Here is a 44,432-nt window from a genome sequence, read left to right on the forward strand (position 1 = left end):
CACACAGAGGAGGGGCGGGAACCCGGTACCGGGTTCCCGCCCCTCCTCTGTGTGCGTTCAGTACGTGCGCCGCGTCAGTGCTCGGTGCCCGCGCCCGCGGTCGTGCCCGCGTCCTGCGAGCCGGCGCCGGACGCGTCCGTGCCCGCGTCGGAGGCGTTGCCCGACGGCTTGTTCGAGGAGTTGGCGGCGCCACCCTCGTTCGCGCCCTCGTTCGCGCCCTCGTTCGCGCCCGCGGTCGTGCCCTCGGTCGCGGCGTCGGAGGCGCCGTCGTTGGGCTCACCGCTGGCCACGCCGGTCGGCTTCCCGTCCGGGGCCGCGGGGACCTCGCTCGGGCCCCACTTCTTGAAGTAGCTCTCGGCCGGCACGACGAAGGTCTTCATCTTCACGTCGCCGGTCTTGCTGAAGACGAACTTGACCGCCTGCGCGTTGCCGTCCTTGACGGCCTCACGGCTGCTGGGCAGGACGGCGGAGGCGTTGTCCTTGCCGCCGATGACGACGGAACCACCGGCGGGGATGGTCAGCGGACCACCCTTCTTGGAGGTCTTGTCGTCCTTGCCCGGCGTGATCTTGGCCTTCTTGCCGGTGCCGGTGACCGAGATCTCGTCCAGGGTCTGGTCGGTCCGGCCGGTGTTGAACACCGTGGCGGCGATCACCGCGGGACCCGTCGACTTCAGGTCGGGCTGGGTGATCACCATGGCGTTCTGGATCTTGATGTCGCCGACGGACGTCGCGGCGTTGTCCGGCTTGATCTCGTGCGTCTGGGCGTTGGTACCGGCGCCGCACGCGGCGAGCGACGCGAGCGAGAACGCGATGGCGGTGGCGGCGATTGCGCCACGTCGAAGGCTGCGGCTCACGGCGGCGGCAACTCCTTGAACGAGGGCGGTACGGGAGGTCGGACGGCCGTAAAGCCGTCCTAAGTGTGTGTCAGCGGCCTTAGGTTACCGAGCCGCCCCCGCGCCACCGCACCCGACCCGCCCCTACGACCCGCGAGCCGCTCCCGGACCACCTGAGTCCCACCTGAGTCCCACCTGTGTCCCGGCCTGATCCCTGTCCCACCTGTCACTGCCGTCACGTCCGCGCCTTTGGCCTCTCGTTCACCATTCACATAAGCGCCGTCAAGCGTCATCACGGCCCGCCTTGCGGATTTCCGGTAAGGAATGCATGGCGGTCCGGGGAAGTCCGGAGAATTGATCACCGGGGGCGCTTGATCAATTCCGGATTCATGTCGAACGCGGAGTCGTACGTCTCCTCAGTCGCCGAACGGAGTAGCGGAAGTTCACCGTCTGGAACCAGGCAAACCGGGACGTTCAGCCTCAGGGAGCGCTCTCGGAGGGCGTGTGACGGGCGTGTTTCTGCTCCCCCGAAGAGCCGCTCCCACCTGCGAATACCCCGCTCCGGAAGCCTTCCGCAGCACGTTCTTGTTGTAGTTGTCAAGCCCCGAGATATGCCCTGACCTGCGAAAACGCCATTCAGAAGAGGCGATTCTCGTGTTAGGATGGATAGCCACGGAAGGGGTACCTGTCACATGACGTTCAAGGTTGGCGACACCGTGGTCTATCCCCATCACGGGGCCGCGCTGATCGAGGCCATTGAGACTCGCCAGATCAAAGGCGTGGACAAGACCTACTTGGTGCTGAAGGTCGCTCAGGGCGACTTGACGGTACGTGTGCCTGCGGACAATGCGGAGTTCGTCGGCGTGCGTGATGTGGTTGGTCAGGACGGGCTCGACCGGGTCTTCGAAGTACTGCGCGCGCCGTACGCCGAAGAGCCCACGAACTGGTCCCGTCGCTACAAGGCAAATCTCGAGAAGCTCGCTTCGGGCGATGTCATCAAGGTCGCGGAAGTCGTGCGTGACCTGTGGCGTCGTGAGCGTGAGCGCGGACTGTCCGCGGGTGAGAAGCGCATGCTCGCCAAGGCTCGCCAGATTCTGGTGAGCGAGCTCGCCCTCGCGGAGAACACGAACGAGGACAAGGCCGAGGCTCTGCTTGACGAGGTCCTCGCGTCCTGATCGCGTCCTGACATACGCGTACGCATACGTCTGGCGCCATGAATGCCGCGGTGCCCGCTGACCCTCAATGGTGTCGCCGGGCGCTGCGGCATGTTCGTACCCAGACGCATTGTCCGTGCCCGGATGCATTTTTGAATTCTTGCGTTCTGCTCTCGCGTCGTACTCGAGTCCTGCTCGATGCTGCTCAGCATGCGTGCCGGGCGCGGTCAGTCGGTTCGACCGGATGTCACGGAAGGGTCCGGTCGAGGCTCGCGCCCGGCGGCTCGCTGTGGCCATACCCACCTCCCCCGAGCACACAAACCTGAACGGAAGCGATGTCTGAGGAATCCCGCACCGCGGTCGTCATCCCCGCCGCCGGACGCGGCGTACGGCTCGGCCCGGGCGCCCCCAAGGCGCTCCGCGCGCTGAACGGCACGCCCATGCTCATCCACGCCGTACGGGCCATGGCCGCCTCCCGCGCCGTCTCGCTCGTCGTCGTCGTGGCTCCGCCGGAAGGCGCCGCCGAGGTCAAGTCGCTCCTGGCCGATCACTCGCTGCCCGAGCGCACCGACTTCCTGGTGGTCCCCGGCGGCGAGACCCGCCAGGAATCCGTGAAGCTCGGCCTCGACGCCCTGCCGGAAGGCATCGGCGTCGTCCTGGTGCACGACGCGGCCCGCCCGCTCGTGCCCGTCGACACCGTCGACGGAGTCATCGAGGCCGTCCGCGAAGGCGCCCCCGCCGTCGTCCCCGCGCTGCCCCTCACCGACACCGTCAAGCAGGTCGAGCCGGGGGACCCCCAGAAGCCCGCGCAGCCCGAGCCCGTGGTGGCCACCCCCGAGCGGGCCCGCCTGCGCGCCGTCCAGACCCCGCAGGGCTTCGACCGCGACACCCTCGTCCGCGCCCACGCGACCGTCACCGACAACGTCACCGACGACGCCAGCATGGTCGAGCAGCTCGGCGTCCAGGTCGTCGTCGTGCCCGGCCACGAAGAGGCCTTCAAGGTGACGCGACCCCTCGACCTCGTGCTCGCCGAGGCCGTACTCGCCCGCAGGAGGGCCAACGATGGCTTCTGAGAACCAGCCGCAGCAGCCGCTCCTCCCGCAGGTCGGCATCGGCACCGACGTGCACGCCTTCGAGGAAGGGCGCGAGCTGTGGTGCGCCGGGCTCCTCTGGGAGGGCGAGAGCGCGGGCCTGGCCGGCCACTCGGACGGCGACGTCGCCGCGCACGCCGCCTGCGACGCCCTCTTCTCCGCCGCCGGCGTCGGCGACCTCGGCGCGCACTTCGGCACCAGCAGGCCCGAGTGGTCCGGTGCCTCCGGAGTGACGCTGCTCGCCGAGGCGGCCAGGATCGTGCGCGCCGAAGGCTTCGAGATCGGCAACATCGCCGTCCAGGTCATCGGCGTACGGCCCAAGATCGGCAAGCGGCGCGACGAGGCGCAGAAGACGCTCTCCGCCGCCGCGGGCGCCCCCGTCGCCGTGTCCGGCACGACGACGGACGGCCTCGGCCTCACAGGGCGCGCCGAGGGCCTCGCCGCGATCGCCACCGCGCTGGTCGTGCGGACTGCCTGATCGGCACCGGCGTACCGGAAACGGATGAAATGCCGCTGCGGCGGGGTGTGTTGGAGCAGTATCGGTAACGCATGACGCACCCCGACAGCAGTCCGACGTCACCCGTCGACGTACGAGGTCGACGTACAAGGACGTACTAGAGAGAGGCATCTCCATGGCCGCCCAACTGTCCGACGACCTCAAGGCCCTGCTCGACACCCCCGTCTTCATCGCCGTGGCCACCATCCAGCCCGACGGCAGCCCCCAGGTCTCACCGGTCTGGGTGAAGCGCGACGGCGACGACATCCTCTTCTCCACCACGGTCGGCCGCCGCAAGGAGAAGAACCTGCGCCGCGACCCGCGCGTGACGGTGCTCCTCCAGCCCTTCGACGCCCCCTACACGTACGCCGAGATCCGCGGCGAGGCGACGATGACCACCGAAGGCGGGCAGGAGCTCATCGACGAGCTGGCCCTGAAGTACACCGGAAAGAAGTACGCGGACTTCAACCCGGCCTCCAAGGACGACGACGCCCGCGTCGTCGTCCGCGTCACCGCGCGCAAGGTCGTCGGCCGCCTCTGAGGCCCTTCCGTACCGCCGCATGTCACAGTTCCGTGCCCTGTTGACCCCAGAGGTCGCAGGGCACTGTCCTGCGACCACTACCCTGGTGTGGTGACGATTCGCCTGTACGACACCAGCGCCCGGCAGATCCGAGACTTCAGCCCGCTCATCGACGGTTGTGTCTCGATCTACCTGTGTGGCGCGACGGTGCAGGCCGCCCCGCACATCGGGCACATCCGCTCGGGCCTGAACTTCGACATCATGCGCCGCTGGTTCGCCTACCGCGGCTACGACGTCACCTTCATCCGCAACGTCACCGACATCGACGACAAGATCATCCGGAAGTCGGCCGAGCAGGGCCGCCCGTGGTGGTCGATCGGGTACGAGAACGAGCGGGCCTTCAACGACGGCTACGACGTCCTCGGCTGCCTGCCGCCCACGTACGAACCGCGTGCCACCGGCCACATCACCGAGATGATCGAGATGATGCGCGGCCTGATCGAGCGCGGCCACGCGTACGAGGCGGACGGCAACGTCTACTTCGACGTGAAGTCCTTCCCCGGCTATCTGGAGCTGTCCAACCAGGAGCTGGACAACCTCCTGCAGCCCGAGGGCGAGGGCGAGACCGGCAAGCGCGACCCGCGTGACTTCGCCATGTGGAAGAACGCCAAGGAGGGGGAGCCCAGCTGGGAGACCCCCTGGGGCCGCGGCCGTCCCGGCTGGCACCTGGAGTGCTCGGCGATGGCCCACAAGTACCTGGGCCGTGAGTTCGACATTCACGGCGGCGGCATCGACCTGATCTTCCCGCACCACGAGAACGAGATCGCCCAGGCCAAGGCCTTCGGCGACGCGTTCGCGCGGTACTGGGTGCACAACGGCTGGGTCACCATGAGCGGCGAGAAGATGTCCAAGTCGCTCGGCAACTCGGTCCTCGTCTCCGAGATGGTCAAGAAGTGGCGCCCGATCGTCCTGCGCTACTACCTGGGCACCCCGCACTACCGCTCGATGATCGAGTACAGCGAGGAGGCCCTGCGCGAGGCCGAGTCCGCGTTCGCGCGGATCGAGGGCTTCGTGCAGCGCGTGGTGGAGAAGGCCGGGGGCGTCGTGGAGCCCGCCGCCGACGTGCCGCCCGCCTTCGCCGACGCGATGGACGACGACCTGGGCGTCCCGCAGGCCCTCGCCATCGTCCACACGACGGTCCGGCAGGGCAATTCCGCCCTCGCCGCCGACGACAAGGAAGCCGCGGTCGAGCGGCTCGCAGAGGTGCGGGCCATGCTGGGCGTGCTCGGCCTCGACCCGCTCGACCCGCACTGGGCCGGCGAGGGCGATCGCGGCGAGGACCTCCACGGGGTCGTCGACACCCTCGTACGCCTCGTGCTCCAGCAGCGGGAGGCGGCGCGCGGCCGCAAGGACTGGGCCACCGCCGACGCCATCCGCGACCAGCTCAACCAGTCCGGTCTCGTCATCGAGGACGGCCCGAACGGACCGCGGTGGACTCTCGGCCCGCGCTGAGCGTCTGACCTCGCAATGTGCCGCCCGGCGACCCGGGCGGCACACTTCATATACGTACGCAGTTCACGCAGTGCGCCCTCACGCCGTACGAAGGCAGGCGCACGCATCACAGAGACAGGTAGGTCATGGCCGCTAACAACCGCCGCATGTCCGGCAAGAAGGGCGCGCAGGTCGGCAGCGGCGGGAACCGGCGCCGCGGCCTTGAGGGCAAGGGCCCGACGCCGCCCGCCGAGGCGCGCAAGGGACACAAGAAGAACCGCATCGCCAACGCCGCCGCCAAGAAGGCCTCCGGCGGCCCCGGCGGCAACCGCCGCCCCAGCGCCGTGAAGGGCCGCGGCAAGGGCACCTCCGAGATGGTCGTCGGGCGAAACTCCGTCGTCGAGGCGCTGCGCGAGGGCGTGCCCGCATCGACGCTCTACGTCCAGCAGTTCATCGACAACGACGAGCGCGTGCGCGAGGCGCTCCAGCTCGCCGGTGAGCGCGGCGGCATCCACCTCATGGAGGCACCCCGCCCCGAGCTCGACCGCATGACCAACGGGCTCAACCACCAGGGCCTCGTGCTCCAGGTGCCGCCCTACGAGTACGCCCACCCCGAGGAGCTCGCCGCCGCCGCGTACAACGTGGGGCAGGAGCCGCTGATCGTCGCGCTCGACGGCGTGACGGACCCGCGCAACCTCGGCGCCGTGGTGCGTTCGGTCTCCGCCTTCGGCGGTCACGGCGTCGTCGTCCCCGAGCGGCGTGCCGCCGGGATGACCGCGGGTGCCTGGAAGACGTCCGCCGGTGCCGCCGCGCGTACGCCCGTGGCGCGGGCCACGAACCTCACCCGCGTCCTTGAGGCCTACAAGAAGGAAGGCCTCGCGATCGTCGGTCTCGCGGCGGACGGCGAGCACGAGGTCGGCGACCTCGAAGCGCTCTCCGGTCCCGTCGTCATCGTCATCGGCAGCGAGGGCAAGGGCCTCTCGCGGCTGGTCGGCGAGACCTGCGACTACCGCGTGCGGATCCCCATGCCGGGCGGCACGGAGTCCCTGAACGCCGGTGTCGCGGCGGGTGTCGTGCTCTACGAGGCGTCCCGCCGCCGGAGCTAGACCTCACGCCGGACGCCCGTCGGCCCCGATACCCGGGGCCGACGGGCAGCCGACGAAGATCTTGACGCGGTCCGGACATTTCCACGCGGTCAAGGCAGTGTCCTAAACACACATCACTCGGTTAGATGAGTGTGGACACCAGAACACCCCGCAATCCCACGGGGGGAAGCTCGTCAGGGTTCGACGAAGCTCCCGCGCTGACCATGGTGAAGGTGCCGAGCGACCCGGCGCAGGTCATCGTGAATCACGCGAGCTTCCGCGTGCAGCTCCCCACCACGCAGCGGACCCAATCCCCGCGTATCGCACGGCACTTGAGCAATGCCGACGACACCGCGCGCATCCCCGCGGCCGGCTCCGCCGCCCGACGCCGCTCGCCCGTCGTCTGGAGCGGCAAGTCCGAGCCGGGCGACCCCGGAGCCACCGGCCTGCTGCAGGCCGTGCGTGGCACGGGCGTGCGCCATTCGGCCGAAGTCGGCGGCACCTCGTACGACGACGGAGGCGCCACCCAGGTCATCCCCCGCATCGACGACGACGATCTCGAAAGTACGCAGGCCACGCCTGCCGTCATCGGCCCCCGGCACCCCGAATCCGGGACCCGGCTCATCCCGCGCATGCCGGCGTCCGAGAGCGACCTCGACGAACGACTTCCTTACGAGGACGACGAGTTCGACGACGATGACGCGGACGTCGACGCGGACGGCCGCCAGGCGGTCAAGCGGCACGGGGCCGACCCCGTGCGGCACGCCTACTACCCCGGCCGCCGCATGAACCTCGGCGTCGTGCTGCTCCCGCTGCGCGTCTTCCTCGGGTTCATCTCCATCTACGCCGGCATGGGCAAGCTCTGCGACCCCGTGTACTTCGACGGCGGCGACCGCGGCTCCATGGTCAAGTGGCTCAACTCGCTGCACCCGTGGACGCTCGCCGAACCGCTGCGCGATTTCGCCCTCTCGCACCCGGTCGGTGCGGGCCTCTGCATCGCCTTCCTGCAGATCATCGTCGGCGTGCTCACGGTGCTCGGGCTCTGGCAGCGGGTCGCGGCCGGCGTCGGCGTGCTCCTCTCCGCCGCGCTCCTCGTCACCGTCAGCTGGAAGACCGTCCCCGCCTACGACGCGCCGGACATCATCTATCTGGCCGCATGGTCGCCGCTGATCATCGCGGGCGCGCCCGTCTACTCCGTCGACGGACGCCTCGCCGGTGAGGCCTGGCGCAGGCTCGGGCCGCGCGTGGACATCTGGCAGCTGCGGCGCCGTGTGCTGCGGCGCGGCGGGCTCGTCGGGGCGTTCGTGATCGGCTGCACGCTGCTGATCGGTTCGATGCTGGGCGGCGCCGTGCGGGACGCCGACCGCGTGACCGTGCCGGGACCCGGCGAGGCCCCGCGCAACGAACTGCCGGGCTCACCGCTCCCGCAGGAGCCCGGAAAGCAGCGGCAGCGCCAGGGCCAGTCGCAGAGCCCCGAGGCCTCCGGGTCCCGGGCGCCGACGCAGGGCAGTTCCGCGAGCCCCACGCAGGGCGCGTCAGGTGCGGCCACGCCGGGTGCGGCGCCCGAGACCACCAACGCGGGCACCGGTCAGGGGCAGCCGAGCCAGACGCAGGGCGCCGCCGGGCAGGCCCCGCCGCAGCAGTCGTCGCCCCAGCAGCCGCCGGCCTCGGCCACCGCCGGACCCACGTCCAGCGGCGGCAGCGGGGGCGGGGCGCCCGCCGAGAGCGGCGCGAACGGCGGCGGCCAGGGCCGCGGCAACGAGCGGCTCGTGGGTGGGCTGCTCGGCGGGGGCTGAGCAGGCGTCCTTGCCCGTACGCGAAGGGGCCCCGCACAGACACTGTGCGGGGCCCCTTCGCGTACGTACGCGATTTACGTGCTGCTCAGCCGGACGTCTGGGCCTCAGCCGGACGTCTGGGCCGCGAGCTCCTTCGCCGCCTCCGTGAGGTCCTTGGCGGTGTCGATCGCCCGCCAGTACGCGCCCTGCGGCAGCGGGAAGCCCGCCAGGCTCTTCTCGCGGGCCAGGCGCGGGAACGTGGTGCGCTCGTGGTCGCCGCGGTCCGGGAGGAGGGCGGTGAAGGCCGACGAGAAGACGTACACGCCCGCGTTGATCAGGTACGGGGACGGCGGAGACTCGATGAAGTCCGTGATGTGACCGAACGCGTCCGTCTCGACGGCGCCCCACGGGATGCGGGGGCGGGCCAGGGCGAGGGTCGCGGTGGCGTCGCGCTCGGCGTGGAACTCCGCCATGTCGCGCAGCGAGAAGCGGGTCCAGATGTCGCCGTTCGTCGCGTACCAGGGCCTGTCCGCGTGCGGGAGGTGGCGTGCGGCGTACTTCAGGCCGCCGCCGCGGCCCAGGGGTTCGTTCTCGACCACCGTGGTGACGTTCAGGGGGAGATCGGCCGACTCCAGCCATTCCTGGAGCACCTCGGCGAGATGGCCGCAGGAGACGACCGCGTCCGTCACGCCCTCGGCCGCCAGCCAGGAAAGCTGATGGCCGATGATCGGGGTCCCCGTGCCAGGGATCTCGACCATCGGCTTGGGCCGGTCATCGGTGTACGGACGGAGGCGCGAGCCCTGGCCTCCGGCCAGGACAACGGCCTGTGTGGGCTTGTGAGAGTCGGGGTCACCGGTCATGCCGGAAACCCTACGTGCCGCCCCCGTCAGCCGTTCTGGTGGGCGGCGACGCCCGTCGCGAAGGACGTGTCGCAGACCGGGCGCGAGTACGACTGGGCACGGCTCGGACCGTACTTCTGGACGGCCGCGCGGCCGAGGGCACGGGCGATGGAGACGCAGTGCCGGGCGAGCGACGGGTGGCGGTTCACCTCCTGCTGGAGGTGGGTGAGCGAGACGCCCGGGTTCCTCTCCTGGAGTTCCAGGAGGAGCCGGTCGCGCAGGACGTCGTGCGGGGCACGGGACTTGGCCGGTGCGGAGAGATCGTCGGCGGATGCGGTGAGCATCGAATCCGAGGAGTTCCCGGACCAGTTGACGCTGGTGACCGCTAGGGTCCCGGAAAGCACCAGCATCACGGGCAGGACGAGGGCAAGCGTGCGGCCGATGCGTCGGGCGGGGCCTCGGTGGGCTCGGCGCGGCTTCTGGGTGTAGTTGGCGGAGTGCGTCACGCGAGTGAGCGTAGCGGTCGGTGATGATTTGGCGACATTACGTCACTCGGTCGAGCGACGGAGAATGAGGATTTTTCGGAGCGGTGTTGACGGGCGTCACCCGAAATGGCCGGTCTGCCGGGGTATTTGTCGACAACGTGGCGCACGCGGAAGGCCCCGCACCGGTGGGTGCGGGGCCCTCTGTGAGCTGGGCTGCTGATCGCTTCGTCAGTCGCGTCAGTCGCGTCAGTCGGTGAGGCGCTCGCCCGTCGACGTCGAGAACACGTGGATCTCGCCCGGACGCGGCACGACGTGCAGCTGCGTGCCCTTCTCCGGGACGCGGCGGCCGTTCACGCGGACCACGAGGTCCTTGTGCTCGCCGCCGACCTCGGCGGAGCCGTAGACGTAGCCGTCGGCGCCGAGCTCCTCGACGACGTTCACCGAGACGGCGAGGCCCGCCGGGGCGTCCTCGGTCTCCTTGGTGAGGGACTTCGCCGTGGCGCCGTCCTGCTCGACGATGTCGAAGTGCTCCGGACGGACACCGACGGTGACCGTGCGGTCGCCCTTGTCGGCGGCGGCGGAGAGCGCCTCGCGGTTGACCGGCACGACGGAGTTGCCGAACTTCACGCCGCCGTCGGTGATCGGGACCTCGACGAGGTTCATGGCGGGGGAGCCGATGAAGCCGGCGACGAAGAGGTTGGCCGGGCGGTCGTACATGTTGCGGGGGCTGTCCACCTGCTGGAGGAGCCCGTCCTTCAGGACGGCCACGCGGTCGCCCATCGTCATGGCCTCGACCTGGTCGTGGGTGACGTAGACGGTGGTGATGCCGAGACGGCGCTGGAGGCTCGCGATCTGCGTACGGGTGGAGACACGCAGCTTGGCGTCGAGGTTCGACAGCGGCTCGTCCATGAGGAAGACCTGGGGCTCACGCACGATGGCGCGACCCATGGCGACACGCTGGCGCTGACCGCCGGAGAGGGCCTTCGGCTTGCGGCCGAGGTACTCCGTGAGGTCGAGGATCTTCGCCGCGTCCTCGACCTTCTGGCGGATCTCGGCCTTGTTGACGCCGGCGATCTTCAGGGCGAAGCCCATGTTGTCGGCGACGGTCATGTGCGGGTACAGCGCGTAGTTCTGGAACACCATGGCGATGTCCCGGTCCTTGGGCGGCAGGTGCGTGACGTCGCGGTCACCGATGTGGATGGCGCCGGCGTTCACGTCCTCCAGGCCCGCGAGCATGCGCAGGGAGGTGGACTTTCCGCAGCCGGAGGGACCGACGAGAACGAGGAATTCGCCGTCCGCGACGTCGAGCTCAAGCTGATCGACGGCGGGCTTGTCGCCACCCGGGTAAATGCGGGTCGCCTTGTCGAACGAAACAGTGGCCATGGTGAGGGCCCCCTTCACCGGCAGGAACGTGCCGGACGATCCGTTGTAAAGAGAGGAGTGGTGTAGTCCACCTGAGTGAACTGCTCGTGACCGTACCCCGAGGTCCGCACGTCTGTCAGTAGCCGGGGAGCCGCGACCTTCGAGGAAATTTTCGACGAGGCCATGGGCGGCGTTGGTTACACTGCTCGGGCACGTCAGTGCACGCGTCATGCCTCCTTAGCTCAGATGGCCAGAGCAACGCACTTGTAATGCGTAGGTCGTCGGTTCGAATCCGACAGGGGGCTCAGAGCGGGCGAAGGCCCGGAACACCGAATCGGTGTTCCGGGCCTTCGTCGTTGCCGTGGGTGTGGTGCTTCCGGTGGTTAGGAGGTGATCGTTCCTGTCGCCTTGCTCGTCGACGATCCGTTGCTGTGGCCCGTGCGGTGTGCTGTCACCTTGACCGTGATCTTCTTGCCGCGTTGGGCGGACTTCAGGGTCAGGGACGACTTGGTTGCGGCGGTGATCTTTGTGCCGTTTGCGTACCACTGGTAGGAGTACGAGGCCGGGGCGGGTGACCAGGTGCCCTTCGTGGCCTTGAGGGTTTTGGCTACCTTGGCGGTGCCGGTGATCTTCGGCTTCGCCGATGCCTTGGGTGCGGCGCCCTTGGTGACCGTGACGGCCGGGGATGTCGCGGTGGCGTCCTCGTGGCCCGTCTTGTGGGCGGTGACCGTGACGGACAGCTTCTTGTTCAGGTGCGCTGGCGGGATCTTGTACGTCGAGGCCGTGGCGTCGGCGATCGCCTCGCCGTTCGCCTTCCATTGGTAGGTGTACGAGGACGGGGTGCCCGTCCAGCTTCCGGGGTCGGCCGTGACCTTGGAGCCGACAGCAGGTGTCCCCGTCACCTTGGGAGCCGTGGTGTTGCCCGGGGGCGGGGCGGTCACGGTGAAGGTGCCCTGCGGGTACTCCGAGCCGCCCGCGATGACGCTGATGTACCAGTCGCCCGCGGGGACGTCCGTCAGGTCGAGCGTCGCCTTCAGTGTGCGGTTGTCCGCGGAGATCGACTTCGTCTTCGCGGTGAGGGTCTTGCCCGACTGCGTCAGCCGGACCGTCGCGTCGGGGTTGATGGCGGTGCCCGTCACGGTGAGCGTGGGCTTGGTGCCGCCGGGAGCCTTCGCCGGGGTGATGCCGGTGATGGTGGTCCTCTCGCCGCCGCAGCGGCTGGACCAGCACTTCAGGGTGGCGCGGTAAGACGTGGCCGAGGCCTTCTCCGGGAGGCCGATGACGAGTACGGAGGGCTTCTTCGGGTCCGTGGGCGAGTCGTTCACTCCGCAGGTGTAGTCACCCGGAACAGCCCCGGAGCAGCCGTTCTTCCAGGAGCTGTTGTAGAGGGCGGGGACCGCTTCTTCGGTGGCTCCCGTGGTGTCGGAGATCTCGGCTTCGAAGTGGTCGTTGGCGGCCGTGGGCAGGACGGCGCACGTAGCCGTGTGCGATTCGTCGAGGGTGCCGGTGACCGGGCCGTAGCCGAACGCGACCGACGGGACCTTGGTGCACTCGGAGACAGGGCCGTCCGCGGTGGCGATGCGCAGGGCGTCGACGCGGTACTCGGGCGCTGCCGCGCGGTTCACCGGGGTCTGGACGAGGACCTGGTGGGTGGTGGTTCCAGTGGCGGCGCAGGCGCGGGCGCGCTGGTCGCACTCGCTCTTGCCGCTGCCGTCGAGGACGTACATGTCGGCGGTGGCCAGGGCGTCCCGCACGTTGAGGTGCACGACATCGGTGGCGGCGGGCGTGGTGACCTGGTGGCAGCGCAGGGAGCCCGGAGCGCCGTACGTGCCCTTCACGGACGGGCCGCCGACCTTCGCGGCCGCCGTCTTCGTGCAGCCCGCCGAGGAAGCCGTCGACGTCACGTCGCGCCGCGTCAGGGTGTAGTCGGCGGTCTGGTCGCGGCCGGTGACCAGGACCGTGTGGGCCTTGCCCGGCGTCAGGGCGCAGAGCGTCCAGCCGTTGGTGGTGGCATAGCGGTCGCAGACGCGCTTGCCGGTGGAGTCGAGCACGGAGAACTCGGCGGGTACGTCACCGGAGGTGGCGACGAGCTGCAGCGCCTCGGCAGAGGTGTGGGCGTCCGCCGGGATGGTCAGGCAGCGCGAGAAGACGCCGTCCCCGGTGGAGAAGGCGGCCTTGGCCCCGTCGGCGGCGAAGCTGCCCGCGGGCAGGACAGGGCAGTCGTTCGCCGCGTCCGTGCGGTACACGGCGACCGTGTACGGGCCGGTGCGGGGGCTGCCGTCGGCGTGTACGAGGGCGCGGTAGGGCGCGGTGCCGGTGAGGGCGCAGTCGCCCGCGTCGAGCTTGTCCGCGTCGCACTGCTCGGTGCCCTCGTTGTCGAGGACCTCCACGTCGGCGTCGACCCCGGAGCTGCCGAGTGGGGTGAGCGCCGCGATCCGGGAGTCCTTGGGTGTGGGGAGGTTCAGGCAGTCGTACTGTCCTGCCGTGCTGAACTTGCCCTTCCGTGTGCCCAGTTCACTCTTCACGCAGCCACTGCCGGAGGCCCGGTCGAGGACGATCAGGCCGTGCGCGGTGTCGTGGAAGGGGGACGAGCCGTCGAGGTAGGCGGCGTAGGTACCCGCGGCGGGCAGCCGGCAGGGGGACTCGGTGTTGCGGCAGAGGGTCTTGCCGGAGCTGTCGTGCACGCGGACCGAGCCGGTCTCGCCGTCCTTGTCGACGGAGTCGAAGCGATACTTGCCCGCCTTCTCGGTGGTGACCGTGAAGCAGGGCGTCTTGGTCAAGTCCTGTGCGGTCAGCGGGCCGTAGGGCCGGATCGGGGAGGACGGGCAGCCCTGCGGGTCGTTCAGGCGGCGGGCCGTGACCGCGTACTCGGCGGGGAAGCCCTTCTCCGCGTAGGTGACGCGGGACAGGGCGCGGTAGGGGCCCTTGCCGGGCAGGACGCAGCTGTCCTCGTCGTCCTCGGGGAAGCGGGGGCAGATCCGGGCGCCGGTGGCGTCGGTGATCCAGGCGATGGACTCGCCGTAGACCTTGGTGCCGCGGGCCAGCCGGATGCGGTCGCCGGGCTCGGCGTCGAAGGGCTGGCAGTCGATTTCGGCGGGGCTGACCGACGTACGCGTGGGTGTCGGCTGGTCCCAGTTGGTACCGGTCTCCGGGGCGCAGCCGCGGTCGCTGCCGAGCGGTACGACGGTGACCGCGGTGTCGGCGTCCTCCCAGCCGTCGTTGGTGACCTTCAGCGTGTACGTGCTCTTCGCCGCGAGGTCGCACCAGCCGTCGGTGCGGTACTCGGTGTCGTAGCAGTCGACCCGGCTGTCGCCGCTGTAGACCTCGGTGTTCGCCTCGTTGCTGGAGTCGACGAATGAGACCAGGTGGAGGCCGGCCTCGGCGGTGGTGAAGGTGTAACAAGTCGTCGCGTCGGGGGCGACGGTGGCCTTGCCGAGCGCGGCGCCCGGGTCGCCGAACGGGGCGAGGGCGAGCGGTGCGCACTCCGCTTCGGCGGCGTGGGCGGCCGTCGCGGGCAGTGCGGAAGGCACGAGCAGGGCAAGCAGTGCGGCCAGGGCGAGGAAGAGCGCGGCGGGCGCCGCGGGTCTCGCAGAAGGACGTGGTTCAGGCATTGAGCCCCCCCCAGGCTGTGTGGATGATCGGGTGATCGTGGCACAAGGGTGTGACAGCGGGTGCTGGAGGGGCTACTGATTTCAGGTGATGCCGGTCGGTGCTAAGCGCCGGGGTCAGTGGTGCTCAGTGGCGGCCCGCGATTTTGTCCGCCCACTGGGCCATGCGGGATGACGTTGCCGTGTTGGTGGTCAGTTCTCGGTGGTCGGCCGTGTTGTACGTCGCGTACATGCCGTGGACGCCGAGCCAGCGGAACGGTTCCGGTTCCCACTTGCGGACCTTGTGGTTGACCCACGGGAGTGTCGTGAGGTCGGTGGGGCCTGCCTGGCCCGAGTCCTGTTGGACCAGGTCGCGCAGGGTGCGGGCGGCGAGGTTGGCGGTGGCGACGCCCGAGCCGACGTAGCCGCCCGCCCAGCCGAGGCCCGTGGCGCGGTCCAGGGTGACCGTGGCGCACCAGTCGCGGGGGACGCCGAGGACGCCGGACCAGGCGTGGGCGATCTCGACTCCGGCCAGTTGGGGGAAGAAGCGGGTCAGGATCGCGCGCAACGCTTCGATTGTCGCTGGTTGGGTGCGGCCGTCGTTGTCCGTTTTCGAGGCGTAGCGGTACGGGACGCCCCGGCCGCCGAGTGCGATGCGGTCGTCCGCCGTGCGTTGGGCGTACATGTACGCGTGCGCCATGTCGCCGAGTGTTTCCCGGCCCTCCCAGCCGATCGACTCCCATTGGGCGGCAGTGAGGGGCTCTGTGGCGATCATTGAGGAGTTCATGGGGAGCCACGTGCGGCGCTGGCCCTTGAGGGACGCCGTGAAGCCCTCCGTGCAGCGCAGGATGTACGGGGCGCGCACCGTGCCGTACGGGGTGATGGCGTGCTTTGGCTTGATCTCCGTGACGGGCGTTGACTCGTGGATCGTGACGCCCAGGGACTCGACCGCCGTCGCCAGGCCCTGCACCAGTTTCACCGGGTGCAGGCGGGCGCCGTGCGGGGTCCAGGTCGAGCCGACGGCGCCGGACACCCGTACGCGGTCCGCCGTCTCGCGGGCGCCGTGCAGGGTGCGGTCCTTCTCGCCGTACGCGAGTTCCGTGGCGTGGAATTCCTTCAGGCGTGCCAACTGGGCTGGCGTGTAGGCGACTTCCAGTACGCCGCCGTGGTGGATGTCGGCGTCGATCCCTTCCGTCTTCGCGGTCTCGATCACCTCGGTGACCGTGTCGTTCATCGCCTCCTGGAGGCGGGTCGCCGCCTCCTTGCCGTGCAGGCGGGCGTAGCGGTCGCGGCCCGCGATGCCGTTGTAGAGCCAGCCGCCGTTGCGGCCGGAGGCGCCGTAGCCGCAGAACTTCTGTTCCAGGACGGTGATGCGGAGGAAGGGGGCGGCTTTCTTCAGGTAGTACGCGGTCCACAGGCCCGTGTAGCCGCCGCCGACTATGCAGACGTCGGCACTCTCGTCGCCCGGCAGGGGTTCACGGGGGGCCGGGGTGCCGTGGTCCGCGTACCAGTACGAGATGCCGCCGTTGATCGTGCTGCTCATGCGCCGGACGTTACTGCGCTGGTGGGGGCTTTGGGGAGGGTCGTGGCGTCCGGTTTCGGGGCGGGGGGTCCGATACGTTGATCCGGCGCGTGGCGAAGTGTCATGTGCGTTGATCCTGGAGGACTGTTCTGATGGCCGTACGCAAGGCCGGGCGCATCGTCACCGCGGTGGCCGCCACCGCACTTCTCGCCGGGGGCGCAGCCGCCTGCGGGCCCGAGGACCTCACGGGCGGGAGCGGTGGCAGCGACGACAAGGCCTCGGCCTCGGCGGGTACGTCCGGGTCCGGGTCCGCGGCCGACAGCGGGCCCGAGGCGAAGGCGCCGCCGGCCGGTACCGACGCGCTCGCGAAGACGCCCGCCACCGTGAAGGGCGGCGTGATCACGGTCGGCGACCCGAAGGCCGGGCACACGGTCAAGCTGTACGAGGACGCGCGCTGCCCGATCTGCAAGAAGTTCGAGGACACCGGTGCGCAGGCGCTGGTGAAGCCGGTGGCCGAGGGCAAGGTGAAGGTCGAGTACACGCTGGCCTCGTTCCTCGACAAGAACCTCGGCGGCAGCGGCTCGGTGAACGCGGCGAACGCGCTGCGGGCCTCGGTGGAGGCGGGCAAGTTCCCGCAGTTCCACGCCGCGGTCTTCGCCAACCAGGCCGAGGTCGAGACGGACGACGCCTACACGCCCGCCTTCCTCCTGAAGATCGCCGACAAGGTGGACGGGCTGCGGGGCGCCGAGTTCGACAAGGCCGTGCAGAAGGGCACGTACAAGAAGTGGGTCGGTGAGGCCATGCAGGCCTTCACCGACGACGGCATGCAGGGCACGCCGACCGTCGTGATCGACGGCAAGAAGGCGGACAGCCGGACGCTGTTCGACCAGGAGTTGTTCGCCGGGGAGCTCAAGGACGCCGGGATCTCCTGACCGGCCATTTCTTTGGTGCCGGGCGTCGTACGGCGCTCCGGGTCAGCGGGTAGCAGGCCAGGCCGATCAGGACCGACGTGAAGTGGCCCAGGTCGGTGAAGGTCCTGCCGGTGATCAGCGGGGTGCCGTACACGGCGAGGACGATCAGGAGGTACGCGTATCTCCAGGGGCTCGGCACCCAGTAGACGAGGACCGCGACGACCCCCGCGAGCGCGTAACTCACGCCCACGTCCAGGGTCTTGACCGAGGACGTGGGCGCGGCGCCGTGGTGGATCGCGAGCGCGAGTACGCCTTCGCTGATGAGGGTGGCCGCGACGTGCGAGCCCGCGGCCACCGCCAGCCAGCGCGCGGTGCCGAGCCACCGTTCGGCGGTGGCGTGGAAGACGGTGTAGAGCACGGCGTACGACAGCCAGGTGCCGCCGTCGATCCAGAAGGCGCTGGAGACCAGGACGCGGACGGGGTTCTGCGACAGCTCGTGGATGTTCGTCGAGCGCTGGCGCAGGAAGTCGTGTCCGAACTCCGGTGACATGTGGTGCATCGCGACCGTCGTCACGAAGAGGATCGCGAGCCAGATGTACGTGCCGGGAGCGCTGCGGATATAGGCGATGACGGCCCGCCTCGCCGCTCTCGTGGCCCGGATAATCCCCATGCGGCGATTCACCCACGCCGGTAGCGTCGCGGGCGTGATCGACATTCGCATTCCGGACGGCCTGATCGAGTCGCAGTACGAGTACGCGGGGGAGCCGGGCCGCGCCTTCATCGCGGCGCTGCCCGCGCGGATCGCCGAGTTCGTCGAGCGGTGGGATCTGACGGTCGACGGGCCGCCCATGCACGGCATGGCCGCGCTCGTGCTGCCCGTGGTGCGGCGGGACGGCACCCCCGCCGCGGTCAAGTTCCAGCTCCTGGACGAGGAGACCGAGGGGGAGCCCGTCGGGCTTCGGCTGTGGGACGGCGACGGGGCGGTGCGGTTGCTGGACTACGACGACGGCACCGGCACGATGCTGCTCGAACGCCTGGACTCCGGGCGGATGTTGTCGACGATGACGGACACGCGGAAAGCCGTGCTCGTCATCGCCGAGCTGCTCGCGCGGCTCACCGCGGTGCCCGCGCCTGAGGGGATGCGGCGGCTCGGGGACATCGCGGCGGAGATGGTCGATGACCTGCCGGACGCGCTGAAGGCGATCCCCGATCCGGTGCAGCGGGCGCTCGTGGAGCGGTGCGGGGGCGCGGTGCGCGAGGTCATGGGGGAGCCCGGCGACCGGCTCCTGCACTGGGACCTGCACTTCGAGAACGTGCTTGCCGCCGAGCGCGAGCCGTGGCTCGCCATCGACCCGAAGCCGCTGGCCGGGGACCCCGGGTTCGACCTCTGGCCCGCGATCAACAACCGTTTCAACGCGGACGACGTGCTGTGGCGGTTCGACGCGATGAGCGAGGTGCTCGGGCTCGACCGGGAGCGGGCGAAGGCCTGGACGCTGGGGCGGGTGCTGCAGAACGCGCTGTGGGAGATCGAGGACGGGCGGCCGGTGGACGAGGATGATCTGGAGGTTGCGCGGCTGTTGTTGGGGGTGCGGTGAGGCGCGTCGTAATCTGCCGCCATGATTCGTAGCGCCACGCCTGAAGACGTTCCCCTCATCCACGCCATGGTCCGTGACCTCGCCGAGTACGAGAAGGCTCTCGACGAGGCCAGGGCCACCGAGGAGCAGCTGCGTGAAGCGCTTTTCGGGGAGCGGCCCGCCGCGTTCGGGCATATCGCGCAGGACGACGACTCGGGTGAGGTCGTCGGGTTCGCGCTGTGGTTCCTGAACTTCTCCACGTGGCGCGGGGTGCACGGGATCTACCTGGAGGACCTGTACGTACGGCCCGAGGCGCGCGGTGGCGGTCATGGCAAGGCGCTGCTGCGGGAGCTGGCGCGGATCTGTGTGGAGCGGGGGTACGAGCGGCTCGAATGGTCCGTGCTCGACTGGAACGAGCCCTCGATCAACTTCTACAAGTCGCTCGGTGCGCTGCCGCAGGACGAGTGGACCGTGTACCGGCTGACGGACGGGGCGTTGGCGGGGCTGGGGGCTGCTGCCGAGTAGGGGCAGGGGGTCGCTGAGCAGGGCGGGGGTCGCTGGCTCAGGGGATCAGGACCACCTTGCCCGTGGTGCGGCGGTTCTCCAGGTCGGCGTGGGCCGTCGCCGCCTTCGACAGGGGGTAGCGCTGGACCGCCGGGGTGAAGTGGCCCTTCGCCGCCTCGGCGAGTGCGGCGAGCTCCAGGGTGCGGATCGGGTTGTCGCCGCCTGCCTTCTGCATCATCACCGGGCCGAGTACGCCGGTCTGGGTGATGCCGCGGGCCGCCAGCTGCTCGTCGGTGAACGTCAGGGGCTCGCCGTCGTGCGGGCCCTTGCCGGACCAGCCGAAGACGAGGTGCTGGCCGCCGGGGGCGAGGAGGTCCACGGCGGCAAGGCCCGGCGCTCCGCCCACTCCGTCGAAGACGACGGTGGCGCCGGGGGCGCCGATCTTCGTGAGGTACGCGCGTACGTCGGCCGGCCAGTCCGGGTTCTTGTGGTTGCGGTAGTCGACGGCGAGGTCCGCGCCGTTCGCGCTGACCCGGTCCGTCTTCTCCGGGCCGCCCGCCAGGCCGATCACCGTGGCGCCCGCGTGCTTGGCGTACTGGACCAGGAGCGTGCCGATGCCGCCCGCCGCGGCCGGGATGACGGCCACGGAGTCCGGGGTCAGCTTGGTGAACTGCAGGATTCCCATCGTCGTACGGCCCGTGCCGATCAGGGCCACGGCCTGTGCGTCGTCCAGGGCTTCGGGGATCTCGTGCAGGCGGGCCGCTTCGGTGACGACCAGCTCGGCGTAGCCGCCGGGGGCGAAGCCGATGTGGGCGACCACGCGCTTGCCGAGCCAGCTGTCGTCGACTCCCTCGCCGAGCGACTCGACCGTGCCTGCCACCTCGCGGCCGGGGATCGTGGGCAGCTCGGGGAGTTCGGGGAGCGGACCCTTGATTCCGGCGCGGACCGCGGTGTCCAGGAGATGCACGCCGGCCGCGGTCACCGCGATGCGGACCTGGCCGGGGGCCGGTGCCGGGTCCGGTGTCTCCTCGTACGTGAGGTGCTCGGCGGGGCCGAAGGCGTGGAGACGGATGGCGTGCATGGGTGCTCCCTGGGCGTCGGGTCGGGGCTGGGGCTCTTGCCGGGGCGGGGTTGGGGCTTTCGCCGGCTCGGGGCCGGGGCCGGGGCTCTTGCCGGCTCGGACACCACCCTCGTACCTCAAGCGGACTTGAGGTCAAGCCTCCTGGAGGTCTGTGCGAGCGTCACCGCTTCCAGGGCGCTGTTGAAGGAGACCTCGGAGAGCAGGCCGGGCGCCGCGACCTGGTCACCGGCGAGGTAGACGCCGTTGCCGCGGTCGATCGCCGGGCGGTCGCGCCAGGTGGTGCCGGGCAGGTCCACGGCGCCGGTGCGGCCGTTGGACACGGAGTCCCGGCGCCAGACCAGGCGGTCGCGCCAGCCGGGGAAGCCGAGGTCGAGCAGGTGGTCGGCGCGGGCTGTGCCGTCCGCCTTGGACTCGTCGGGGGAGAGCGGGATCTGGCCCTGGATCAGGTCCTGTCCTGCGGGGGCGAGGGTGCGGTCCTGGGTGGTGAAGCGTTCGATCCAGCCGGTCCTGTCCAGGTCGGAGATCGCGAAGGGGTCGCCCCTGCGGGAGTTGAGGGCCACGTCGACGAGGGTGGTGCGGGCGCTGTCCCAGCGGAGGGTGTCGTCCTGGAGGAGGCGGCGGGCCGCGGGGAGTGAGGTGGCCACGATTACCGGGCCCTTGGCGGTGAGGGCGGCAAGGGTGTCGAGGGTGTCGATGCGGGACAGCGTTTCCACGCGTACGCCCAGGTTCCAGGCGAGTGCCGCCATGCGGTCGATGACCGCGCCCCAGCCGCCGCTCGGGTAGTGCGCTTCCGGGGGGAGTTTCGTGGCGCGGCGCAGGCGTTCTTGCACGAACCTGGCGGAGAGGGAGCCCGGGTCGTGGTGGAACGTCGCCACGGCGATGTAGTGCGCGGCGGCGCGTGCGCCTTCCTCCCCGACTTCGCCGGTGGCCCAGGTCATGAAGTCCGCGTCCACGGGCGCCTGTTCGGGCTTGCGGCGCAGGAGCTTGACCATCGCCACGGGTGGGGTACGGCGGAGCCTGCCCCGGTGGTGGAGGCGCAGGCGGGTGCCTTCGATGGGCGGGAGGGGGGCGAGGGGGCCGATGAGGTCGCGCTGCTTGAGCCAGGTCCAGTGGGGGCCGCCGTTGTAGAGGGCGTGCGGGCCTTCGTTCGTGCGGTAGGCGCCTTCGGCGGTGCGGGCTCGGCCGCCGAGGGTGTGGTGGGACTCGTGGATGGTTACGCGGGCGCCGGATTCGGCGGCGGTGATGGCGGCGGTCAGGCCGGCCAGACCGCCGCCGATGATGGTTAGGGGGGTGGGGGTGTGGGTGTGGCTTTTGTGGTTGCTGTGGTTGGTGGGCATGAGGGTCGGCTCCTGTCGTGGTCGGGTGGCGCCTTGTCCTTGTCGTGGGGCTCACTCCGTACGACGGATGGGGGTGCCGCGGATGTGACATCGGGGTGCGGCGGCGTTGTCAGTGGGTGGGTGCACGATGGGCGGATGGGACAGAGGGATGCGGCAGCGGTGAAGAAGGCTCGGCGGCCCGAGGTGCGGTTGCCCGCGCTGCGGGGGTTCGAGGGGGGTGGTCTTGAGCCCGACGGGGATTACGACGGGGTCGAGTTCCGGGACCTCGATCTCGCGGGGCAGGACGGCGGGGGAGCGCTGTTCCTGGACTGTGCGGTGACGGGGTGCGGTCTTACGGAGACGCGGCTCAGCCGGGCGCGCTTCGTGGACTCCGTTCTGACGGAGCCGCGGGGGGTCGGTACGGAGCTGGCGGAGGCCTCGCTGCGGGACGTTGAGGTGGTGGACGCGCGGCTGGGGGGCGTTCAGTTGCACGGGAGCGTGCTGGAGCGGGTCGTCGTGCGGGGCGGCAAGCTCGACTATCTGAACCTGCGGAAGGCGCGGTTGAAGGACGTCGTCTTCGAGGGCTGCGTGCTGGTGGAGCCGGACTTCGGGCAGGCGTCGCTGGAGCGGGTGGAGTTCGTGGGCTGCGTGCTGAAGGGGGCGGACTTCAGCGGGGTCCGCATGAAGGACGTCGACCTGCGGGACGCGGCGGAGGTGGACATTCTGCGGGGGATCGACTGCTTGGCGGGGGCGGTGATCAGTACGACGCAGCTGATGGATCTGGCGCCGGCGTTTGCTGCGCAGGTGGGTGTACGGGTGGACTAGCGGCCGGCTTTGGCGGGGGCGGGGCTGCTCCGGCTGTGGGGGCGGGTGCGCGCCGGTATGTCCGTCCTCGCCATCCGCCGGTGGGCGCTTGGTTGCTTCGGCGGGGGAGTGTCGCGAGCCGTGCTCCGGGCGGAAATACCGGCACACCCCCTTGCGTCTCGATGCCGACTGCGGGGGAGTCTGGGTGCGGGGCTGGTGCGTTTGTGGGGGCGGGTGCGCGCCGGTATGTCCGTCCTCGCCATCCGCTGGTGGGCGCTTGGTTACTTCGGCTCGGGAGTGCTGCGAACCGTGCTCCGGGCGGAAATACCGACACACCCCCTCGCGTCTCGATGCCGACTGCGGGCGCGTGGGAGAGCTTGTTCGTGCAGGGGTGGGTGGGAGAGCTTGTTCGGTGAGGAATTGATGCGGGGGGTGGGGCTGGGCGCCTACGCCCGGGGAAAGCGGGACTGGAGCGTCCAGATCGTGGGATTGTCCGCCAGGGACTCGTGGAGGTCGATCAGGTCCGCCAGGAGGTCCTGGAGGAAGTCCCTCGCCTCGCGGCGGAGTTCCGAGTGGGAGAAGGTCAGCGGAGGCTCCTCCGCCCGCATCCAGTCCGCCTCGATGTCCACCCACCCGAAGCGACGCGTGAACAGCATGCAGTCGCTCGACTCCGTGAAGTCGAGCTCCGCGTACTGGGGGCGCGACGCGCGACTGCCCCGCGGATCCTGGTCCACCTGCTCGACGATGTCGCACAGCGCCCAGGCGAAGTCCAGGACCGGGACCCATCCCCAGGCTGTGGACAGCTCCCGGTCCGCCTTGGTGTCCGCGAGATACACGTCCCCGCAGAACAGGTCGTGCCGCAGCGCGTGGACGTCCGCGTTGCGGTAGTCGAACTGCGGGGGGTCGGGAAAGCGGCGGGAGAGGGCGTAACCGATGTCGAGCACGTAAGAGATGGTGTCACGGGGAGGGCCACCCCTCCGCCGGTGCTCGCTACGGCAGCAGGCGTTGTTCCTTTGCCACCGCCACCGCGCCCGCCCTCGTGTCCACGCCGAGTTTGTCGTAGATGCGGCCCAGGTGGGTCTTGACCGTGGCCTCGCTGATGAAGAGGGCGCGGGCGATGTCCCGGTTGCCCAGGCCCTGGGAGAGCTGGGCGAGGATGTCCAGCTCGCGGTCGGTGAGGGTGGGCAGGGGCTTGCGCATGCGGGCCATCACGCGGGACGCGACCGGCGGGGAGAGCGTGGTGCGGCCCTGCGCAGCGGCGTGGATCGCGGCGAAGAGCTCCTCGGGGCGTTCGGCCTTCAGGAGGTAGCCCGTCGCGCCCGCCTCGATGGCCCGGGTGATGTCCGCGTCCGTGTCGTAAGTGGTGAGGACCAGCACGTGGGGTGTGGGGGTGGATGTGGGGGTGGCCGGGGTTGTGATGTGGCGTGTGGCCTCTACGCCGTCCATTCCCTCGCCCAGTTGCAGGTCCATCAGGACCACGTCCGGCGCCAGCTTCGCGGCCAGCGCGATCGCCTCCTCGCCCGTGCCCGCCTCGCCGACCACCTCGATGTCCGGCGCGCTGCCGAGCAGGGCGAGCAGTCCTGCGCGTACGACGATGTGGTCGTCGCAGACCAGGAGGCGGACCGGGGGTGCGGGGGGCGTCATGGGGTCTCCTGGGGAGAGAGCGGGATCGAGACGGAGAGCACCGTGCCCTCGCCCGGCGCCGACTCGATCGTCAGCGTGCCGCCGAGCTGCCGTGCCCTCGCGCGGATCGCGGGCAGCCCGTGGCCCCGCCGGTCGGGGGCGGGCGGCGCTTCGGAGGGCGTGAAGCCGCGGCCGTTGTCCGCGACGTCGAGTACCACCTGGTCGTCCAGGTGCGTGAGCGTCAGCGCCGCCGCGCTCGCGCCGGAGTGCTCCGTCACGTTGGCCAGGGCGCCCTGCGCGATGCGTACGAGGGCGGACTGCGTACGGTCGGGAAGCGCGGCCGGAGTGCCCTCGGAGTGGAAGCGGACCGTGAGGCCCGCGTCCTGCGTGACCCGTGCGGCCAGGGCCCGCAGTGCTTCGTCGAGGCCGCCGCCGTCGGCGAGGTCCGCCGGTGCGAGGTCGTGCACGAAGCGGCGTGCCTCGGCCAGGCCGTGCTCGGTGATCGACTCGGCCGTACGGACGTGGGTGCGGGCCCTGGCCGGGTCCGTGTCCCAGACGCGGTCGGCGGCCTGGAGCAGCATCTGCTGGCTGGACAGGCCCTGCGCGAGGGTGTCGTGGATCTCCATGGACAGGCGCTGGCGCTCGGCGAGGGTGCCTTCGCGGCGCTCGGTGGCGGCAAGTTCGCGGCGGGTGCGGATGAGGTCGTCGATCAGTTCGCGCTGGCGGGCCGCCTGGCGCTGCATGTAGGCGAAGACCGCCGTCGCGATCGCCGACACGGCGGGCGGACCGAGGATCAGGTCCGGGTCGTAGCGGCCCGCGAGCCGCAGTTGCGACGCGATGACGCAGCCGGTCAGGACCGCGACCAGGACCAGGGCGGCGCGCGGCGGCAGTGTCCGGAGCCCGGTGAAGAAGAGCGGCACCGCGCACCACCCGAAGCTCGGCGCGAGGATCACGAGGACCAGCCAGACCCCGACGACCAGGGCGAGCCAGGCCAGGCGGCGGGGGGTGGGACGGGCGCCGGACGCCGGGCCGGACGAGTAGGGCGCGGGGTGCTGTCCCCGCAGGGCGGCGGCGAGGGGCGGGACGGCGTAGAGGACGGCGAGGACCACGGAGAGCGCGATGATCCACGGGACGCGCGCGCCGCCGGGGTGGCGCAGCAGGAAGCGGGCCAGCGAGGTGGCCAGGAGCAGATAGAACGCCGCGTGCATGACGGCTGCGAGCCAGCGCGAGTCGGGGTCCGCGGAGGCTCTGCGCACGGGGGCGCCCTCGTCTTGTGCCACGGCTCTGCTCCTTCCGCCCCGCCCGCTCCTGAACTGCGCAAACAACCTCATTGTGACCCGGCGGGACCACCGGGGGGTCAACCGATCGGCTGACCCTCGTGTCCACCGAGCCGCAGGCAGGCAGCAGCCGGTACGCCGAGGGGTCGGCTCCGGATACGGCCGGAGGATTGATGGCAGAGGAAACAACCTCCCCGATCCCGACGGATTCCCTGATCCCGACGGATTCCTGACCCCGACGGATTCCCTGATCCCGACGGATTCCTGACCCCGACGGATTTCCCGATCCCGACGGATCCCGCGATCCCCGCCTTCACCCCGAGGAGCCCCCGATGCAGAAGATCTCCCGCCGCGCCCGTGTCCTGACCATCGCCGCCACCGCCGCAGTCCTCGGCGCCGGTACCTTCGGGGCCGTCTCCGCCACCGCCGGCACCCCCGACGCCGCCACCAAGGCCGCCGTCACCGCCGACGCGGGCAACAAGAACCTCACGCAGTCGACGCACCTGAACGTCGCCGCCGCGACCAAGGCCGCCCAGGCCACCCTCGACGCCGCGAAGAAGGAGAACCAGCGCGTCTCCGTCGCCGTCGTGGACCGCAACGGCAACACCATCGTCGAGCTGCGCGGCGACGGAGCGGGCCCGCAGTCCCCCGAGTCGGCCGTGAAGAAGGCGTACACCGCCGTCTCCTGGAACGCGCCCACCTCCGAGCTGACCAAGCGCCTGGAGCAGGCCCCGAACCTGAAGGACATCCCCGGCACCCTGTTCCTCGCGGGCGGTGCGCCGGTGACAGCCAAGGGCGCGCCCATCGCGGGCATCGGTGTCGCGGGCGCCCCGAGCGGCGACCTGGACGAGAAGTTCGCGAAGGCCGGCGTCGCGGCGCTCGGCCGATAAGGCCCGAGGCCACTGGCAACGCTGACGCCGCCGGCACTGCTGACGCGTTGCGCTGCCGAAGCCACCGGAAATCATCATGCTGAGGCTGTTCCCGGTCCGTACGACGACGAGGAGAACGTTCATGACAAGGACCGCCGACGACCAGTGGCTGCTCGACGCCGCACGGGCCGGGAACGCCGCAGAGGTGAGAGCCGCCCTCGACGCGGGCGGCCGGGTCGAGACCCGCGACAGCGACTTGCGCACGCCCCTGCTGCTCGCCGCACTCGGCGACCACGTCGAGGCGGCCGAGGTGCTGGTGGCCGCGGGTGCGGACGTCGACGCGCAGGATCACCGCGCCGACAGCCCCTGGCTGGCCACCGGCGTGACGGGCAGCGTCGCCATGCTGCACGTCCTGCTTCCCGCGGGGCCCGACCTGAAGCTGCGCAACCGCTTCGGCGGGATCTCCGTGATCCCCGCATCGGAGCGCGGGCACGTCGCGTACGTACGGGAAGTCCTGCGCGTCACCGACACCGACGTCGATCACGTCAACGACCTCGGCTGGACCGCCCTGCTGGAGGCCGTGATCCTCGGTGAGGGCGGCCGTGCGCACCAGGAGATCGTGGCGCTGCTTCTCGCCGCGGGGGCCACGCCCGGCCTCGCCGACCGGGACGGTCTCACGCCTCTCGCGCACGCCGAGCGCCTCGGCTTCGCGGAGATCGCCGCGCAGCTGCGGGACGCCTCGTGAAGCCCGTACGCGTGGCACGCTCGCCCCGTGTCGCACGCTCACCCCGCGTGTCCCGTGTCTCCCGCGTCGCACGCTCACCCCGCGTGTCCCGCGCGGCGCTCTCCGCCGGGGCCGCTCTCCTGGCCGCCGCGGCCCTCGCGGGCTGCGGCGGGAGCGGCTCCGCGGCTGCCGACGGCGCCGAGACCGACCGCGCGACCGCCAAGGCCACCGCCAGTGCCACCCTCCCCGCCCAGCAACGCACCCCCGAAGGCACCCTCCTGGTAGCCGACTTCGGCTCCGACACCGTCACCTTCGTGGACCCCGAACGCGGCCCCATCGAGTCCGTGAAGGTCGGCACGGCCCCCTACGGGCTGGCCGTGGGCGACGACGGCCGAGCCTGGGTCGCCACCGCCGACGCAGTGGCCGTCGTCGACACCCGCACCCGTGAGCGCGTCGACCGCATCCCGTACGAGACCGACAGCGGCCCCGCGACGACCGGCGAGTACCGCGGCGGCGGCATGGGCATCGCCCTCTCCCCGGACGGCGAGCACGCCTATGTGGGCGTCAACGTGCCGGACGGCAAGGGGACGTTGGAGGTCATCGACACCAAGAAGCGCGAGGTCACCGACACCGTCCCGGTGGGGCGGCGCCCGTTCGACGTCGACGTGTCGAAGGACGGCAACGAGGTCTACGCGACCAACCACGACTCCTTCGACGTGACGGTCGTACGCGCCGACTCGCTCGAGCCCCGCCGCATCGAAGTCGCCCCCTACGGCACCGAAGGAGGCCTCGGCTCCTGGCTCAAGCCGCACTACGCCGCCGTACGCCCCTCGGACGGCAAGCTCCTGCTCCCCTTCGAGGGCGAGAAGCTCGTCGTGCTCGACCCGCGCACCGGTAAGTCCGCGATCGAGCCGATGACGGCCAACACCCATCAGCACGGCGCGCAGGTCACGGAGGACGGGACGCTGTTCGCGGTCGGTACCGGGCCCATCGACCCCTCGGAGGACAAGGGGCCCTCGCTGACCATGCGTACCAAGGACGGCAAGGAGAAGGTCTTCCCGCTGGACGGCCCGCACGAGGACGTCGCCGTCTCCGAGGACGGCCGCACCGCCTACGTCACCGGCGGCTTCACCCGCGACGGCTTCTGGAACGGGATCACCGTCGTCGACCTGGAGAGCGGGGACACGCGGCGCCTCCCGGCGGGGGAGCGGCCGTTGGGCGTCGCGGTGCTTTAAGTCTCCGCCGGCCGGTGGGGGCTTGTCGCGCAGTTCCCCGCGCCCCTTAGGGGCGCTATGCCGCATAAGATCACACCCGTGCACCTACGATCCACGGCGCTGCGCGGCACCTCCGCCGCCGCCCTCACCGCCCTCGCCATCACCGCCTGCAGCGGCTCCGGGGTGCACGGCACGCCCGGAGCCGACGGCGTGCGCGACCCGTACTTCCCGAAGCTGGGCAACGGCGGCTATGACGTCGCGCATTACGACCTGACCCTGGGCTACGACCCCGACGCCCGTCACCTCACCGCCACCGCCGAGGTCACCGCGCGCGCCACCCAGGACCTCAGTGCCTTCAACCTCGACCTCAAGGGTCTGGACGTGAAGGGCGTGACCGTCGAGGGGAAGGACGCCAACTTCCACCGCGACGGGCAGGAACTGACGATCCGGCCCCCGGACGACCTCGACAAGGGCGAGACGTTCCGCACGGTCGTGCGCTACTCCGGCAGCCCGGAGACCATCACCGACGCGGACGACTCCGAGGAGGGCTGGCTGCGCACGGAGGAGGGCGCACTGGCGCTCGGCGAGCCGACGGGCTCGATGGCGTGGTTCCCGAGCAACAACCACCCCTCCGACAAGGCCTCGTACGACATACGGGTCACCGTCCCCAAGGGCCTGAAGGCCATCTCCAACGGGGAGTTGACCCGCGAGTCGACCAAGAACGGCCGCACCACCTTCGCCTGGCACAGCGCGGAGCCGATGGCGAGCTATCTGGCGACGGTCGCGATCGGGCCGTACGAGATGAAGAAGTCGACGACGAAGTCCGGCATCCCGGTGCTCACCGCGGTGGAACCCTCCGAGGCGAAGGCGAGCACGAAGGCGCTGAACCGCATCCCCGAGATCATGGAGTGGCAGGAGCTGAACTTCGGCCCCTACCCCTTCTCGTCGACCGGCGCGATCGTCGGCAAGGAGGGGGACGCGGGCTACGCCCTGGAGACCCAGACCCGCCCCACCTATCCCGGCGCCCCCGACACCGCCCTCGTCGTCCACGAGATGGCCCACCAGTGGTTCGGGAACTCCGTGACGCCGAAGTCCTGGCGGGACATGTGGCTCAACGAGGGCTTCGCGACGTACGCGGAGTGGCTTTGGGAGGAGGACAACGACGGCGACAGCGTGCAGGAGACCTTCGACCAGATCTACGCGGACGACTACTACGAGGATAAAGAGGACAACGACGCCATCTGGGCCTTTCCGCCCGCGAAGCCGCCGTCCGCCGGGGAGATCTCGGACAGCCCCGTGTACGAGCGGGGCGGCATGGTCATCCACAAGATCCGCCAGGCGGTCGGCGACGACACGTTCTACGACATCGTGCGGGGCTGGACGAAGACCTACCGCCACCGCAACGCGGACACCGAGGACTTCACGCGGTACGTGGAGAAGCACGCGGGCGGCGAGGCGGCGCGCAAGAAGGTGCACGCGATCTGGGGTCCGTGGCTGTACGGGGACGGTAAGCCGGAGCACCCGTAAGGCGGAGCTCCCGTATGCCGGAGCACCCGTAAGGCGGCTACAGCAGCGGCTTGCGCAGTACCGCGCAAGGGCGGCCCGCTTCGAGATCGTTGCGGTGGTCGATGGTCTCGTAACCGAGTCCGCTCCAGAAGGCGAGCCCGGCGTCGTTCCCCGCGAGCACCGCGAGGCGCACTCCGGTGCGCCCGTCCTCCCGGAAGCGCTCCTCGATCCGGCCCGCCAACTCCCGCCCGTACCCACGGCGTTGTTGCCCGGCATCCACCATGAGCAGGCCGATCCACGGGTCCGGGTCGGCGGGGTCGGGATGGCGGTCCAGCGTGATGCCGATCCCGACGGCCCGACCCTCGGACCGCGCTACGAGCACCTCCGCGCCCGGCACGGCCAGCTCGTCCGCGAGGGTGGCTGCGACCTGTTCGGGGCGGATGTCGTGCGGGTCGGGGAAGTCCCCCGAGAGGGCGTGGAAGACGTGGTTCGACGCGTACAGGGCGGTGAGCTCGGTGAGCAGCTCGCCGGGGAGCGCGCCGTCCTCGGCGGGGGCGAGCGGTTCGAGGATCATGCGGCGCAGGTTAGCCGTACTCAGGTCTCCGTCCGCAGGGACTTGAAGGCGCGGGTCTGGTCCACGATGGCCCGCTCCGTGGGGAGGCGCTCGATCGACGATGCCCCGAAGAAGCCGACGACGCCCGTGGTGCGGGACAGGACGTGGGCCGCGTCATCCGGTTCCGCGATGGGGCCGCCGTGGCACAGGACCAGGATGTCGGGGTTCACGCGTTTGGCAGCGTCGTGCATCTCCTGGACCGCCGTGGCCGCCTGGTCGAGGGTCATGGCCGTGCCCGCGCCGATGGCGCCCTTCGTCGTCAGGCCGACGTGCGGGACCAGGACGTCTGCGCCGGCCCGTGCCATGTCGGCGGCCTGGTCGGGGTCGAAGACGTACGGCGTGGTCAGGAGGTCGCGGGCGCGGGCCTCGCGGACCATGTCCACCTCCAGGCCGTACCCCATGCCCGTCTCTTCGAGGTTGGTGCGGAACGTGCCGTCGTACAGGCCGACCGTGGGGAAGTTCTGGACGCCGGTGAAGCCCATCCGCTTCAGCTCGTCCAGGAAGCGGCCCATGTCCCGGAAGGGGTCCGTGCCGCACACCCCGGCGAGGACCGGGGTGTCCTTGACCACCGGGAGCACCTCCCTGGCCATGTCCACCACGATCGCGTTCGCGTCGCCGTACGGGAGCAGGCCCGCGAGGGAGCCGCGGCCCGCCATCCGGTAGCGGCCCGAGTTGTAGATGATCAGGAGGTCCACGCCGCCCTCCTCCGCGCACTTGGCGGAGAGGCCTGTGCCCGCTCCCGCTCCGATGACCGGATTGCCCTTCGCCACCTGGGCGTTGAGGCGGGCCAGTGCTTCCTCGCGGGTGATGTGTGTCGTCATGGGGTGCTCCCGGAGCGAGTCGTGGGTGGAGTGGCGTCAGGCGTCAAGGCATCAAGGCGTCTGCTTCGGCGCCCGAGCGCCGATCAGCTCGTCCAGGCGGTCCGCCATCGCCACCGCGAACCCGGCGTCGTTGATGTGCGCGTCCACCTCGTGCAGCCGTACGCCGCTGCCCTCCACCATCGTCCGCAGCGCGTCGAGACCGGCCTCGTCCGCCGCCGCGTCCCGGAACGGGCCGCCATCGGCGTCCACCGCCGAGACCCCGCGCAGCGGCCAGAAGAACTCGACGGGGCCGCGCGCGGCGGCGAGCCGGTGGCCGAGGGTGGTGCCGAGTGCGGCCATCTCGTCGGCGGTCGTGCGCATCAGCGTGACCGTGGGGTTGTGGACGAGCAGGGTGCGGTCCCTGAAGCGGGGCGGGACCGTCGCTTCCGGGCCGAAGTTGACCATGTCGAGGGCGCCGGGAGCGACCACCTGCGGGATGCCTGCGCGGCCCGCGGCGGTGAGGCGTTCGGGGCCCGCCGAGAGGACGCCGCCGACCAGTTCGTCGGCGAGTTCGGTGGTCGTCAGGTCAAGGACGCCGTCCAGGAGGCCGTCGGACGCCAGCTTCTCCACCGCCCGGCCGCCCGCGCCCGTCGCGTGGAAGACGAGCACCTCGTAGCCGAGGTCGTCGAGGCGGGCGCGGGCCGCGTCGATCGCGGGCGTCGTCACGCCGAACATCGTCGCGGCGACCACCTTGCGGCCGCGGCCTGCCAGTTCGTCGTGGTTGCGTTCGTAGCGCCGTGCCATGCCCGATGCTGCCGCCGCCGCGTTGCCCAGGACCTGCCGGGAGACCGCGTTGATGCCGGAGATGTCCACGACGCTGTACATCAGGGTGATGTCGCTGCTTCCGACGTACGGCGACACGTCGCCGCCCGCCATCGTGCTGACCAGGACCTTCGGTACCCCGATCGGCAGCGCGCGCATCGCCTGCGCGGCGATCGACGAACCGCCGCTGCCCCCGGCGGCGAGCACCGCGTGCAGTCTGCCCCGCCGGTGCAGGTCGAGCACCACCTCGGTCACGCCGTCCGCCATCGCCGCCACGGCAGCGCCCCGCTCGCCCGCACCGCGCAGCTTCGCCAGATCGTGCCCGGCCGCGCGGGCCACGGCTTCGGCGGAGACGTCGGCGGCGGGGGTCTGGGCAGGCGGCGGCAGTATGCCGGTGTCGATGAGCAGGGTGTCGCTGCCGTACTCCCTGAGCCGCTCGCGCAGCCAGGCGTACTCCGCGCCCTTGGTGTCGAGCGTCCCGACAAGCACCACGGTCGCCATGGCCCTCACACTCCCTCAAGTGGTGGGTGATGCTGACGATCCTGCGGCCCGGGAGCCGTCACGGCAACGGCGAGGGCCCCCGGCGGAGATTCCGCCGGGGGCCCTCGGGAACTGCTAACTGAGCCGCGAACCTCAGACGTTGACGCCGAAGTCCTGCGCGATGCCGACGAGACCGGACGCGTAGCCCTGGCCGACGGCGCGGAACTTCCACTCCGCACCGCTGCGGTACAGCTCGCCGAAGACCATGGCGGTCTCGGTGGCGGCGTCCTCGCTCAGGTCATAGCGGGCGATCTCGGTGCCGCCGGCCTGGTTGACGATGCGGATGAAGGCGTTGCGCACCTGGCCGAAGTTCTGCGAGCGGTTCTCGGCGTCGTAGATCGAGACCGGGAAGACGATCTTGTCGACGTCGGCCGGGAGGCCCGCCAGGTTGACCTTGATCTGCTCGTCGTCGCCCTCGCCCTCACCCGTGACGTTGTCACCGGTGTGCTCGATGGTCTGGTCCGGCGTCACCTTGTTGTTGAAGAAGACGAAGTGGCCGTCCGAGTAGACCTTGCCCTGCGGGTTCACCGCGATGGCCGAGGCATCCAGGTCGAAGTCGGTGCCGGTGGTGGTGCGGACGTCCCAGCCGAGGCCCACGGTGACGGCGGTCAGGCCCGGAGCCTCCTTGGTGAGCGAGACGTTGCCACCCTTGGACAGGCTTACTGCCATTGTTGGGAGTCCCTTCCCTCGTTGCGTACGAACGGGCTTCGTACTGTGGACGAAGCTACCGTCACCTCTATGAACGTCGACCGGGGTCCCAGAGGTTCCAGGTCCTTTTACTTTCTTTACCAATCCCTAGCGCCCCTGGCGTCACAAGCGGGGCGCGCCGGAAATACGGGTGACGTGGACCGGACAGACGCGGGACGATAGGACCCATGTCCGGTCCCTATGTCATCCGCGGCTCAGTCTCCCTGCCCGAGGCCGAGCTCATGTGGCGTTTTTCGAGGTCCTCCGGGCCGGGCGGTCAGCACGTCAACACCAGCGACTCGCAGGTGGAGCTGCGATTCGACCTGGCCGGCACGGAGTCGCTGCCTCCGGTGTGGAAGGAGCGCGCCCTGGAGCGCCTCGCGAACCGCCTCGTGGGCGGTGTCGTCAGCGTGCGCGCCTCCGAGCACCGCTCCCAGTGGCGCAACCGCGAGATGGCGGCCACTCGCCTCGCCTCGCTGCTCGCGGAGGCGACCGCGCCCCCGCCGCGCCCCCGCCGCGCCACGAAGATCCCGCGGGGGATCAACGAGCGGCGCCTGCGCGAGAAGAAGCAGCGCAGCCAGACCAAGCGCGGCCGCTCGGGGGAGGGCTGGGGCTGAGCCCCGGTCGCAGACGGTGTGCCGGGAGCCGGGTCCCCGGTTGCAAACGGTGCGTCAGCAAAGCCCGCTCGGCATGAAACCCGGCCGGAAACTCGACGGAAAAAAGGTCCGCTCACCGGTAAAAAAGCGGGCGGACGTCAGCCCAGCTGTCGGTACTTCCCCTTGAAGTACGTCAATGGGCCCCCGTCGGCGCTCGGCAGATCAGCCGAAAGTACTCGCCCGATGACAAGGGTGTGATCACCCGCCGTAACCGTCTGTTCGGTCCGGCACTCCAGGGTCGCGAGCGCGCCGCCGATCAAAGGCGCCCCGGACTCGTCCCCCCGTACGAAGGGGATGTCCTCGAAGAGCAGCCGGTCGCTGATCCTGCCCTTCATCGCGAACCGGCCCGCGATGTGGCGCTGGCTCTCGGCGAGCACGGAGACGCCCCACAGCGGCTGCTCGGCGAGCAGGTCGTCCATCCGGGAGCCCTCACGCAGGCTGACCAGCACGAGCGGCGGGTCCAGTGACACGGAGAGGAAGGCGGTCGCGGTCATGCCCACGTCCTCGCCGACCGGCGCGTGCGGGTCGTCCGCGTCCAGCGAGGGCTCGCAGGCGGTCACCAGGACCACACCCGCGGCGAGCCGGGACATGGCGGCGCGGAATTGTTCGTTGCTCACCCCCACAGGATGCCCGCCGGGCGACGGGGTACGTGGGGAGGGGGAGGCGGGGAGAGTCGCGGGAGCGCCCTCCTGGGATGTCTTCAGTACGGGAACCACGCACCCGACGCTAGCCGGGCCCGCCCCGGCGCCACATCGGGCCGAGGGCCGAGGCCGGGCCTAGGTCCGAGGGCCGAGGAGGCCCCCGGCGGCCTCGCGGGGCGTCCGGCGGTCCAGTGGACTGGACCAACGAAGGCTTCCCATCTGTGACTTGAGTCACAGGACCCATATTTTGTTGACCCTGTGTACCGGGCAAGCTGCTCGCTGTGATTCAGTGACGGTGGCAATCAGACACTGAGAGAACTCAGGTACTGAGAGAACACTAAGGGCGCTGCGAATCCTGGAGTTGCTGTCGAGGTCTCGGGGAGAGCGAGCAATGGAGACCGAGTCGGAGCCGTACGTCCGTCTTGCGACCCTGCGGCAGCTGCATCAGGTGGTGGCGGATCTCAACACGGCCCGGAGCCTGGCGGACACGCTGCAGACCGTCGCCGACGGCGTGGTCAACGGCCTTGGCTATGAATTGGCGTGCGTGAATCTCGTGCGCCCGGACGGCGATCTCGTCGTCGCCGCCTTCGCGGGCAACACCGCCGCCGAGGCGCTCATCACGGGCCGGGTCGGCTCGCGCGAGGCCTGGGAGAAGCGGCTCGCCATGGGCGAGGCCTGGGGCGCCCTGAGATTCATCTCGTACACCGAGGGCTGGGTCCTGGACGAGGACGACGTCCCGCAGTGGTACACCGACGGCCCCGAGCCCCGCTTCGAGGACGAGTGGCACCCCGCGGACCGCCTCTTCGCCCCGATGTACGCGACGGGCGCGTCCGGCGGCGAACTGCTCGGCGTGATCTCCGTGGACCGGCCCCGCAACGGCCGCAGGCCCGGCGCCTGGGGCCGCGAGGCCCTGCAGATGTACGCATTCCAGGCCGCCATCGCGATCAGCAACGCCCGCCTGCGTGCCAACATGCAACGCGCCCTGGTCCGCCTGGAGCGCGAGCAGCAGGCGCTGCGGGCCAGCGAGGAATCCTTCCGCCAGGCCTTCGAGTACGCGCCTTCGGGCATGGCCATCGCCGAGATGGGCGGCGACCAGCACGGCCGCATCCTGCGCACGAACGACGCGCTGTGCCGCCTGCTCGGCCGCCCCGCCTCCGCGATGCGCCGCTATTCGTTCTCCGACCTGGTCCACCCCGAGGACATCGGCACGCTCCTGCGGACCTCCGCCGAGGGCGGCCGGGCCGAGCTGCGCCTGGCGCGGCGCGACGGGACGTACGTCTGGGTGTCCCTGCGCAACTCGGTCGTCGCGGACGCCGCCGACGGGCCGCGCTTCCTGCTCACCCACGTCGAGGACGTCGAGGAGCGCAAGCGCCGCGAGCTCCAGCTCGCGCACCGCGCCTCGCACGACGCCCTCACCGGCCTGCCGAACTCCGCCGAGCTGCGCTCCCGCCTCAGCGCCCGTCTCTGTCGCAGGCCGCACGCGGGCCAGCCGAGCGCGGTGGACTCGCTGGACGCGGCGTACGACGGCGTGTACGACGCGGACGGGCAGCACAGCTTCGACTACGGCTCGAACAACGCGCACAGCCTCCAGCAGAGCGGGGAAGGCTTCGACAACCACGCGCACACCGTCGCGCCGCCGGAGGGGCCGGGGGACGTGGACGACGGCACCAAGGGCCTCGCGGTGCTCTTCTGCGACCTCGACGGCTTCAAGTCGATCAACGACCGCTTCGGGCACCACACGGGTGACGCGGTTCTCATCGAGGTGGCCAGGCGGCTGACCAGCGGTGTGCGTGACGGGGACACGGTCGCCAGGCTCGGCGGCGACGAGTTCGTCGTCCTCGCCGACGGCCTTGGCCGCGCCGACGCCCAGGACCTCGCGGTGCGGCTTCGCAACGCGATCATCCCGCCGATCCGGGTGGACGGCCGTGCGGTGCGGGTGGGTGCCAGTTTCGGCATCGGATGGGCACACTGCGGGATGTCGGCGGACGAAGTGTTGCACTCCGCTGACCAGCGGATGTACGTGGAGAAACGGTCCCGTGCCAAGCAGCACAGGCGAGCCGGATGAGGCCAACGACACCCCGTGGGCTCACTCGGAGCGGGTAGGCTCCCCCGGTCAGCAATGTGAGGGAGTGACCTGGGAATGACGCCCGGCAATAACGGCGAAAACACGCCGAACCCGCCAGAGGGCGACGACGATCCGTTCGGCTATCTGTACGAAGACGGACAGGCGGCCGGCGCCACCCCGCCCAGCGGCGGGGGCGGCTACGGGTACCCGGGTCCCCGGTCCTCGTACAACCACGTGCGCGCGGTCGGCGACCGCAGGCCCAATACCTACGGTACGCAGGCCGCGCCCGCGTACGGCCAGCAGGTGCCGCAGCAGCCACAGGCCTACGGCCAGCCGAACGCGCACTACGCCGCTCCGGAGACGCAGCCCGGCGGAGCACCCGCGACGCCGCAGTACACCCCGGCGTCCCGCGGCTCCGGCGGCCGTGGCGGCGGCCCCAACACCAAGGGCCTCCTGATCGCCGCGATCGCGGTCGTCGCGGTGGTGGCCATCGGGATCGGCGCCGCGATCATCTTCGGCGGCGACGACGACAAGGGCGACGAAGCGGCGGCAGGCGGCGGCTCGACGCAGGGCGAGACGGTCAAGCCCAGCGAGAAGCCGACGAAGAAGCCCGAGAAGCCGGCGGCCGACCTCCCGAAGACGGACGCGAAGGCGCTCAAGCTGGACGGCGGCACGACCACGGCTTCGGACATAGACGGCGCGGAGTCCGAGGGCGGTGTCTACGTCGCGGGCTTCGACAAGGTCGGCGCCCAGGTGACGTGGACCGTCAACGGCATCCCCAAGTCCGGCTCGTACAGCCTCCGGGTGAACTACGGCGTCCCCGGCAAGGACTCGAACGCCACCATTCTCGTCAACGGCAAAAAGCAGACCCGGCCCCTGAACATGGAGAACTTCCGGCACGCGGACGAAGGGGACTGGGAGAAGGGCTGGACCAACACCTGGTCGGTGGTCCAGCTCACCAAGGGCACCAACGCGATCACGCTCACCTGCGCGCAGAGCGACCTGTGCGGCACGACCGGGGCGAACATCGACCAGATGTGGCTCGTGGAGGGCAGCAACGGCTGACCCCTCCACGCCGGCCCGGGGCTGCTCCCGGGGCTGCTTCAGCAGCCCCGGGCCAGCACTTACGGCGCGGTCATGCCAAGAGCCCGAGGAAGCTGGCGACCGTTGTGGACATGGCCTCGCGGGCCGGGCTCAGGTACTTGCGTGGGTCCACTCCGGAGGTGTTCTCCGCGAGGTACTCCCGGACCGCTCCCGTGAACGCCGTGTTCAGCGCCGTGCCCACGTTGATCTTCACCATGCCGGCCGCCACCGCCGCCCGGATCTCCGCGTCGGGCACGCCACTTGAGCCGTGCAGCACCAGCGGTACCGGGACGGCCTTCGTCAGGGCGGTGATCAACTCGTGGTCGAGGGACGCCGTGCGTGACGTCATCGCGTGCGAGGAGCCGACCGCCACCGCGAGGGCGTCGACGCCCGTGTCCGCTACGTAGGCCGCCGCCTCCGCCGGGTCCGTCCGTACGCCCGGAGCGTGCGCGTCCAGCGGGGCCTCGCCCTCCTTGCCGCCCACCTTGCCGAGCTCCGCCTCGATCCAGATGCCGCGCTCGTGGCCCCAACGCACGGCCTCGGCGGTCGCCTTGACGTTCTCCTCGTACGACATCTTCGACGCGTCGAACATCACCGAGCTGAACCCCTCGGGGTGCGCGGCGTGCAGCAGGTCCACGTCCATGACGTGGTCCAGGTGCAGGGAGAGCGGGGCCGATGACGCCTTCGCCACCGCCGCCGTCGCCGCCGCGATCGCGGACAGGCTGCCGCCGTGGAACTTCACCGCGTTCTCGGAGATCTGCAGGATGGCGGGGGCGCCCGCCCGCTCCGCGCCCGTGGCGATCGCCTCCGCGTGCTCCAGCGTGATCACGTTGAACGCGGCGACCCCGCGCCCCGCCGCGCGGGCGTCGGACACCAGATCGCCGGTGGATACGAGTGGCACGATGAATGTCCCCATCTTCTGGGCCGGAGCGGCCCGTTGTGCGTCGCTCACGCGCGGTGCGGCGCGTCATTACGCCGCGGTGGCCTCCCCGGTCACCGCGACCCGCGCGAGCAGGTCTTCGTAGGTCGAGGGCACGAACTCGCCCGCCACGGGGGCCGCGACGGTCGCCGCCGAGAGGGCCACGGCCCTGGCGAGGCGGTCCGGCCACGGCAGCTCCTCCACCAGGGCGGAGAGCAGGCCCGCGACCGCCGAGTCGCCGGCGCCGGTCGGGTTGCCGTGCACGCGCGTGGGCGGGGTCGCCTGCCAGGTGCCTTCGGGCGTGACGGCGCGCAAGCCCTTGGCGCCCAGGGATGCCACCACCGCGTGCGCGCCTCTGCGGCGGGCGTCGCGGGTCGCCTGGGCGGGTTCGTGGGAGCCGGTCAGCTCGGCCAGTTCGTCGGCGTTCGGCTTGATGATGTCGGGGCGTGCGCCGAGGCCGCGGCGCAGCGCCTCGCCGCTGGTGTCCAGGAGCACGGGGACCTTGGCGGCCCGCGCGGCCCGTACGAGAACCGCGTACGCGCCGACCGGGACTCCCGGCGGCAGGCTCCCGCAGAGCGCGACCGCGGCGGCGCCACGGCGGAGCAACTCCTCGTACGACTCCTGGAACGCGGACCACTCCGCGGGGGAGATCGCCGGGCCCGGTTCGTTCAGCTGCGTGGTGTCGCCGGTCGCCGCGTCGACGACGGCGAGGGTGCGGCGGGTGGCGCCGTCCACGGGCACGAGGGCGTCCGTGACGCGGGGTTCGCGCGTGAGGCGGTCGTGCAGGGTGCGGCCCGTGTCGCCGCCCGCGAAGCCGGTCACCGTCACGTCGTGGCCGAGTGCCGCAAGGACGCGGGCGACGTTCAGGCCCTTGCCGCCGGGGCGTTCGATGACCTCGGTGACGCGGTGCGAGGCGTGCGGGGTGAGGGCGGGGACGCGGTAGGTGATGTCCAGTGCGGCGTTCAGCGTGACCGTGAGAATCACTTGTCGCCCACCCCCTGGATCGCTGGAGAACGCGCTTCCTGCTGTCCTCTTACGCCGCTGATCATGCCAAAAAGAAGGCGGTTGGCCCAGAGGTCCGGGCCAACCGCCTGCTCTTCGACGCCATTTCAGCGGCCGGTGAAATCACCCTAGTTGGACCTAATTGGGCGTAACCACCCACTCGCCCTTGCGCATGACGCCCTTCAGCTCGAACTCCGCGTCCAGGACCACCAGGTCGGCGTCCTTGCCGGGTTCGAGCGAGCCGACCCTGTCGTACATCCCCAGGAGCTTGGCCGGGTTGGCCGAGATGGCCCGCACGACGTCGTCGACGGAAAGGCCGTCGACGGTCGCCGAACGCTTGAAGGCGCGGTCCATGGTGAGGGTGGAGCCCGCGATCGAGCCGCCCTCCACGAGGCGCGCGACGCTGTCCTTTACCTCGACCTCCAGCGGGCCGAGCATGTACCGGCCGTCGCCGAAGCCCGCCGCGTCCATCGCGTCCGTGATGAGCGCGGTGCGGGCCGCGCCCGCGTGGTGGAAGGCCAGCTCGAACGAGGCGGGGTGCAGATGCGTGCCGTCGTTGATCAGCTCGACCGTGATCCGCTCGTCCTCCAGGAGCGCGGCGATCGGGCCCGGCTCGCGGTGCCCGAGGCCCGGCATCGCGTTGTAGAGGTGCGTGGCGACGGTGGCGCCCGCGTCGATGGCCTCCACCGTCTGCTCGTACGACGCGTCCGTGTGGCCGATGGCCGCGATCACTCCGTGCTCGGCGAGCAGGCGCACGGAGTCGATGCCGCCCGCCAGCTCGGTGGCGAGCGTGAACATCTTGGCCTGGCCGCGGGCCGCGTCCATCAGCTTGCGCACGTCGGCGGGGTCGGGCTCGCGAAGCAGCGCCTCGCTGTGCGCGCCCTTGCGGCACGGCGAGATGAACGGCCCCTCGAAGTGGATGCCCGCGAGGTCGCCCTGCTCGGCCAGCTCGCTCAGCATCCCCGCCCGCTGGGCGAGGAAGTCCATCTCGCCGGTGACGGTCGAGGCGACGACGGTCGTGGTGCCGTGCAGGCGGTGCGTGTGGATGCCCTTGAGCACCTCGTCCACGGTGCCGGAGGTGAAGGAGGCACCGCCGCCGCCGTGGTTGTGGATGTCGACGAAGCCCGGGACCACCCAGTGGTCGGAGGGGAGGTCGACGACCTCGGCATCGGAGGGAGCGCTCCCTCCGATACGCGCACCGTCGACGATCACACGGCCGTTGGAAAGGGTCCCGGTGGGCAGGACCACCTGAGCACCGGCGAGGACCTTGCTAGCGGTCATCAGGCGGTTACCTCCGTGGATTGGGTGGGGTCGGGGGTACTGAGGAGGTCCCAGGCGAGCAGACCCGCTCCCAGGCACCCGGCGGTGTCCCCGAGGGCGGCCGGGACGACGACGGGCTGGGTCTGGAACGTGACGATGCGAGCGGTCAGGGCTGCCCGCAGGGGCGTGAACAACGTTTCCCCGGCCTCGGCGAGACCGCCACCGATGATCAGAGTGTGCGGGTCCAGGAGGGTGAGGGCGGTGATGAGGCCGTCGGCGAGCGCGTCGACCGCGTTCTGCCAGACCTCCCGCGCCCGCGGGTCGCCCGACTCCACGGCCTTCGCGCAGTCCGCGGCGTCCGCGTCCGGGTCACCGCTGGCCGCGGCCCAGGCCTCGCTCACCGCGGAGGCCGACGCGAGCCGCTCCAGACAGCCGCGCTGACCGCAGCCGCAGGGCGGGCCGCCGGGGCGCACGATGATGTGCCCGATCTCGCCCGCCGAGCCGTGGGCGCCGGGCTCGATGCCGCCGCCGATCCCGATGGCCCCGGCGATCCCCGTGCCGAGCGGCACGAAGAGGAACCGGTCGGCGCCCTTGCCCGCGCCGATCCGCCCCTCGGCGAGGCCGCCGGTGCGGACGTCGTGGCCCAGGGCCACGGGTACGCCTTCCAGCCTGTCGCTGAGCAGCTCGCGCATGGGGACGTCGCGCCAGCCGAGGTTAGAGGCGTATACGGCTATGCCGCGCTCGGTGTCGACGATTCCGGGGACCGCGACGCCGGCGGCGGCAGCGGGCTCCCCGAACTCCTTGATCCCCCGGGCGCGGAGGTCGGCGGCGAAGCCGAGGATGGACTCGACCACGGCGTCGGGCCCGCGCTCGCGGCCGGTGGCCCGCCGCGCCTCGTACAGAAGCGCGCCGTCCGCCCCGACCAGGGCGGCCTTCATTCCGGTGCCGCCCACATCGAGGGCGATGACATGTCTCACGGGGGACAGTCTCGCGCGTTGCCCGCGAGAGGTCTAGTCCACTCCGGGGGTTTCCCCCGGCCGAAGTGACCTTTCGGGGCCCGCGGCCGGAGCACGTCGTTGCGCAAGCGATACTGAGGTGGTGTAGACCTCGTGTCCTTACGCGGGGGAAAATCGCAGTTCACGTAGATCATCGAGGGTGGGAACAGCTGTGCAGCGGCGCGCGACAGGACTGACCGCGGCGATAGCCGCACTGGGCATGGCGGCGGTGCTCGCCGGCTGCGGCGGTCCCGCCGACTCCGGCGACGTCACCCTCAAGCTGGTGGCCGCCGACTACGGCGACTCGAAGGACAACAGCTCCCAGAAGTACTGGGACAAGCTCTCCGAGAAGTTCGAGGCCGCGAACCCCGGCATCAAGGTCGACGTCGAGGTCTATTCGTGGACCGACGTGGACCGCAAGGTCAAGGAAATGGTCAAGGCGGGCGACGCCCCCGACATGGCCCAGATCGGCGCCTACGCCGACTACGCCGCGCAGGACAAGCTGTACCGCACCGAAGACCTGGTCTCCATCGCCACCCAGGCCGACTTCATGGCCCCCCTCGCCGAGGCGGGCGAGGTCAAGCGCGTCCAGTACGGAATGCCGTTCGCCTCCTCCACGCGCCTGCTCTTCTACAACCAGAAGATCTTCAAGGACGCGAACCTCACCCCGCCGCAGAGCTGGACCGACCTCGCGGCCGACGCCAAGGTGCTCAAGGCGCGCGGCGTGAAGATCCCCTACGCCCTTCCGCTCGGCTCGGAAGAGGCGCAGGCCGAGACGATGCAGTGGCTGCTCAGCGGCGGCGGCGGCTACACCGACAACGTCGGCACGTACGACATCGACTCCACGCAGAACGTGAAGACCTTCACCTGGCTGAAGGACGAGCTCGTCGGCAAGGGCCTGACCGGCTCCACGGCCCCCGCCGACCTCGACCGCGCCGAGGCCTTCGCCGCGTTCACGCGCGGCGACGTGGGCATGCTCAACGGCCACCCCACGCTGATGCAGATGGCCGCGAAGAAGGGCGTGAAGTACGGCATGGTGCCGATGCCCGGCGTGAACGGCCACGCGCAGGCCACGATGGGCGTCGCCGACTGGATGATGGCCTTCAAGCAGCGCGGCAACCGCGAGGAGATCGGCAAGTTCCTCGACTTCGCCTACAGCACGAAGAACGTCCTGGACTTCTCCCGCGAGTACGACCTGCTGCCGGTGACCACCTCGGCCGCGCAGGAGATGACGGGCAACAAGAACGACAAGGCGCTCGCCGAGTTTCTCGACGAGCTGCCCACCTCGCAGCTGTACCCGGTGGGCAAGACGTCTTGGGCGCAGGTCTCCGTCGAGGTCAAGAAGTACATCGGCAAGGCCGTGGACGCGGACGGCAATCCGCAGTCGATCCTGAGCCAGATCCAGTCCAAGGCGGCGACCGAGGAGAACTCGGAATAGCGTGTCGGGCATGACGGACGGCACGGGCGGCGCGGACGACGACGCGAGGGGCGACGCGTTCCCGGACACCGGTCTCTCCGAGCGCGACCGCGCGATCCTCGCTCTTGAGCGGCGGGACTGGGTGGCCGGTCCCGGAGCCAAGGAGCGTGCCGTCCGCGAGCAGCTCGGTCTGGTGCCGGTCCGCTACTACCAGCTCCTGAACGCCCTGCTCGACGATCCCCGCGCCCTCGCGCACGATCCGGTGACCGTCAACCGGCTCCGGCGGGTCAGGGAGTCCCGGCGCGGGGAGCGTTGAGCGTAGGGTCGGGCCCATGGGTGACCCTGTGTACTCTCCCGAGCTGCCCGAGCCCGTGACGCCTGCCGGGCGCGAGGGTCTTGCCGCGCTTCTCGCGCGGCCCGGGAAGGCCGTGATCGCGCTCGACTTCGACGGCACGCTCGCCCCGATCGTGCCCGACCCCGAGCAGGCCCGCGCCCATCCCGGCGCCGTTCCCGCCCTCGCCGCGCTCGCGCCGAAGGTGTGTTCCGTCGCGGTGGTGACCGGGCGGCCCGCGGGGGTCGCGGTGCGCTACGGCGGCCTCGCGGGCGTCCCCGGTCTCGAACACCTCGTCGTGCTCGGGCATTACGGCGCCGAGCGCTGGGACGCGGTTTCTTCCACGGTCCACGCGGCCGAACCCCATCCCGGGGTGGCGGCCGTGCGGGCCGAGCTGCCGGGGTTTCTGGACGGGATCGGGGCGTGGCACGGTTCGTGGATAGAGGAGAAGGGGCGGGCGGTCGCCGTCCACACGCGGCGGGCGCGGGATCCGCAGGCGGCGTTCGAGGCACTCCGCGGGCCCCTCGGTGAGCTGGCGTCCCGCCATGGGCTCATCGTCGAACCGGGCCGCCTCGTCCTTGAGTTGCGTCCGCCGGGGATGGACAAGGGGGTTGCCCTCGCGGAGTACGTCCGTGAGGTGGGCGCGGAGGTCGTCCTCTACGCGGGGGACGACTTGGGTGACCTTCCCGCCTTCGCGGCGGTGGAGAAGCTTCGCTCGGATCAGGTGCGGGGGCTGTTGGTGTGCAGTGGCAGCTCGGAGGTCGCCGAGCTGGCGGAGCGGGCTGACCTTGTGGTGGACGGCCCCGAGGGAGTCGTGACCCTCCTGGCAACAATCGCCGCCCGCCTGCCCTGACCCAAAGGCTTAATCCCCAACCCCGCCCCTTCCCGAAAACCCGCTCGGCGCAGGGGCCTTGTGCGTACCGCAATCACCGGCTTCGCCGAGTTCGTCCTCAAACGC

42 protein-coding genes and 1 tRNA gene are annotated in these 44,432 nt (G+C 70.7%); 22 read left to right on the forward strand and 21 right to left on the reverse strand.

Annotated features, from left to right (window positions below; all coding sequences use genetic code 11):
• Positions 1-74: 74 nt before the first annotated feature.
• Positions 75-854 carry a DUF461 domain-containing protein gene (locus tag ACWFR3_RS37030; protein ID WP_453739088.1) on the reverse strand — a complete coding sequence of 260 codons (780 nt, stop codon included), beginning with the start codon at positions 852-854 and terminating at the stop codon, positions 75-77.
• A gap of 671 nt (positions 855-1,525) precedes the next feature.
• Between ACWFR3_RS37030 and ACWFR3_RS37035 the strand changes: the two genes are divergently transcribed.
• The 7 genes from ACWFR3_RS37035 (at position 1,526) to ACWFR3_RS37065 (ending at position 8,466) form a co-directional block, all read left to right on the forward strand.
• On the forward strand, positions 1,526-2,008 hold the full coding sequence (locus tag ACWFR3_RS37035) for a CarD family transcriptional regulator (RefSeq protein ID WP_003953493.1): 483 nt from the start codon (positions 1,526-1,528) through the stop codon (positions 2,006-2,008).
• A gap of 314 nt (positions 2,009-2,322) precedes the next feature.
• Positions 2,323-3,060 carry a 2-C-methyl-D-erythritol 4-phosphate cytidylyltransferase gene (ispD, locus tag ACWFR3_RS37040; RefSeq protein WP_453739089.1) on the forward strand — a complete coding sequence of 246 codons (738 nt, stop codon included), beginning with the start codon at positions 2,323-2,325 and terminating at the stop codon, positions 3,058-3,060.
• The gene (ispF, locus tag ACWFR3_RS37045) at positions 3,050-3,556 is read left to right on the forward strand and encodes a 2-C-methyl-D-erythritol 2,4-cyclodiphosphate synthase (protein WP_453739090.1); all 507 of its coding nucleotides are present in this window, start codon (positions 3,050-3,052) and stop codon (positions 3,554-3,556) included. Before ispD ends, ispF begins: the two co-directional genes overlap by 11 nt.
• Before the next feature lie 154 nt (positions 3,557-3,710).
• Entirely contained in the window at positions 3,711-4,115 is a 405-nt protein-coding gene (locus tag ACWFR3_RS37050; protein WP_453739091.1) for a PPOX class F420-dependent oxidoreductase, read from the forward strand.
• Positions 4,116-4,205: 90 nt separating this feature from the next.
• Positions 4,206-5,606, forward strand: coding sequence for a cysteine--tRNA ligase (gene cysS, locus ACWFR3_RS37055; protein WP_453739092.1), 1,401 nt, complete (start codon positions 4,206-4,208; stop codon positions 5,604-5,606).
• Between the two features lie 125 nt (positions 5,607-5,731).
• On the forward strand, positions 5,732-6,691 hold the full coding sequence (gene rlmB, locus ACWFR3_RS37060) for a 23S rRNA (guanosine(2251)-2'-O)-methyltransferase RlmB (protein ID WP_453739093.1): 960 nt from the start codon (positions 5,732-5,734) through the stop codon (positions 6,689-6,691).
• Between the two features lie 125 nt (positions 6,692-6,816).
• Entirely contained in the window at positions 6,817-8,466 is a 1,650-nt protein-coding gene (locus ACWFR3_RS37065; protein ID WP_453739094.1) for a DoxX family protein, read from the forward strand.
• A 104-nt stretch (positions 8,467-8,570) separates the two neighbouring features.
• Here ACWFR3_RS37065 and ACWFR3_RS37070 read toward each other — a convergent pair whose 3' ends face one another.
• The 3 genes from ACWFR3_RS37070 to ACWFR3_RS37080 all read right to left on the reverse strand — a co-directional run bounded on the left by ACWFR3_RS37070 (position 8,571) and on the right by ACWFR3_RS37080 (position 11,152).
• Positions 8,571-9,305, reverse strand: a complete 735-nt coding sequence (locus ACWFR3_RS37070) for a nucleotidyltransferase family protein (RefSeq protein WP_453739095.1) — start codon at positions 9,303-9,305, stop codon at positions 8,571-8,573.
• Between the two features lie 26 nt (positions 9,306-9,331).
• The gene (locus ACWFR3_RS37075) at positions 9,332-9,790 is read right to left on the reverse strand and encodes a hypothetical protein (RefSeq protein ID WP_453739096.1); all 459 of its coding nucleotides are present in this window, start codon (positions 9,788-9,790) and stop codon (positions 9,332-9,334) included.
• A gap of 225 nt (positions 9,791-10,015) precedes the next feature.
• On the reverse strand, positions 10,016-11,152 hold the full coding sequence (locus tag ACWFR3_RS37080; RefSeq protein WP_453739097.1) for an ABC transporter ATP-binding protein: 1,137 nt from the start codon (positions 11,150-11,152) through the stop codon (positions 10,016-10,018).
• Positions 11,153-11,362: 210 nt separating this feature from the next.
• Here ACWFR3_RS37080 and ACWFR3_RS37085 point away from each other — a divergent pair.
• Positions 11,363-11,436, forward strand: a tRNA-Thr gene (locus tag ACWFR3_RS37085).
• A 78-nt stretch (positions 11,437-11,514) separates the two neighbouring features.
• On the opposite strand, the gene ACWFR3_RS37090 is transcribed toward ACWFR3_RS37085, so the two are convergent.
• Together ACWFR3_RS37090 and ACWFR3_RS37095 are read right to left on the reverse strand one after the other, a co-directional pair.
• Positions 11,515-14,742: a Tat pathway signal protein gene (locus tag ACWFR3_RS37090; RefSeq protein WP_453739098.1), complete on the reverse strand. Its 3,228-nt coding sequence runs from the start codon at positions 14,740-14,742 to the stop codon at positions 11,515-11,517.
• A gap of 124 nt (positions 14,743-14,866) precedes the next feature.
• Positions 14,867-16,261: an NAD(P)/FAD-dependent oxidoreductase gene (locus ACWFR3_RS37095; RefSeq protein ID WP_453739099.1), complete on the reverse strand. Its 1,395-nt coding sequence runs from the start codon at positions 16,259-16,261 to the stop codon at positions 14,867-14,869.
• Positions 16,262-16,392: 131 nt separating this feature from the next.
• On the opposite strand from ACWFR3_RS37095, the gene ACWFR3_RS37100 reads away from it, so the two are divergent.
• Positions 16,393-17,172: a DsbA family protein gene (locus ACWFR3_RS37100; RefSeq protein WP_453739100.1), complete on the forward strand. Its 780-nt coding sequence runs from the start codon at positions 16,393-16,395 to the stop codon at positions 17,170-17,172.
• Here ACWFR3_RS37100 and ACWFR3_RS37105 read toward each other — a convergent pair.
• The gene (locus tag ACWFR3_RS37105) at positions 17,150-17,821 is read right to left on the reverse strand and encodes a rhomboid-like protein (RefSeq protein ID WP_453739101.1); all 672 of its coding nucleotides are present in this window, start codon (positions 17,819-17,821) and stop codon (positions 17,150-17,152) included. The genes ACWFR3_RS37100 and ACWFR3_RS37105 overlap by 23 nt on opposite strands.
• On the opposite strand from ACWFR3_RS37105, the gene ACWFR3_RS37110 reads away from it, so the two are divergent.
• Positions 17,820-18,746, forward strand: a complete 927-nt coding sequence (locus tag ACWFR3_RS37110) for an aminoglycoside phosphotransferase family protein (RefSeq protein WP_453739102.1) — start codon at positions 17,820-17,822, stop codon at positions 18,744-18,746. The two genes, ACWFR3_RS37105 and ACWFR3_RS37110, sit on opposite strands and share 2 nt — an antisense overlap.
• 21 nt (positions 18,747-18,767) lie before the next feature.
• Positions 18,768-19,250, forward strand: coding sequence for an N-acetyltransferase family protein (locus ACWFR3_RS37115; RefSeq protein WP_453739103.1), 483 nt, complete (start codon positions 18,768-18,770; stop codon positions 19,248-19,250).
• A gap of 37 nt (positions 19,251-19,287) precedes the next feature.
• On the opposite strand, the gene ACWFR3_RS37120 is transcribed toward ACWFR3_RS37115, so the two are convergent.
• Both ACWFR3_RS37120 and ACWFR3_RS37125 read right to left on the reverse strand, forming a co-directional pair.
• The gene (locus ACWFR3_RS37120; protein ID WP_453739104.1) at positions 19,288-20,310 is read right to left on the reverse strand and encodes a zinc-binding dehydrogenase; all 1,023 of its coding nucleotides are present in this window, start codon (positions 20,308-20,310) and stop codon (positions 19,288-19,290) included.
• Between the two features lie 116 nt (positions 20,311-20,426).
• A complete protein-coding gene (locus ACWFR3_RS37125; RefSeq protein WP_453739105.1) occupies positions 20,427-21,647 on the reverse strand; it encodes an NAD(P)-binding protein in 1,221 nt (406 codons plus the stop codon).
• Between the two features lie 135 nt (positions 21,648-21,782).
• On the opposite strand from ACWFR3_RS37125, the gene ACWFR3_RS37130 reads away from it, so the two are divergent.
• A complete protein-coding gene (locus ACWFR3_RS37130; RefSeq protein WP_453739106.1) occupies positions 21,783-22,451 on the forward strand; it encodes a pentapeptide repeat-containing protein in 669 nt (222 codons plus the stop codon).
• A 425-nt stretch (positions 22,452-22,876) separates the two neighbouring features.
• Here ACWFR3_RS37130 and ACWFR3_RS37135 read toward each other — a convergent pair whose 3' ends face one another.
• From ACWFR3_RS37135 to ACWFR3_RS37145, 3 genes are read right to left on the reverse strand one after another with little or no spacing between them, the layout of a single operon-like run.
• Positions 22,877-23,374: a hypothetical protein gene (locus tag ACWFR3_RS37135; RefSeq protein ID WP_453739107.1), complete on the reverse strand. Its 498-nt coding sequence runs from the start codon at positions 23,372-23,374 to the stop codon at positions 22,877-22,879.
• Positions 23,375-23,420: 46 nt separating this feature from the next.
• Complete coding sequence (locus ACWFR3_RS37140) at positions 23,421-24,074, reverse strand: response regulator (protein ID WP_453739108.1); 654 nt, start codon at positions 24,072-24,074, stop codon at positions 23,421-23,423.
• Positions 24,071-25,384 carry a sensor histidine kinase gene (locus ACWFR3_RS37145; protein WP_453739109.1) on the reverse strand — a complete coding sequence of 438 codons (1,314 nt, stop codon included), beginning with the start codon at positions 25,382-25,384 and terminating at the stop codon, positions 24,071-24,073. Before ACWFR3_RS37145 ends, ACWFR3_RS37140 begins: the two co-directional genes overlap by 4 nt.
• Before the next feature lie 278 nt (positions 25,385-25,662).
• Here ACWFR3_RS37145 and ACWFR3_RS37150 point away from each other — a divergent pair, with 278 nt between their 5' ends.
• The 4 genes from ACWFR3_RS37150 (at position 25,663) to ACWFR3_RS37165 (ending at position 29,664) form a co-directional block, all read left to right on the forward strand.
• Positions 25,663-26,220 carry a GlcG/HbpS family heme-binding protein gene (locus ACWFR3_RS37150; RefSeq protein WP_453739110.1) on the forward strand — a complete coding sequence of 186 codons (558 nt, stop codon included), beginning with the start codon at positions 25,663-25,665 and terminating at the stop codon, positions 26,218-26,220.
• Positions 26,221-26,341: 121 nt separating this feature from the next.
• Complete coding sequence (locus ACWFR3_RS37155) at positions 26,342-26,944, forward strand: ankyrin repeat domain-containing protein (protein ID WP_453739111.1); 603 nt, start codon at positions 26,342-26,344, stop codon at positions 26,942-26,944.
• 83 nt (positions 26,945-27,027) lie between these two features.
• On the forward strand, positions 27,028-28,158 hold the full coding sequence (locus ACWFR3_RS37160) for a hypothetical protein (RefSeq protein ID WP_453739125.1): 1,131 nt from the start codon (positions 27,028-27,030) through the stop codon (positions 28,156-28,158).
• Positions 28,159-28,215: 57 nt separating this feature from the next.
• Positions 28,216-29,664 (forward strand): M1 family metallopeptidase, encoded by a 1,449-nt coding sequence (locus ACWFR3_RS37165; protein WP_453739112.1) that lies wholly within the window; start codon positions 28,216-28,218, stop codon positions 29,662-29,664.
• Between the two features lie 37 nt (positions 29,665-29,701).
• On the opposite strand, the gene ACWFR3_RS37170 is transcribed toward ACWFR3_RS37165, so the two are convergent.
• From ACWFR3_RS37170 to ACWFR3_RS37185, 4 genes are all read right to left on the reverse strand, one after another.
• Entirely contained in the window at positions 29,702-30,217 is a 516-nt protein-coding gene (locus tag ACWFR3_RS37170) for an N-acetyltransferase family protein (protein ID WP_453739113.1), read from the reverse strand.
• Positions 30,218-30,237: 20 nt separating this feature from the next.
• The gene (locus ACWFR3_RS37175) at positions 30,238-31,077 is read right to left on the reverse strand and encodes a phosphoenolpyruvate hydrolase family protein (protein WP_453739114.1); all 840 of its coding nucleotides are present in this window, start codon (positions 31,075-31,077) and stop codon (positions 30,238-30,240) included.
• A gap of 51 nt (positions 31,078-31,128) precedes the next feature.
• The gene (locus tag ACWFR3_RS37180; RefSeq protein ID WP_453739115.1) at positions 31,129-32,379 is read right to left on the reverse strand and encodes a Tm-1-like ATP-binding domain-containing protein; all 1,251 of its coding nucleotides are present in this window, start codon (positions 32,377-32,379) and stop codon (positions 31,129-31,131) included.
• Between the two features lie 132 nt (positions 32,380-32,511).
• Positions 32,512-33,087, reverse strand: a complete 576-nt coding sequence (locus ACWFR3_RS37185; protein WP_453739116.1) for a TerD family protein — start codon at positions 33,085-33,087, stop codon at positions 32,512-32,514.
• Positions 33,088-33,284: 197 nt separating this feature from the next.
• On the opposite strand from ACWFR3_RS37185, the gene arfB reads away from it, so the two are divergent.
• Complete coding sequence (arfB, locus tag ACWFR3_RS37190) at positions 33,285-33,722, forward strand: alternative ribosome rescue aminoacyl-tRNA hydrolase ArfB (RefSeq protein WP_453739126.1); 438 nt, start codon at positions 33,285-33,287, stop codon at positions 33,720-33,722.
• Positions 33,723-33,859: 137 nt separating this feature from the next.
• On the opposite strand, the gene ACWFR3_RS37195 is transcribed toward arfB, so the two are convergent.
• Positions 33,860-34,384 (reverse strand): flavin reductase family protein, encoded by a 525-nt coding sequence (locus ACWFR3_RS37195; RefSeq protein WP_453739127.1) that lies wholly within the window; start codon positions 34,382-34,384, stop codon positions 33,860-33,862.
• A gap of 409 nt (positions 34,385-34,793) precedes the next feature.
• Between ACWFR3_RS37195 and cdgB the strand changes: the two genes are divergently transcribed.
• Both cdgB and ACWFR3_RS37205 read left to right on the forward strand, forming a co-directional pair.
• Complete coding sequence (cdgB, locus tag ACWFR3_RS37200; protein ID WP_453739117.1) at positions 34,794-36,467, forward strand: diguanylate cyclase CdgB; 1,674 nt, start codon at positions 34,794-34,796, stop codon at positions 36,465-36,467.
• Between the two features lie 75 nt (positions 36,468-36,542).
• On the forward strand, positions 36,543-37,532 hold the full coding sequence (locus ACWFR3_RS37205) for a carbohydrate-binding protein (RefSeq protein WP_453739118.1): 990 nt from the start codon (positions 36,543-36,545) through the stop codon (positions 37,530-37,532).
• Positions 37,533-37,602: 70 nt separating this feature from the next.
• On the opposite strand, the gene ACWFR3_RS37210 is transcribed toward ACWFR3_RS37205, so the two are convergent.
• From ACWFR3_RS37210 to ACWFR3_RS37225, 4 genes are all read right to left on the reverse strand, one after another.
• Positions 37,603-38,451: a class II fructose-bisphosphate aldolase gene (locus tag ACWFR3_RS37210; protein ID WP_453739119.1), complete on the reverse strand. Its 849-nt coding sequence runs from the start codon at positions 38,449-38,451 to the stop codon at positions 37,603-37,605.
• Between the two features lie 69 nt (positions 38,452-38,520).
• Positions 38,521-39,453 carry a 1-phosphofructokinase family hexose kinase gene (locus ACWFR3_RS37215; protein WP_453739120.1) on the reverse strand — a complete coding sequence of 311 codons (933 nt, stop codon included), beginning with the start codon at positions 39,451-39,453 and terminating at the stop codon, positions 38,521-38,523.
• A gap of 156 nt (positions 39,454-39,609) precedes the next feature.
• Positions 39,610-40,752 carry an N-acetylglucosamine-6-phosphate deacetylase gene (gene nagA, locus ACWFR3_RS37220; RefSeq protein WP_453739121.1) on the reverse strand — a complete coding sequence of 381 codons (1,143 nt, stop codon included), beginning with the start codon at positions 40,750-40,752 and terminating at the stop codon, positions 39,610-39,612.
• A complete protein-coding gene (locus ACWFR3_RS37225; protein WP_453739122.1) occupies positions 40,752-41,708 on the reverse strand; it encodes an ROK family protein in 957 nt (318 codons plus the stop codon). The genes nagA and ACWFR3_RS37225 overlap by 1 nt, the downstream gene beginning before the upstream one ends.
• A 190-nt stretch (positions 41,709-41,898) precedes the next feature.
• Here ACWFR3_RS37225 and ACWFR3_RS37230 point away from each other — a divergent pair, with 190 nt between their 5' ends.
• Genes ACWFR3_RS37230 through otsB form a run of 3 tightly spaced genes read left to right on the forward strand, consistent with a single transcriptional unit; the run spans position 41,899 to position 44,327 of the window.
• A complete protein-coding gene (locus ACWFR3_RS37230) occupies positions 41,899-43,164 on the forward strand; it encodes an extracellular solute-binding protein (protein ID WP_453739128.1) in 1,266 nt (421 codons plus the stop codon).
• Positions 43,165-43,174: 10 nt separating this feature from the next.
• Positions 43,175-43,459: a DUF3263 domain-containing protein gene (locus tag ACWFR3_RS37235; protein ID WP_453739123.1), complete on the forward strand. Its 285-nt coding sequence runs from the start codon at positions 43,175-43,177 to the stop codon at positions 43,457-43,459.
• Positions 43,460-43,475: 16 nt separating this feature from the next.
• Complete coding sequence (gene otsB / locus ACWFR3_RS37240; protein ID WP_453739124.1) at positions 43,476-44,327, forward strand: trehalose-phosphatase; 852 nt, start codon at positions 43,476-43,478, stop codon at positions 44,325-44,327.
• Positions 44,328-44,432: the final 105 nt, after the last annotated feature.

The sequence above is a fragment of the Streptomyces sp. NPDC055189 genome (assembly GCF_053606765.1).

Excerpts from the sequence above, each read along its gene's own strand:
- ACWFR3_RS37035 (WP_003953493.1), top strand. The coding sequence starts at position 1,526 with ATGACGTTCAAGGTTGGCGACACCGTGGTCTATCCCCATCACGGGGCC.
- ispD (WP_453739089.1), top strand. The coding sequence starts at position 2,323 with ATGTCTGAGGAATCCCGCACCGCGGTCGTCATCCCCGCCGCCGGACGC.
- ispF (WP_453739090.1), top strand. The coding sequence starts at position 3,050 with ATGGCTTCTGAGAACCAGCCGCAGCAGCCGCTCCTCCCGCAGGTCGGC.
- ACWFR3_RS37050 (WP_453739091.1), top strand. The coding sequence starts at position 3,711 with ATGGCCGCCCAACTGTCCGACGACCTCAAGGCCCTGCTCGACACCCCC.
- rlmB (WP_453739093.1), top strand. The coding sequence starts at position 5,732 with ATGGCCGCTAACAACCGCCGCATGTCCGGCAAGAAGGGCGCGCAGGTC.
- ACWFR3_RS37065 (WP_453739094.1), top strand. The coding sequence starts at position 6,817 with ATGAGTGTGGACACCAGAACACCCCGCAATCCCACGGGGGGAAGCTCG.
- ACWFR3_RS37070 (WP_453739095.1), bottom strand. The coding sequence starts at position 9,305 with ATGACCGGTGACCCCGACTCTCACAAGCCCACACAGGCCGTTGTCCTG.
- ACWFR3_RS37080 (WP_453739097.1), bottom strand. The coding sequence starts at position 11,152 with ATGGCCACTGTTTCGTTCGACAAGGCGACCCGCATTTACCCGGGTGGC.
- ACWFR3_RS37090 (WP_453739098.1), bottom strand. The coding sequence starts at position 14,742 with ATGCCTGAACCACGTCCTTCTGCGAGACCCGCGGCGCCCGCCGCGCTC.
- ACWFR3_RS37095 (WP_453739099.1), bottom strand. The coding sequence starts at position 16,261 with ATGAGCAGCACGATCAACGGCGGCATCTCGTACTGGTACGCGGACCAC.
- ACWFR3_RS37100 (WP_453739100.1), top strand. The coding sequence starts at position 16,393 with ATGGCCGTACGCAAGGCCGGGCGCATCGTCACCGCGGTGGCCGCCACC.
- ACWFR3_RS37110 (WP_453739102.1), top strand. The coding sequence starts at position 17,820 with ATGCGGCGATTCACCCACGCCGGTAGCGTCGCGGGCGTGATCGACATT.
- ACWFR3_RS37105 (WP_453739101.1), bottom strand. The coding sequence starts at position 17,821 with ATGGGGATTATCCGGGCCACGAGAGCGGCGAGGCGGGCCGTCATCGCC.
- ACWFR3_RS37115 (WP_453739103.1), top strand. The coding sequence starts at position 18,768 with ATGATTCGTAGCGCCACGCCTGAAGACGTTCCCCTCATCCACGCCATG.
- ACWFR3_RS37120 (WP_453739104.1), bottom strand. The coding sequence starts at position 20,310 with ATGCACGCCATCCGTCTCCACGCCTTCGGCCCCGCCGAGCACCTCACG.
- ACWFR3_RS37125 (WP_453739105.1), bottom strand. The coding sequence starts at position 21,647 with ATGCCCACCAACCACAGCAACCACAAAAGCCACACCCACACCCCCACC.
- ACWFR3_RS37130 (WP_453739106.1), top strand. The coding sequence starts at position 21,783 with ATGGGACAGAGGGATGCGGCAGCGGTGAAGAAGGCTCGGCGGCCCGAG.
- ACWFR3_RS37140 (WP_453739108.1), bottom strand. The coding sequence starts at position 24,074 with ATGACGCCCCCCGCACCCCCGGTCCGCCTCCTGGTCTGCGACGACCAC.
- ACWFR3_RS37145 (WP_453739109.1), bottom strand. The coding sequence starts at position 25,384 with ATGAGGTTGTTTGCGCAGTTCAGGAGCGGGCGGGGCGGAAGGAGCAGA.
- ACWFR3_RS37150 (WP_453739110.1), top strand. The coding sequence starts at position 25,663 with ATGCAGAAGATCTCCCGCCGCGCCCGTGTCCTGACCATCGCCGCCACC.
- ACWFR3_RS37155 (WP_453739111.1), top strand. The coding sequence starts at position 26,342 with ATGACAAGGACCGCCGACGACCAGTGGCTGCTCGACGCCGCACGGGCC.
- ACWFR3_RS37165 (WP_453739112.1), top strand. The coding sequence starts at position 28,216 with ATGCCGCATAAGATCACACCCGTGCACCTACGATCCACGGCGCTGCGC.
- ACWFR3_RS37170 (WP_453739113.1), bottom strand. The coding sequence starts at position 30,217 with ATGATCCTCGAACCGCTCGCCCCCGCCGAGGACGGCGCGCTCCCCGGC.
- ACWFR3_RS37175 (WP_453739114.1), bottom strand. The coding sequence starts at position 31,077 with ATGACGACACACATCACCCGCGAGGAAGCACTGGCCCGCCTCAACGCC.
- ACWFR3_RS37180 (WP_453739115.1), bottom strand. The coding sequence starts at position 32,379 with ATGGCGACCGTGGTGCTTGTCGGGACGCTCGACACCAAGGGCGCGGAG.
- ACWFR3_RS37185 (WP_453739116.1), bottom strand. The coding sequence starts at position 33,087 with ATGGCAGTAAGCCTGTCCAAGGGTGGCAACGTCTCGCTCACCAAGGAG.
- cdgB (WP_453739117.1), top strand. The coding sequence starts at position 34,794 with ATGGAGACCGAGTCGGAGCCGTACGTCCGTCTTGCGACCCTGCGGCAG.
- ACWFR3_RS37205 (WP_453739118.1), top strand. The coding sequence starts at position 36,543 with ATGACGCCCGGCAATAACGGCGAAAACACGCCGAACCCGCCAGAGGGC.
- nagA (WP_453739121.1), bottom strand. The coding sequence starts at position 40,752 with ATGACCGCTAGCAAGGTCCTCGCCGGTGCTCAGGTGGTCCTGCCCACC.
- ACWFR3_RS37235 (WP_453739123.1), top strand. The coding sequence starts at position 43,175 with ATGACGGACGGCACGGGCGGCGCGGACGACGACGCGAGGGGCGACGCG.
- otsB (WP_453739124.1), top strand. The coding sequence starts at position 43,476 with ATGGGTGACCCTGTGTACTCTCCCGAGCTGCCCGAGCCCGTGACGCCT.